We start from the raw sequence: 53,894 nt of genomic DNA, 5'->3' as shown, positions 1-53,894 counted from the left end.
CCCTCTGAGCGGCACCGGTCTGGAGGGCCACCCAAGGGCTTACCCCATCACGCGGGCCCGCATATTGCTTAAGACTGTCGCTGGTTGACTGTCGACAGCTCGCAGTCAATCCGACGAACCCACCAACAAGGCAGGGCCCGCCCGGCCGGGCCTGTGAAAAGGAACGCGATATGCAACTGCACGCAGTGGACCGAAAGGCCCCGCCCGTCTCAGACGCCGAGCGCCAGGTCCGACAAGACCTGGCCGCGGCCTACCGGCTGGTGGCGCACTACGGCATGGACGACAGCATCTACACGCACATCTCCGCGCGTGTGCCGGGAACCGAAGACCAGTTCCTGATCAACCCCTTCGGCATGCTGTTCCGCGACATCACGGCCTCGTCGCTGGTCAAGATCGACCTGGAAGGCCGCATCCTCGACGACTCGCCCTACGACGTGAACCCGGCCGGCTTCACCATCCACAGCGCGGTGCACGCGGCGCGCCACGACGCGGCCTGCGTGCTGCACACCCACACGGTGGCGGGCGTGGCGGTGTCGTCGCTGGCCGGCGGGCTGCAGCCCTGCAACCAGTGGGCGCTGCAGTTCTATCAGCGCGTGGTCTATCACGACTTCGAGGGCATCGCGCTCGACCCCGAGGAGCGCGAGCGCCTCGTGGCCGACCTGGGCCCGACGGCGCGTGCGCTCATCCTGCGCAACCACGGCCTGGTGACGCTGGGCCGCACGGTGTCGGAAGCCTTCATCCTGATGCTGAACCTGGAGCGTGCCTGCCGCGTGCAGGTGGCCATCCAGTCGAGCGGCCTGCCGGTGTACCCGGTGCCGGCCGAGGTCTGCGAAAAGACCGCGCAGCAGTACGAAGCCGGCGGCGGCAGCTACCTGCCCGGCCAATCCGACCCGAACGCGCGCGAATGGCGCGCGATGCTGCAGCGCATCGAGCCCGCACCGGCCACGTCGTTCCGCGACTGAGCCGCCCCGCTTTCCTTTCCCTTCCCGTCCCCCTGACCCTGTCCACCACCTCGAAAGAGCCAGAAGGAGTTCGCCCTCATGAAACGTCGCAACCTCATCCAGATGGGTGCCGCTGCCACCGCCGGCCTGACGCTGGCCGGCGTTCCCCTGCATCTTCTGGCCGCGGGCAGGAAGGGCGGCGTGATCAACGCCGTTGTCCAGCCGGAGCCGCCGGGGCTGATGCTGGGCATCACGCAGAACGGCCCCACGCAGATGATCTCCGGCAACATCTACGAAGGCCTGCTGCGCTACGACGAGAAGATCACGCCGCTGCCCTCGCTGGCCACCGCGTGGACCGTCAACAAGGAAGGCACGCTCTACACCTTCAAGCTCAAGCCCGGCGTCACCTGGCATGACGGCAAGCCCTTCACCTCGGCCGACGTGGTGTTCTCGGCCGACGTGTTTCTGCGCAAGACGCATGCGCGCCTGCGGGCCAACCTGGCTGCGGTGGAAAGCATCCGCGCGGTCGATCCGCTGACGGTCGAGTTCAAGCTCAAGTACCCCTTCGGCCCCTTCATCGGCATCTTCGAGGTCGGCAGCATGCCGATGATCCCGAAGCACATCTACGAAGGCACCGACTTCGCGACCAACCCCGCCAATGCCACGCCCATCGGCACCGGGCCGTTCAAGTTCAAGGAGTGGGTCAAGGGCTCGTACATCCAGCTCGTGGCCAACGACAAGTACCACGTCAAAGATGTGCCGCTGGTCGACAGCGTCTACTTCCACGTGATTCCCGACGCGGCCTCGCGCGCCGCGGCCTTCGAATCGGGCAAGGTCGACCTGGTGCCCGGCGGCGCGGTCGAGTACTTCGACGTGCAGCGCCTGTCCAAGCTGCCGGGCGTCGCGGTCACCACCAAAGGCTGGGAGTTCTTCGCGCCGCATTCGTGGCTGTGGCTGAACAACCGCAAGGCGCCGATGGACAACATCAAGTTCCGCCAGGCCGTGATGTTCGCCATCGACCGCGAGGCCATGGCCAAGATCGCATGGCAGGGCTTCGCCAAGCCCGCCACCGGCCCCTTCAACAGCAACATCAAGTTCTACAGCACCGACGTTGCCAAGTACCCGCGCAACGTGGAAACGGCCAAGAAGCTGCTCGCCGAATCGGGCTACAAGGGCGAGACGCTGCGGCTGCTGCCGCTGCCCTATGGCGAGACCTGGTCACGGCAGGCCGAGATCCTCAAGCAGAACCTGGCCCAGGCCGGCATCAAGGTCGAGATGACCGCCACCGACGTGGCCGGCTGGAACCAGCGCCTGAACGACTGGGACTACGACCTCGCCTTCACCTACGTCTACCAGTACGGAGACCCGGCGCTGGGCGTGGCGCGCAACTACACCACCGCCAACATCGCCAAGGGCTCGCCCTTCAACAACGTCGAAGGCTATTCCAACCCGAAGATCGACGAGCTGTTCGATTCCGGCGCGCGCGAGACCGACCCCGAGAAGCGCAAGGCCATCTACCTGCAGGCGCAGAAGATCCTGCTCGACGAGGTGCCCGTGGCCTGGCTGCTGGAGCTCAACTTCCCGACGCTCTACCGCACCAAGCTCAGCAACATCGTGAGCTCGGGCATCGGCCTCAACGACAGCCTCGGCAACGCAAGCGTCGGCTGACGCGCGGAGTGACCACCGAATGAAACGTACGCAGTTCATGTTGACCCGCGTGCTGCAGGGCCTGGTGGCGATCCTGCTGATTGCCACGGTCAACTTCATGCTGGTGCGCGCCGCGCCGGGCGATCCGGTGTCGGTGCTGGCCGGCGAGGCCGGCGCGTCCGACCCGCAGTTCGTGGCGCAGCTGCGCGCGCAGTTCGGGCTCGACCAGCCGCTGTCGACGCAGCTCGCCACCTACGTCGGCAAGGTGGTGCGGCTCGACCTTGGCTACTCGTACCGCCAGCAGCAGCCGGTGCTGAAGCTCATCATGGACCGGCTGCCCGCCACGCTGCTGCTCACCGGCACGGCCTTCGCGCTCTCGCTGCTCTTCGGCATCACGCTGGGGGCGCTGTCGGCGCGGCGCGCGGGCACGTGGGTCGACAGCGCCATCACCGTGGTGGCGCTGCTGTTCTATGCCACGCCGCTGTACTGGCTGGCGCTGATGGCCGTGCTGGTGTTCACGGTGCAGCTCGAATGGCTGCCGGGCTTCGGCCTCATGACCGTGGGCTCGGGCCACACCGGCTTCGCGCTGGCGCTCGACGTCGCGAAGCACCTGGTGCTGCCGGCGCTCACGCTCGCGCTGTTCTACATGGCCGTCTACGCACGCATGACGCGCGCCGCGATGCTCGAGGTGGCGCAGATGGACTTCGTGAAGACCGCGCGCGCCAAGGGTGTGAAGCCCGGCCGCATCCTGCGCGCGCACGTGCTGCGCAACGCGCTGCTGCCGGTGGTCACGCTGGCGGGCATCCAGGCCGGCGGGATGATCGGCGGCGCCGTGCTCACCGAGACCGTGTTCGCCTGGCCCGGCATCGGCCGCCTGATGTTCGACGCGCTGCTGCAACGCGACTACAGCCTGCTGCTCGGCGCCTTCCTGGTGACGGCGGCGATGGCAGTGCTCTTCAATCTCATCACCGACCTGGTCTACACCCTGGTCGATCCGCGGATCGAGCTGACATGACGACGACGATGCAAAGCGATTTCTGGCGGCGCTTTCGCCGCAACAAGGGCGCCGTGGCCGGCATGGTCGTGCTGCTGATCGTGGCAGCCGTTGCATTGCTCGGGCCGTGGCTCGCCACCAACGACCCGTGGGCCATGGTCGAGCAACCCTTCGTGCGCCCCTGGACCGAGCCCGGCTTCCTGCTGGGCACCGACACGCTCGGGCGCGACATCCTCGCGGGCCTGGTCTACGGTGCGCGCATCTCGCTGCTGATCGGCGTGGTGTCCACCATCGTGGCGCTGCTGATCGGCGTTACCTTCGGCGCAATCGCGGGCTACTTCGGCGGCTGGATCGATGCGGCGCTGATGCGCTTCACCGAGCTGTTCCAGGCGGTGCCCAGCTTCGCGCTGGCCATCGTGCTGGTGGCGATCTTCGAGCCTTCGATCAAGTCCATCGTCGTGGCCATTGCCATCGTTTCGTGGCCGCCGGTGGCGCGCCTGGTGCGCAGCGAGTTCCTCACACTGCGCCAGCGCGACTTCGTGCAGGCCGCGCTGCTCGCGGGGCAGTCGACGCCGCGCATCATCCTCACGCAGATATTGCCCAACGCCATGTCGCCCATCATCGTGATGGCCTCGCTGATGGTGGCCACGGCCATCCTGCTCGAAAGCAGCCTCAGCTTTCTGGGCCTGGGCGATCCAAACCAGATGAGCTGGGGCTACATGGTCGGCGCCGCGCGCACCGTGCTGCGCCAGGCCTGGTGGATGGCGCTGTTCCCGGGGCTGGCCATCGTGCTGACCGTGCTCGCGCTCAACCTCGTGGGCGAAGGCCTGAGCGACGGGCTCAACACGCGGCTGCACGGAAAGGGCAAGTAAAAAATGAACGCCACCGTGACGCCCATGAAACCCCTGCACCCCGTGCTCGACATCGTCGACCTGAGCATCTCGCTGCCCTCGGGCGCCGACCGCGCGCTGGCCGTCGAGGGCGCCACGCTCTCCGTGCTGCCGGGCCAGACGCTGTGCGTGGTCGGCGAGTCCGGCTCGGGCAAGTCGATGATCGCCAACGCCGTCATGGGCCTGTTGCCGCGCCCGCATGTGGCGCCTGTGGCCGGCCGCATCATGTTCGAGGGCCACGACCTGCTGCAGCTCACCGAGCCGCAGATGCGCGAGCTGCGCGGCCGCCGCATCGGCATGGTGTTCCAGGAGCCGATGACCGCGCTGAACCCGGTGATGCGCATCGGCGAGCAGATCGGTGAAGTGTTCGATGCGCACGGCAACGTGCCCGCGGCCGAGAAGCGCCGCCGCATCCTCGCGGCGCTGGCCGACGTGGGCCTGCCCGACCCGGAGCTGCTGATCGACGCCTACCCCTTCCGCCTCTCGGGCGGCCAGCGCCAGCGCGTGATGATCGCCTGCGCGCTGGTGCTGGAGCCCGTGCTGTTGATCGCCGACGAGCCGACCACCGCGCTCGACGTGACCACCCAGGCGCAGATCCTCGCGCTGATCCGCGAGCTGCAGCAACGCCGCGGCACGGCGGTGCTCTTCATCACGCACGATTTCGGCGTGGTCAGCGAAATCGCCGACCACGTGGTGGTCATGCAGACCGGCCACGTGGTCGAAAGCGGCCCGGCCGCGCAGGTGCTCGGCGCGCCGCAGCATCCCTACACGCGCAAGCTCATCGCAGCCATTCCCGACGGCCAGGCGCAGACCGTGCCGCATGACGATCTCACGCGCGTGCTGCAGGTGCAGGACCTGTGCAAGACCTACCGTTCGAGCGGCGGCCTGTTCAAGCGCGGCCGCGCGGTGCAGGCGGCAAAGGACATCAGCTTCGAGCTGCACCGCGGCGAAACGCTGGGCCTCGTGGGCGAATCGGGCTCGGGCAAGTCGAGCGTGGGGCGCTGCCTGGTGGGGCTCGCGCCTTTCGACAGCGGCCGCATCATCTTCAAGGGCCGCAACCTTGCGCAGGGCCGCAACTTTCGCAGCGCGGCGGCCGGCAAGATCCAGATGGTGTTCCAGGACCCGTACGCATCGCTCAACCCGCGCCACCGCGTGGGCGCGGCCATTGCGGGCGGTCCCATCGCACAGGGCGTGGGCAAGGCCGAGGCAATGGCGCGTGCCATGGAGCTGCTGCAACTCGTCGGCCTGGGCGCCGATGCGGCGCAGCGCTATCCGCACGAGTTCTCGGGCGGGCAGCGCCAGCGCATCGGCATTGCTCGCGCGCTCGCGATGCAGCCCGAGCTGCTTGTGGCCGACGAGCCCGTGTCGGCGCTCGACGTATCGGTGCAGGCGCAGGTGCTGGAGCTCTTCGCGCAGGTGCGCGCGCAGTTCCAGCTCGCAATGGTCTTCATCACGCACGACCTGCGCGTGGCCGGGCAGATGTGCGACCGCATCGCGGTGATGCAGCGCGGCGAGGTGGTGGAGTACGGCGAGACGCAGAAGGTGCTCAACGATCCGCAGCACGCCTACACGCGCAAGCTGATCGACGCGGTGCCGCGCCTCGCGCCGCAGGCCGACATGTCTGCGAAGGTGGCCTGATGCCTTGCGTTGCGCTCCTGAGCGATGTGCTCGACATGCACTACCTCGCGCCCGCTTTTCGCGAGCATTGCCCCGACATAGATTTGCGCCTTGGATCCGATCTTGGTCCGCTCGACCAGATCGATGCGGCCGTCTGCTGGTTTCCGCCGCATGGCCTGCTGGCGAGCCTGCCGCAGCTGCGGCTGGTGCAGTCGTTGGCAGCGGGCGTCGACCACATCACGGCCGACCCCCGGTTGCCGCGTGCGCTGCCGCTGTGCCGCATCGTCGATCCGGAGATGGCCACGGGCATGAAGGCATATGTGTGCTGGGCCGTGATCCAGCACCAGCGGCAGATGCCCGCCTACCTTGCGAGCGCGGCCCGGCGCATGTGGGAAGAGCAACCGATGAGCCCACCCGGGCGCCATCGTGTCGGCATCGCAGGGCTTGGCACCCTGGGGCTCGCTTGCGCAGAGGCATTGGCCGCCATCGGCTATGCGGTGCTCGGCTGGAGCCGCAGCGCCAAGGCCGAACTGCCAGCCGGTGTCACGGGCTTTCACGGCGATGCGCAGCTCGACGAATTCCTCTCGGGCTGCGACACGCTGGTGTGCCTGCTGCCGCTCACGCCGCAGACGCAGGGCTTTCTGGATGCGGACCTGTTCGCGCGGCTGCCACGCGGCGCACACCTCGTCAACGTAGGGCGAGGCGCGCATCTGGTCGAAGCCGACCTGCTGCGCGCGCTGGACCTCGGCCAGCTTTCGGCTGCCACGCTCGACGCCTTCACGCAGGAGCCGCTGCCGGCCGACCACGCCTTCTGGGCCGACCCGCGCATTCTGGTCACGCCGCACATCGCAACGCGCACCGACACGTCGGTGATCGCACGACAGACACTTCACAACCTCGCGCTCGTGCAGCGCGGCGAGCGGCCCCACACGGCCGTCGACCTCGACCGGGGCTACTGAGCCGCGAGGTTTCTTCTCTATCGCAATTCAAGCAAGAAAAACGGAGCAGGCCCCATGAACGCATCGATTCCCAACGCCGCCCTGCAATCGGCGCACGCCGAGCGCGCAGCGAACGACATCGCGGCCCATCTGCACCCCTTCACCAACCTCGCGGCGCATCCGCAGGTCGACCCGCTCGTGATCGAGCGCGGTGACGGCATCTACGTGCAGGACGACCAGGGCCGCCGCTACCTGGAGGCCATGTCGGGCCTGTGGTGCGTTTCGCTGGGCTTCAGCAACGCGCGCCTGGCCAAGGCCGGCAGCGAGGCGCTGCACACGCTGCCCTGCTATCACACCTTCAACCACCGCTCGAACGCAGCCGCCATCGCGCTGGCCGAGAAGCTGATTGCGATGGCACCGGTGCCCATGTCCAAGGTGTTCTTCGCCAACTCGGGTTCGGAGGCGAACGACACTGCCGTCAAGCTCGTTTGGTACTACCACAACGCCATCGGCAAGCCGGCCAAGAAGAAGATCATCGCGCGCCGCAATGCGTACCACGGCGTCACCGTGGCGGCGGCCAGCCTCAGTGGGCTGATGCCCAACCACCGCGATTTCGACCTGCCGATTGACCGCATCCTGCATGTCGATTGCCCGCACCACTACCGCTACGCCGAGCCCGGCGAAACCGAAGAGGCCTTCGCCACGCGGCTGGCCGATGCGCTGGAGCAGCGCATCCTGGCCGAAGGGCCCGACACCGTGGGCGCCTTCATCGCCGAGCCTGTGATGGGCGCGGGCGGCGTGCTGGTGCCGCCGGCCACCTACTTCGAGAAGGTGCAGGCCGTGCTGCGCAAGTACGAGGTGCTGCTGATCGCCGACGAAGTGATCTGCGGCTTCTGCCGCACCGGCGAGATGTTCGGCTCCACCACCTTCGGCCTGCGGCCCGACATCCTCACGGCCGCCAAGGCGCTGTCGTCGGGCTATGTGCCCATCTCGGCCGTCATGGTGTCCGAGCAGGTGCATGCGGCCGTGGCCGCCAACAGCGGAAAGATCGGCACCTTCGGCCACGGCTTTACCTACTCGGGCCATCCGGTGACCGCCGCCGTAGCGCTCGAAACACTGCGCATCTACGAAGACGAAAAGGTGCTCGCGCATGTGCAGTCGCTGGCGCCGAAATTCCAGGCCGGCCTGCGCCGCTACACCGGCCATCCGCATGTGGGCGAGGTGCGCGGCGTGGGGCTGATCGGCGCGATCGAACTCGCAGCCGACCCGGCAACCCGCACGCCATTCGATCTGGCGATGAAGGCCGGCGCGCGGCTGGCCGAGCTCGCGTTGCAAGAGGGCCTGATCGTGCGCGCCATGGGCGATGCCGTGGCTTTCTGCCCGCCGCTGATCATCACGCCCGCGCAGATCGACGAGATGTTCGAACGCTTCGACCGCGCGATGGTCCGCTTCGAGGCTTCGCTGGCGTGAACACCACGAGCGCCGCAGTGCTGCTGCGACCGCCGGGCTCCAGGAGCACCGGCGTTGCGCTGTTCTTCTGCGCGCTGATGGCCTTTGCGAGCTACGACGCCTTCTGCAAGCACATGCTGCAGTTCTACCCGGCGCCGTTCATCAACCTGATGCGCTACCTGTCGGTGATCTGCATCGCCTTTGCCATGCTGCTGCGCCACGGAGACCTGCGCATCTGGCGCGCGCCGCAGAAGAAGCTGCTGCTGTTGCGCGGCACGATGCTCGCGACTGTGGCCACCTGCTTCATGACGGCGCTGATCTGGATGCCGCTGGCAGAAGCCACCGCGATCTACTTCACCGCGCCGCTGCTCATGGTGGCGCTGTCGCCCTGGCTGGTCGGCGAACAGGTGCAGCGCAGCCGTTGGGTGGCGGTGAGCGTGGGCTTCGCGGGCATGCTGCTGATCGTGCGGCCCGGCGGCAATCTGCCCTGGGTGGGCACGGTGCTGATGGCGGTGTCGGCCGTCTGCTATGCGATTTTCCAGCTGCTCACGCGCCGCCTCGCGGGGCTCGTTGAAAGCCCGGTGCAGTACGCGTACACGGCGCTCGTGTGCCTTGTGGTCACGGCCGTGCCGGCACCCTTCTTCCTGCCGGCCGAGCGGCCTGCCGCCGGCGCCGTGTTGCTGTTGCTCGCGGGCGGCGCGTGCAGCGGGCTCGCGCAATGGCTGCTGCTGGCTGCCTTCGAGCGCGTCGAGGCCGCGACGCTGGCGCCGCTCAACTACTTTCAGCTGCTGCTGGCGGTGGCCTTCAGCACCTTCTGGTTCCACAGGCCGCCCGATGCGCTGGCGATGGCGGGCATTGCGCTGATCATGGCGGCGGGCGTGTACCTGGCACGGCGGCCGATCAAGAATAAGAACCCGATCCCTCTCACATGACGAGACAAACACCATGGCTTTTTCTTCTTCCACTGCCGACAGCGCCGGCTTCGAGTCCGTCGAGGCGCAAGACCTCGTCGGGCTGGTCGAAGCGCAGCTGACTCGCGCGATCGTCGAGGGGCGCCTTGCGCCCGGCAGCCGCATCGTCGAGGCCGAGATCGCGCGCCGCATGGGCGTGAGCCGCGCCCCGGTGCGCGAGGCCGCGCGCCGGCTCGAACGCCAGGGCGTGCTGGTCGCGCGGCCGCGCCACGGCTTCGCGGTGCGCACCATCAGCGTCCAGGAGATCGACGACCTGTTCGAAGTGCGCATCAGCCTGGAAATGACATCCGTCGAGCTGGCCTGCCGCAAGGCCGACGACGCGGGGCTGCAGCGCCTGCGCGCGCTGGTCGACGGCATGGTGCGCGAGGCGCCCACGCAGCCGCAGCACGTGCGCATCGCGACCGACCTGGCCTTTCACACGCTGATCTGCGAGCTCTCGGGCAACGCGCACCTGCACCGCATCTTCTCGAACACGCAGACCGAGATGCAGATGATCATCGCGCTGATCGACGCGGTCTACCACGACCCCGAGACCATGGCCAACACGCACTACCCGATCGTCGATGCGCTGATGAGCCGCGATGTCGATGCTTCGCGCCTGGCCATGCGTGAGCACCTCGACGACGCCTGGCAGCAGGTGCGCGCGCTGTTCGTGAAGCAGCACGGCACGGTTTCTCCATCTACCCCGACTCCAACGCAAGGACCCGCGCGATGAAGATCGTCTACAGCGACGCCCACAAGGACCACGACCCACAGCTCTTCATGGTGCGCGGTCGCCTGAAGCGCAGCAACGAACAGCCCGAGCGCGCCTTCCGCCTGCTGTCGGCGGTCGAACATGACGGCCACGAGGTCATCGGGGCTGAAGACTTCGGCGCAGGCCCGCGTGCCGCGATCCACACGCCCGAGTACCTGCGCTTCCTCGAGACGGCCTATGCGCGCTGGCGGCTGCTGGACGACCCCTCCGACGAGGTCATGCCCAACATCCACCCCTTTCCGGGAGAGCCCTGCACCTACCCGGAGAGCGTGGTCGGGCAGGCCGGCTACCACATGGGCGACAACGCCTGCTCCATCGGCCCGCACACCTGGGCCGCGGCCGTGGGCTCGGCCCACGTGGCCACGCATGCGGCGCAACTGGTGCTGCAGGGCGAGCGCGCGGCCTATGCGCTGTGCCGCCCGCCGGGCCACCACGCGTACGCAGACCGGGCCAACGGTTTCTGCTACCTGAACAACACGGCCATCGCCGCGCAGCAGCTGCGCGCGGCACACGACCGGGTGGCAGTCCTCGACATCGACGTGCACCACGGCAACGGCACGCAGGGCATCTTCTACCGCCGCGCCGACGTGCTGACGATTTCGCTGCACGGCGATCCGCGCAATTTCACGCCCTTCTTCACCGGCTACGCGCACGAGCGCGGCGAGGGCGCGGGCCTGGGCTACAACATCAACAAGCCGCTCGCGTTGGGCACCGACATCGACGGCTACCTGCCCGCGTTGCGCGATGCCTGCGAGAGCATTCGTGCCTTCGCGCCCGGCGCGCTGGTGGTGGCGCTGGGCCTGGACACGCACGAGCGCGATCCCTACAAGGGAATGAAGATCACCACGCCGGGCTTCGCGCAGCTGCTCGCCGAGATCGCGCGCCTGGGCTTGCCGACCGTGCTGGTGCAGGAGGGCGGCTACCTCTCCGACGACCTGGGCCCCAACCTCGCCAGCGCACTGCGCGGCTTCGCAGGCGCCGCATGACGGCAGCGGATGGGTTCGACGACGCGGAAGTCCTGAGCGAAGGCTCGCCCGAACTCGATGCCGAATGGGTGCGCGCGTTCGCGCTGCGTCACTACGGCATCGAGGGCGAAATGCGGCCGCTGACCGGCGAGCGCGATCGCAACTACCGCCTTGAATCGGCGCTGACCGGTGAGCGCTTCATGCTGAAGATCTCGCACCCGAGCGAAACACCGCTGGTGGCGGACTTCCAGACCCAGGCGCTGCTGCACATCGCGGCTGCCGACGCGGGGCTGCCGGTGCAGCGCATCGTGCCCACGATCGAGGGCCAGCCCTCGCTGCTGTGCGATCCGGGCGACGGCCTGCCGCGCGTGGCACGGCTCTTCAGCTACCTGCCGGGCCTGCCCTTGCCCGAAGCACCGCGCACCGCCGGGCAGCAATTGAACCTTGCGCGCACGCTGGCCCGGCTCGACCTCGCGCTGCGCGACTTCGACCATCCGGCCGGCGCGCTCGCGCTGCCCTGGGACATCCAGCGCGCCGACAGCGTGCGCGGCCTGCTCGCGCACATCGACGATCCGCAGCGGCGCGCGCTGGCCGGGCGCTCGCTCGACCGCTTCGAGCGCGATGCCAAGCCTGTGCTGGGGGGCCTGCGCACGCAGCCCATTCACAACGACTTCAACATCTACAACGTGCTGGTCGACCCCGCCGACACCGACCGCATTGCCGGCATCCTCGATTTCGGCGACATGGTGCGCGCGCCGCTGATCGACGACCTCGCGGTGGCCGCGGCCTACCAGCTCGATCCGGCGGGCGATGCGCTGGCCGGCATCGTGCCCTTCATCGCCGCGTACCACGCCGTGCTTCCGCTGACGCGCGAGGAGGTCGACGTGCTGTTCACGCTCATCACCGCGCGGCTCGTGATGGTGGTGGCCATCAGCGGCTGGCGCGCCGCGCGCCATCCCGACAACGCGGCTTACCTGCTGCGCAACAACGCACTTTCGTGGGCCCGCCTGCAGGCCTGCGAACACATCGGCAACGACGCCGCGAGCGCCGCCTTCCGGCGCGCCTGCGGCATGAACGAGAGTCACGCAAATGCCTGAAGAATCGCTCCTGGAGCGCCGCGCGCGGCTGCTCGGCCCGGCCTACCGCCTGTTCTACGAAGCGCCGCTGCACCCGGTGCGCGGCCAGGGCGTGTGGCTCGACGACGCCGACGGCAAGCGCTATCTCGATGCGTACAACAACGTCGCGTCGGTGGGGCATTGCCATCCGCATGTGGTAGAGGCCATCGCGCGGCAGGCCGGCGTGCTCAACACCCACACGCGCTACCTGCACGAGGGCGTGCTCGACTATGCCGAGCGGCTGCTCGCCACCATGCCGCGCGAGCTCGGCCATGCGATGTTCACCTGCACCGGCAGCGAGGCCAACGACCTCGCGATGCGCATCGCCAAGGCTCACACCAAGGCAGAAGGACTGATCGTCACGCGCTTCGCGTACCACGGCGTGACCGAGTCGATCGCGCAGGCTTCGCCCTCGCTCGGGCGCTTCGTGCAGCTTGGCCGTGCGGTGCGCACTGTGCCGGCGCCGGACAGCTATCGCGTGCCGGCCGGGGAGCAAGGCGCGGCGTTTGCGGCCGGTGTGCGTGCAGCGATTGCCGACCTGCAGGCTCATGGCATTCGGCCTGCCGCGTTGATGGTCGACACGGTGTTCTCGAGCGACGGCATCTTCACCGACCCGGCGGGCTTTCTCACTGAAGCAGTGGCCGCGATCCGCGAAGCCGGCGGCATCTTCATCGCCGACGAAGTGCAGCCGGGCCTGGGCCGCACCGGTGACGCCTTCTGGGGCTTCCTGCGCCACGAGGGCCTGGTGCCCGACATCGTGACCATGGGCAAGCCGCTGGGCAACGGCCACCCGCTGGCCGGGCTGGCCGTGCGCCCCGAGGTGCTGGCCGCGTTCGGGCGCGAGTGCCGCTACTTCAACACCTTCGGCGGCAACCCGGTGTCGATGGCTGCCGGCATGGCCGTGCTCGACGTGATCGAGCGCGAAGGCCTGATGGCCAATGCGCAGCGCGTCGGCCGTCATCTGCGCGCGGGGCTCTCGAAGCTTGCCGAACGCCACGCGCTGATCGGTGACGTGCGCGGCGCGGGCCTGTTCGTGGGGCTGGAGCTCGTGACGGACCGTCGCGCGCGCACGCCCGCCACGGCCGAGACCGTGCGCGTCGTCAACGGCCTGCGCGAGCGGCAGGTGCTGCTGAGCGCTACCGGTGAACATGCCAACACGCTGAAGATCCGCCCGCCGCTGGTTTTCTCCGAAGCCAATGCCGATTTGCTGATCGACACGCTGGACGAAGTGCTGGCCGGGCTTTGACCCATTGCCATGGCGGCAAACGCCGCCTTGCGCCAGAATCGTCCGCCTCCCACGACAGCGCCCTTGCCGCCATGAACATCGCCGATTCCTTCCTCGCCAACGCTGCCCGTTTCGTCGAGATCCGACGCGACATCCACGCCCACCCCGAACTCGGTTTCGAAGAGCACCGCACTTCAGAGAAGGTCGCGAATCTGCTGACCGGATGGGGCATCGAGGTGCACCGCGGCATCGCCGGCACCGGCCTCGTCGGCGTGCTGCGCAAGGGCACGAGCTTGGGCACCATCGGCCTGCGCGCCGACATGGACGCGCTGCCGCTGCACGAGGCCAACGAGTTCGCCCACAAGTCGACCAACCCCGGCCGCATGCACGCCTGCGGCCACGACGGCCACACCACGATGCTGCTTGCCGCCGCGTGGCACCTGTCGCAGCAGGGGCCGGACGACTTCGACGGCACGGTGCATTTCATCTTCCAGCCCGCCGAGGAGATGGGCAAGGCCGGCGCGAAGAAGATGATCGACGAGGGTTTGTTCGAGCGCTTTCCGTGCGACGCGGTCTTCGGGCTGCACAACTTTCCTGTGGGCGACGTGGGCCGCTTCGCGCTCAACGAAGGCGCGCTGATGGCGTCGAGCAACACGTACAAGATCACCTTACGTGGGCGCGGCACGCACGCGTCGATGCCGCACACGGGCATCGACCCGGTGGCGGCGGTGGTCACGCTCGCGCAGCAGCTGCAGACCATCGTGGCGCGCACCATTCCGAGCACCGAGCGTGCGCTGCTCGCGGTCACGCAGCTGCAGGGCTCCGATGCGCCCAACGTGATTCCCGATGTGGCGACGGTGGGCGGAACCATCCGCACCTTCTCCATCGAGGCCATCGACAAGATCGAGGCCCGCCTGCGCGAAGTGGCTGCGGGCGTGGCGGCGGCGCATGGCTGCACGGCCGAGGTGTATTTCAACCGCTCGTCGCCGCCGACAGTGAACCACCCGGCCGAAGCGCGCTTTGCCGCCGGCGTGATGCGCGAAGTGGTGGGCGACGACATGGTCACCGACAACTTCCCGGCCGTGATGGGCGCCGAAGACTTCGCGCACATGCTGCTCGCGCGGCCGGGCTGCTATGCCTTCCTGGGCAATGGCGACGGCGACCATCGGCTGGACGGCCATGGGCCCGGCCCTTGCATCATCCACAACACCTCGTTCGACTTCAACGACGAGATCATCCCGATCGGTGCCAGCTACTTCGTGAAGCTGGTGCAGCGCTGGCTGCCGTCGGGCGTTTGAATTTTTCACTGTCGACGATGACGAAGAAAGTGGCCACCCAGATGACCTCCACCCCGCTCACCCGACGTTCATTGACCGCGCTTGCAGCCGCGGCGGTGCTCTGTGCCGTTGCACCGGTGCATGCGCAGCAGCGCGTGATCCACATCGTCGTGCCCTTCGCCACCGGCGCGGTGCAGGACACGGTGGCGCGCGCCTTCAACAACGAACTGGGCGCGGCGCTGAATGCCAGTGCGATCGTCGAAAACCGCGCGGGCGCGGGCGGCACGGTGGGCGCGGCCCTGGTGGCACGCGCGCCGGCCGACGGCAACACGCTGATCCTGGCGGCCGCGAGCCACAACATCGCGGGCTTTCTCTACAACAAGCTGAGCTATGACCCGCTGAAGGATTTCGTCGGCGTGGCCAACGTCGGCAATGCGGGCTATGTGCTGGCGGTGGCGAGCGGCATGAATGTGTCGAGCACGGCCGACTTCATCAAGGAGGTCAAGGCCAACCCAGGCAAGTACAACTACGCCTCCGCTGGCAACGGCAGCGCCACGCATCTCGCGATGGCGTCGTTTCTCGCGAAGGCGGGGCTGCAGATGACGCACATCCCGACCAAGTCGACCGGCGAGGCCGTCAACGAGGTGCTCGCGGGCCGCGTGCAGGCGGTGATCTCGTCGAGCATCGGCGTGATCGGGTTCCAGGACGACGCGCGCATGAAGCTGCTGGCCTCCACCGGGCAGTCGCGCAGCCCCTTCCTGCCGAAGCTGCCGACGGTGGCCGAGAGCGGGCTGCCGGGCTACGCCTTCGATTCGTGGATCGGTCTGCTCGCGCCGGCCGCTACGCCCAAGGCAGAGGTCGAGCGCCTGAACGCCGCGGCCAACAAGGTGCTGGCCGACCCGGCGATCCAGGAACGCTTCAAGCGGCTGGGTGTGGAGCCGCGCAGCCAGAGCGCGGAGGAATTCCAGAAGCTGCTGCGTTCGGATTGGGATGCGATGGGGGTTGTGGTTAAGGCTTCGGGGGCGAAGATCGATTGAAGGTGTTCAGGGTGGGTGCACAGAGCGCCGGGTACTCCCCTCCGCGAATGTCCCCCGGCCTTCGGCCTCCTCCTTTATTTCGCTGCGGGGAGCACCCGGCGCTCTGTGCACGAGGGCACGCTGCTGGTGTGTGGCCGATCAACCAGCGCCCCGAACAAAACAAACCCGATCCATGTAGGACGCCGGTCAATTGACAACGCGCCGCCCGCGTTCATGCTTCCTGATGAGTTCCGGGGCATTCCGCTCCGGACCGTAAAAGGGGCTTTTCATGGATCCGACGTCGCCATTCAACCCGCCTCCGGGCCAGCCGACGGGCAAGTCGCCCAAGGCGCTGTGGGCCGTGATCGGCGCATTGAGCGTGGCCGTGGTGGCGCTTGGCGGGGTGTTGCTTCACCGGCAGGAGCCGGCCGCGAGTGCGAGTGCACCGCCGCCAGTCGTTGCCGCTGCGTCGCTCATTGCACCGGACGATTTCAAGCCTGAATCCATGCCGCCTGCACCTGCCGTGCCGCCTACCGCGACAGGCCCGGCGCCACAAGCGAGGGCGGCTGCACCGATGCCCGCCCCCATGCCAGCCCCGGCTATCGAGCCCGGACCGGCGCCAGGCGTGATGAACGCACCACAGGTCGCTGCCGCGCCTCCCGCCCCGCCACCTTGCGCGGTCTGCGGCCATGTCGAATCGGTTCGCCCGGTTCAGAAGCGCATCCAGAACACCTCGGGCGTGGGGGTCGTGGCTGGTGGCGTGGTGGGTGGCCTCGTGGGCAACCAGTTCGGCCATGGCAATGGGCGCGTCGCGACCACCGTGCTGGGTGCAGTGGGCGGCGGCTTCGCGGGGAACGAGATCGAGAAGCACGTGCGCACCGTCACGGTCTACGAGGTGGGCGTGCGCATGGACAACGGCACGCTGCGCACGGTCGAGACGAAGACCGCGCCACCCATCGGCAAGCCGGTGACGCTCAAGCGGGGCCTGCTGCGCCCCACGGACGGTCGCAAGTAGCGCGACCTACCCCGCCTTCGCTCCCGGATATCACAGAAAAACCGGGCGCGGAAGAGTGTACGCACCAGAGATATCTTGACCATATATCTTTAATATATTTAAAGTGCGACGCTTCCACACCGCACATCCACAAGGAGCGATCAAGTGAGCAATCCCCGCTGGCAAGGCATCTTCCCCGCCGTCACCACCAAGTTCCACGCCGACGAGAGCATCGATGCAGAGGGCACGGCCCGGCACATCGACTTCCAGATCCGCAACGGCATCCACGGCCTCGTCACCTGCGGCTCGCTCGGCGAAGCCAGCACGCTGACGCTGGAAGAAAAGCTGCAGGTCGCGAAGATCGCGCTCGAAGCTGCCGACGGCCGCATCCCGGTGCTGGCCAACGTGTCAGAAACCAGCACGCGCGAAGCGCTGCGCTACGTGGACGGCGCCAATAAGCTCGGCGTGGCCGGCTTCATGGTGATGCCCTCGGTGATCTACGTGGCCGATGCGCGCGAGGCGATGCTCAACGTGCGCACCATCGCCAACGCGGCGCAGAAGCCCATCATGGTCTACAACAACCCGGTGGCCTACCGCGTCGACCTGAAGCCGCAGCACATGGTCGAGCTGGCCGACTGCGAATGGATCGCGGCTATCAAGGAAAGCACCGACGACATCCGCCGCATCACCGACCTGCGCAACACCGTGGGCGACCGCTACCAGCTGTTCCTGGGCGTGGACGACCTCGCCTACGAAGGCCTGGCGTTGGGCTGCGACGGGCTGCTGGCCGGCGTGGGCTGCGCCTTCCCGCGCGAGACCGTGGCGCTGTACGACCTGATGAAAGCCGGCAAGTTTGCCGAAGCACTCAAGCTCTACCAGTGGATGACGCCCATGCTGCACCTCGACGTGTCGACCAAGCTGGTGCAGAACCTCAAGCTCATCGACGTGCTGGTGGGTGTGGGCAGCGAGCACATGCGCCGTCCGCGCCTGCCGCTGATCGGCGAGGAGCGCGCCTTCATCGAAGCGATCGTCAAGAAGGCGCTCGCGACGCGGCCCACTCAGTACCAGTCGGTCATGTAATCGCACACAACGAACGTCCTTTCTCATCGTCCCCAACCTAGGAAGAAGCATGAAGACAAAAGCAGGCATGGTTCCGTTTCTAAGCCTCGTGGCCCTCGCCCTTGCAGGCCAGGCGTATGCGCAGGAGCAGGTGGTCAAGATCGGCCACAGCGGTCCGCTGTCGGGCCCCAATGCCTTCGCGGGCAAGGACAATGAAAACGGCGTGCGCCTCGCCGTCGAGGAGCTCAACGCGAAGAAGCTCGTCGTCGGCGGCAAGACGCTGAAGTTCGAGATGGTGTCGGAAGACGACCAGTGCGACGCCAAGACCGGCGTGAGCGTCGCGCAGAAGTTCGTGGACGACGGCGTCAAGTACGTCATGGGCCCGTACTGCTCGGGCGTGGCCATCCCGGCTTCGCGCATCTACAGCGAAGGCGGCACCATGGTCTCCACCGTGGGCACCAACCCGAAGGTCACGCAGGGCGGCTACAAGAACCTCTACCGCATCATCGCGAGCGACAACCAGATCGGCTCCAGCATGGCCGTGTACGCGGCCAAGGAGCTGAAGGTGAAGAAGGTCGGCGTGATCGACGACCGCACCGCCTTTGGCCAGGGGCTCGCCGAAGAGTTCACCAAGGAAGCGAAGAAGCAGGGCCTGACCGTGGTCGGCCAGGAGTTCACCACCGACAAGGCCGTGGACTTCACCGCCATCCTGACCAACATGAAGGCCAAGGCGCCAGAGGCCATCTTCTTCGGCGGCTATGCACCGCAGGCCGCGCCCATGGCGCGCCAGATGAAGCAGCTGGCCGTGCCCGGCAAGCTGCTTGGCGGCGACACCGTGTGCAGTCCGGCCACCGGCAAGCTCGGCGGCGATGCGGTCAACGACCTGGTGTTCTGCGCGCAGGGCGGCTCCATCCTCGAGAAGGCGCAGAGCGGCCCGGCGTTCAAGGAAAAATTCAAGAAGCGCTTCAACGCCGACCCAGATGCCTACGCGGCTTCGTACTACGACCAGGTGCTGTTCATCGGCGAGTCGATGAAGAAGGCCAACTCCATCGACCCCGACAAGGTGGGCGCGGAGCTCTACAAGGCAACGTACAAGGGCGTCGCCGCAACCTATGCCTACGACGACAAGGGCAACATGAAGCAGGCACCCATCACTGTGTTCACCTTCAAGAACGCGGCCCCGGTGCCCATCGCCAGCTACTGAACGAACGGACGACGCCACATGCAACGCATCCAGGTCATCGACTCGCACACGGGCGGCGAGCCCACGCGCCTTGTGATCGGCGGCTTCCCCGATCTGGGCGGCGGCAGCATGGCCGAGCGCCGTACGCTGCTGGCTGACCAGCACGACAAATGGCGCGCGGCCGCCGTGCTGGAGCCGCGCGGCAGCGACGTGATCGTGGGCGCGCTGCTGTGCGAACCGGTGTCGCCGGATGCGGCTGCCGGCGTGGTCTTCTTCAACAACGCCGGCTACCTCGGCATGTGCGGCCACGGCACCATCGGGCTGGTTGCGAGCCTCGCGCACATGGGGCGCATCGGCGTGGGCGAGCACCGCATCGAAACGCCCGTGGGCACGGTCACGACCACGCTGCATGAAGACGGCTCGGTGAGCGTGCGCAACGTGCCCGCGTACCGGCATCTGCACCAGGTGGCAGTCGAGCTGCCGGGCCACGGCACCGTGCGCGGTGATGTGGCCTGGGGCGGCAACTGGTTCTTCCTGGTGAGCGAACACGGCCAGCGCGTGGCGAGCGACAACCTCGCGGCGCTGACCGACTACACCACTGCGTTGCGCAAGGCACTCTCGGCCCAGGGCATCACCGGCGCGGACGGCGCGGAGATCGACCACATCGAGCTCTTCGCTGCAGATGACGAAGGCGCCGACAGCCGCAACTTCGTGCTGTGCCCCGGCAACGCCTACGACCGCTCGCCATGCGGCACCGGCACCAGCGCCAAGATCGCCTGCCTCGCGGCCGACGGCAAGCTCGCACCGGGCCAGGTGTGGAAGCAGGCCAGTGTGATCGGCAGCGTCTTCGAGGCCAGCTATGCGATGGACGGCGACAAGGTCATTCCGACGCTGCGCGGTCGCGCGCACATCAGCGCCGAGGCCACGCTGCTGATAGACGACAACGACCCCTTCGGCTGGGGCATCAGGCTCTGACGCCGCGCGGCATGGACGCGGATGTCATCGTCATCGGCGCCGGCATCGTCGGTGCGGCCTGCGCGCACGCGCTTGCACAGGCGGGGCGTCGGGTGCTGGTGCTCGATGCGCGCATCGGCGGCGCCACCGGCGCGGGCATGGGCCACCTCGTGGTGATGGACGACAACGCAGCCGAACTCGAATTGAGCCGCCATTCGGTCGCGCAATGGCGCGAGCTTGCGCCGCGCATGAGCGAAGACTGCGCGTACAGCGCCTGCGGCACGCTGTGGATTGCCGCCAACGACGAAGAGATGGCCGAGGCCGAACGCAAGCAGCAGCGGCTGCGCGCGCACGGCATCGACAGCCGGCTGCTCGATGCGCGCGAACTGGCGAACGCCGAGCCCGCCTTGCGCAAGGGTTTGGCTGGCGCGCTCGAAGTACCGGGCGACGGCATCCTCTATGCGCCGAATGCGGCGCGCTGGCTGCTTGCGCAGGCCACTGACTCGGTGCGCGTGGAGCACGCGAAGGTCGAGGCCATCGAAGACGACGGCGCGCTGAGTCTCGCGGACGGCAGCCGCCGCACCGCGCCGCAGATCGTGCTCGCCAACGGCATCCAGGCGACGACGCTGTGTCCCGAACTTCCGATACGCCCGAAGAAGGGCCACCTGCTCATTACCGACCGCTATCCGGGCACGGTGCATCACCAGCTGGTCGAGCTCGGCTACGTGACGAGCGCGCACCACAGCGATGGCGACTCGGTCGCCTTCAACGTGCAGCCGCGCCCCACGGGGCAGTTGCTGGTTGGCTCGTCGCGCCAGTTCGACACCACCGACCCGGCGGTCGAAGCGCCGATGCTGGCGCGCATGCTCCAGCGCACGCTCGATTACCTGCCGGGGCTCGCGAATCTCAATGCTGTGCGTTCCTGGACCGGCATGCGTGCAGCGTCGCCCGATGGGTTGCCGCTGCTGGGCAAGCACCCTTGGCGCGAGAAGCTCTGGCTTGCCGTCGGGCATGAAGGCCTTGGCGTGACCACCGCGCCGGGCAGCGCGCACTTGCTCGCGGCATTGATGACCGACGCCACTCCCGACTTCGATGCGACGCCGTATGCACCGCGCGGATTGCGGGAGACAGCATGAGCGCCCACACCCTGTTGAACATCGACGGCCACCTGGTCCGCGTAAAGGCGGGCAGCTCAGTCGCCGCCGCGCTGCGTGTGGCTGGTGGCATGGGCGTGGCGCGTACGTCAGTCACCGGCCAGAAACGCGCGCCGTTCTGCGGCATGGGCGTGTGCCAGGAGTGCCGTGTGCTGATCGATGGTCGCCGCAGGCTCGCATGCCAGACGGTCTGCGCCGAAGGCATGCGCGTGGAGACGACGGGATGAGCATGGAACATTGCGATGTGCTGATCGTCGGCGCGGGCCCGGCCGGCATGGCCGCTGCGGTGGCTGCCGCGCCGAGCGGCGCATCGATCGTCGTCATCGACGACAACCCCGTGCCCGGCGGACAGATCTGGCGCGACGGCCTCGGCGCGACGCTGCCGCCAGCAGCACGCAAGTGGCGCGACGCACTCGAGCGCCACGCCAGCATCCGCGTGCGCAGCGGCACGCGAGTCGTCTCCGTGCCGTCGCTTAACGAACTGCTGCTCGAAGACGCCGAGCGCGCCACGCGCATGCAATGGCGCAAGCTCATCCTCTGCACCGGCGCGCGCGAGCTGCTGCTGCCCTTCCCCGGATGGACGTTGCCCGGCGTGACTGGTGCGGGCGGCCTGCAGGCGCTCATCAAGGCCGGCATGCCGGTCGAGGGCGAGCGCATCGTCATCGCGGGCAGCGGCCCCTTGCTGCTTGCCGCTGCCGCAACGGCACGTGCCGCGGGCGCGAAAGTGCTGCGCATCGCCGAACAGGCTTCGTTCGCCTCGGTCGCGCGCTTCGGCGCCAGCCTCGCGCGCTGGCCAGGCAAGGCCGCGCAGGCAGTGACGCTCGCCGATCCGCAGTACCGCACTTCGTCGCGCATCGTCTCGGCGCAGGGAGCGACGCAGGTCGAATCGGTTCGGCTTCGCGAAGGCCGCAACCGCGACGTCGAGATCGCCTGCGAGCGCATCGCCTGCGGCTTCGGCCTCACGCCCAACACGCAACTGGGGCAGATGCTCGGCTGTGCCCTCACGCCCACGGGCCCAGGTGCGCAGGCCCTGGCGGTCGATGCCTTGCAGGCCACCAGCGTCGCCGGCGTCTATGCAGCGGGCGAGTGCACCGGCTTCGGCGGAAGCGAACGCGCGCTGGCACAGGGCACCATCGCCGGCCACGCCGCCGTCGGCAACGAGCGCGCGGCAAAAGCGCACGAGGGCGAACGCGCCCGCTGGAACGCCTTCGCCGCCCAGCTGCATCGCAGCTTCGCGCTGGCCGCCGACATCAAGGCCATGCCGCAGCCCGACACGCTCGTGTGCCGCTGCGAAGACGTGCCCTTCTCCGCGCTGGCAGGCTGCAGCGGCTGGACCGACGCCAAGCTGCACCGCCGCTGCGGCATGGGCGCCTGCCAGGGCCGTGTCTGCGGCGATGCCGCGCAATTTCTCTTCGGATGGGAGCCGCCCGTGCCGCGTCCGCCGCTGTCGCCGGTCCGCATAGCGACACTGGCGGGGCTGGCGAACGACGGCGACGCCCGACAATGACGCCGCCGCATCCGCGGAAAAAGAAAACCATGGCTGCCCCGAAGAAGACTGCTCCAAAGAAGACAAGCTTGCGCGCACCGCCCAAGCGCCGCGCTGCCGACATGGCCTACGACGCCATCGAGACGCTGCTGTCGACCATGCTGCTGAAACCCGGCAGCCAGGTCGTCGAGGCCGAACTCGCCGAGCGCACGGGGCTGGGCCGCACGCCGGTGCGCGAAGCGCTGATGCGCATGGTGTCCATCGGCCTCATCGTGCAGCAGCCGCGCCGCGGGCTGCTGGTGTCGGCCATCGACCTGGCCGACCATCTCGACGTGATCCAGACCCGGCGCGTGCTCGAACTGCTGATTGCCGCCTGCTCCGCGCGCCGGGCCACCGCGCAGCAGCGCAAGGAAATCGTGCATTGCGCCGAGATGATGGTCGAGGCCGCAGGCCGCGGCGACCTCAACGACTACATGCAGGCCGACCGCGCGCTGGACCTCGTCAACCACCAGGCGAGCCACAACGATTCAGCGGTGAAGGCGGTGGTGCCGCTGATCGTGCAGTGCCGGCGCTTCTGGTACGCGTACCAGCATGAAGGCGAGATCGTCGAGGGCGCGAATGCGCACCTCGAGCTGGCGCAGGGCATCGCGACGGGCGATGAAGCCGCCGCCATCGCGGGTGCCAACCGGTTGATGGACTATCTCGAAGTCTTCGCCCGCAAGATCATCGACAAGTAGGCCGAAGGGCCTCGCCCACCCGGGGAATTCCGCGTGTTCCACAGCGGCTCGCAGCGCCATACTGGTCTCATGGCCGCCGCCCCCCGTGCCCAACCCGACGACTTCTTCACCACCGACGAGTGGCAATCGCTCACCGCGCGCTCGTCTTGGAAGGGCCTGTGGCTGGTGCTGCACTGCTGGGGCGTGATCGGTGCCGCCATGCTGGTGGGCATCGTGTGGCCGTGGACCATTCCGCTGGTGGTGCCCATCGTCGGCGCGCGGCAGCTGGGCCTGTTCATCCTCATGCACGACGCGGCGCATGCGGGACTGCATCGCAACCGCAAGGTCAACGACTGGGTGGGCTACTGGCTGTGCTCGTCGACGCTGCGCGACTACCGGCCGTATCACCTGCAGCACCATCGCTTCGTGCAGCAGACCGAGGACCCCGACCTCGTGCTGTCGGCGCCCTTCCCGATCACGCGGGCCTCGATGTGGCGCAAGGTTGTGCGCGACATGAGCGGGCAGACTTTCTACAAGCAGCGCTTCGGGCACATCGCCGAGGGCATTCGCAATCGCGCTGCGGGCGAATCGGTCTTGAAGGTGCTGGGCCGGGAGCTTGCGAAAGACCGCCGCTTTCTCATCGCCAACGGCCTCGGCTTCCTGGCCTTTGCCGTGGCCGGCTACTGGTGGGCATGGCTGCTGATGTGGCTGCTGCCGATGGCGACATGGCTGCCGCTCGTGAGCCGCGTGCGCAACATCGCCGAACACGCGCTCGTCGCGCAGAACGAGGCCGATCCGCTGCGGCAGGCCCGCACCACGCACGCCGGCTGGCTCGAACGCATCCTGGTGGCGCCCTACTGGGTCAACTACCACTGCGAGCACCACATGTTCACCAACCTGCCCTGCTGGGCCTTGCCAGAGGCGCATCGCCTGCTGCAGCGGCAGGGCGCGATCGTGCGAATGGAAGTGCAGCCCGGCTACCTGAGCCTGCTGAAGCGCGCCACGGCGCTTGCCGCCTAGCGGATCGCCGGCGCGGGCCGCACCAACGGCTGTGCGCCGCGCTGCGCATGCTGGCTGAGCCAGATGCTCGCGATCACGATGCCGATGCCCGCCACCTGCCACGCCGACAAGCTCTGCCCCAGCAGCGCCCAGCCAAGGATCACTGCCGTCACCGGGCTCAGGAAGGCCAGCGGCGCGATCGCTGATGGCTCAAGCTTGGCCACACCACGGAACCACACGATGTAGGTCAGCGCAGCGCCCACGAGGCCGAGCCAGCCGAAGCCGATCCAGTTCTGCACCGTGAGCGCGGGCAGCGGCGGTTCCAGCAGCAGCGCCACCGGCAACAGCAGCAGGCCGCCCGCGGTGAGCTGCCAGGCGGTGAACGTCAGCGCGGACACCGGCGGCTGCCAGCGGCGGCTCAGCACTGTGCCGAAGGCCATCGACACTGCCGCGGCGATGGCTGCGGCAATGCCGATGGCATCGAGCGCCGCATTCGGCGTGAGCACCAGCAGTGCGACCCCGCCGATGCCGACCACTGCCGCCGCCACCGACAGCGCGCGCACCGGCGAGCCCAGGAAGACGCTCGCGAGGAACACCACGAGCAGCGGCTGCACCGAAGTGATCGTCGCCGCCACGCCGCCCGGCAGTCGATACGCCGCGAGAAACAGCATGGCCCAGAGGATCGAGAAGTTCAGCGCCCCGAGCACGAAGATGCGGCCCCACCACGCGCGTTCGGGCAGCTTGCGCACGATCAGCAGCAACAGCAGGCCCGCGGGCAACGCGCGCAGCAGGGCAACTGTCAGCGGGTAGTTCGCCGGCAGCAGCTCGGTGGTCACGATGTAGGTGCTGCCCCAGATGGCGGGCGCGGCTGCGGTGAGGAGGATGTCGGTGGTGCGGCTGGTCATGCCTCGAATCTAGTGAGTTGACCCTTGGTTGTGAATGCTCGAATAATGAATTGATTCTTTACTGTAGGTCGTCAATCCAGCATGGACCATCTCACGGCTCTCAAGGTCTTCCGCACCACCGCCGCCGCGGGCAGCTTTGCCGGCGCCGCGCGGCAAATGGGGCTCTCGGCCGCGGCCATCAGCAAGAACATCGCGGAGCTGGAGGCGCATTTGAAGGTGCGGCTCATCAACCGCACCACTCGGCAGATGAGCCTGACCGAAGCGGGCGCTGCGTACTTCGAGCGCCTGTCGCGCATCCTCGACGAACTCACCGAGGCCGATGCCGCGCTCGCGCCCATGGGCAGCAGCCCCGGCGGCGTGCTGCGCGTGAGCGCGCCGCTGACCTTCGCGCTCACTTCGCTGTCGCCGGCCATTCCCGAATTCATGAAGCGCTACCCGAACCTGCGGCTCGAACTGAACCTGCAGGACAGCCGCTCGGACATCATCGGCGAGGGCTACGACCTCGCCATCCGCGGCAGCGACCGGCTGGAGGATTCGAGCCTCGTCGCGCGCAAGCTGATGACCATGACTCACGTGCTGTGCGGCGCGCCCGGCTATTTCGCCACCTTCGGCCGGCCCGCGCAGCCCGAAGACCTGAAGGCCCACGAGTGTGTGCAGTTCACGCTGTCGGGCCACGCGAACAAGTGGACCTTCAGCCGCGCCGGCCGCAGCGTGGCGGTGCCCATCGACGGGCGCTACAAGGTCAGCTCCAGCATCGCCGTGCGCGACGCGCTGCTTGCGGGCTTCGGCCTGAGCCTGATTCCGCGCATCTACGTCGAGAGCGAACTGGCTTCAGGCCGCCTGCAGGCCGTGCTCGAAGACTGGGAGGCCGACCGGACGCCGATCTACGCCGTCTATCCCTCGCGTCACTTGGCGGCCAAGACCCGCGCCTTCGTCGACTTCCTGGTCGAGCGCTTTTCCGCGCGCTGACCGTTCAGCAGCGAGCCGAGGCGGGTGTGGCGCACCAGCAGCTGGTAGCTGGCGAGCGCCACCAGCGACGTGGCCACTACGTTCAGGCCCATCTTCGCGACCGCGCCGAAGGGCGCGTTGAACAGCAGGATGCCGAAGCCGATGGTGCCGAGCATGTGCACCAGGTACACCCAGTACGAGCTTTGCGACAGGTAGGCCAGCACGGCGCTCTGGCGCGGCAGGTAGCGCACGAAGCCGCCGATCAGTGCCAGGCTCCAGAGCCATGCGGTTGCGTTGTAGACGAAGGCGATCCAGAACTCGGGGTGCGGCAGTGACTGGAGACGGTTGCCGCGCAATGCCCCCAGCAACATCACCGTCGCCACAAGGAATGCGAGGCCGGCCACCGCATGGCCCTTGCAGCGCGACGCGAACAGCGCCAGCAGCCGCTCCTGCTGGCCGTGCACGTACCAGCCGACCACGAAGAAGAGCCCGCTCTGCACCCATTCGGCCAGCGGCGGCAGGAACGAGCCGCTCTCCGTGACCATGCCGGACGGATAGAAAGAGCCGACGAGTGCCAGTGGCAGCGCCAGCACCGCGAAGCCCCAGCGCCGTTCGGCCAGCGTCACGAACCCGTGGGCCAGCGTCTCGCGCAGCCGCATCGGCACGAAGCGCTGCAGCCGCACGCCGGCCCAGGCCATCACGCTGAACCAGAACAGCTGGTACAGGAACCACAGGTGCATGGTGTTGAAAGGCGAGCCGCCGGGCTGCCGCGCGGGCGTCAGCGCAGGGTCGATACCAAGCACGCCGCGCGCCGTCAGGTGGATGTAGACCATCGCCAGCACGGTGGTCGCCACGAACAGCGGCGGCCAGAAAATCGCGAAGGGCAGCGCCAGCCGCAGCGCGCGGTTCTTCAGCATGCCGTTCGCGCCGCGCCGTGCGACCAGCAGCGCGACGAAGAAGCCGGCCAGCACGAAGAACACCGGCATGCGGAAGCTGTGGATGAAGAGCAAAAGCAGGTCGGCGACCGGCGACGTCTTCGGGTCGCGCCATGGCAGCGGCGAATTGATGGTGAGGTGGTTGATCGCCACGTGCAGCACGATGCCGAGCCACATCATCAGGGCGCGGAGGTTGTCGAGCGCGTGGAGCCGTTGGGGCGTGGTTGGGTTGTTCATGCGGCCACTGTCGGGCCTCACGCAACGTCAGGGTCAAGCGCTGCTGGTGGGCGGCAGCGAATTTTTCTGCTGCAGCACGGCCATGGCGCGCAGCAGGTAGTCGCGCACTTCGGGCGTGGTCACGGCGGCGGCCTGCAGCACCGGCTCTGCATTCATCGCCCGCATCAGGCGGGCTGCCAGGCCGGGGTCGTGGTTCGTGAAGGCGGCGAACAGGCGAGCCCATTCGCGCGCGATGGCCTGCACCGATTCGTCTTCAGGAGGGACTCCGCGCGCCCGCAGCACGGCGAGTTCGCCCGCCAGGCGCCGCCATTCGTCCTCGGGCGGGCGGCTTAGGTGCGCGAGATCGTCGGTGCTCAGGTGGCGCAGCAGCGCGGCCATGCGCATGCCGATGGCTTCGCCGATGTACTCCACCAGTTCGGCCGGCGGCCCGTCGTCGCTGCGCGCCACGGGCTCACGCCGGTACATCTCGCCCCAGCGTGTGATGAGGTCGAAGCTGCCGTCCATCCACTGGCCCATCAGCGTCATCCAGCGGGCGGCCAGCGGCTGCACCTCGGGGGCGCTGGCCGGCACGCCGCGCGACATCAGCGCGGCCACCTCGGCCACCAGCGGCGGCCACCGGTCGGCCACGTCCTTCCAGTTGGCCATGAACGACCTGATCTCGGCGGGGCTGAAGTAGCGCCCATAGGTGGTCATCTTCTCGAGCGTGTCCAGCCAGTCCTTCATGTCGGGCTGGGCGCCTTCGTCCAGGCGCTGCTGCAGCAGGCCGAGGCGTTCACGCAAGGCCGTGGCCTGTGCGATCTGCTGGTCGAGCGATTCGATCTGCCGCGCGATGATGGTGGGCAGCGAGCTGCTCTCCGCACCCAGCAAGGCGCCGATCTCCGCCAGCGGCAGGCCCAGCAGCCGCAGTGCCTGGATCGCGTGCAGGCGGGCGATGTCGGCCGCGTTGTAGAGCCGGTAGCCGGCCTCGGAGCGTGCCGAGGGCGCGAGCAGGCCGATGGCGTCGTAGTGGTGCAGCGTGCGCACCGTGAGGCCGGTGTGCCGGGCGAGTTCTCCGACCTTGAGCAGCATGAGGGCGCTCCGGCAGGGGCTCAGTCCGCTTCGGGCGCCGGCTCTGGGCCCTGCCAGCCCAGCAGCTCGGCCAGCCGCTGCACGATCCAGCCCGCCTCGGCCGCTGATACGCCGGATTCAGGCGTCGCCAGCCCGGCGTGGATGCGCCGCAGGATCTCGCTTTCGACCGGTACCTCGGTGTGGTGCTGGATCTGCGCGTGGCCCACGAGGTGGCTGGCGAGGTCTTCGCAGATCTCGTAGCGCTCGCGCACCACGCCGATCGGCTCGCTCAGGCGCTGGCGCGCATCGGTGTACACCGCGAAGAACGAGGGCGGGATGAGGATCTGGTTGTCGTCGGACATTGCGATTTATAGCTGCCCCAATGACAAAACGCGCCCTGGGGCGCGTCTGTCGTGGCTCAGGTGGGAGCCAGGCGGGGGCTGATGGATCAGCCGCCCTTCTTGGCGCGCTTGCCAGGGTTCTTCTTGCTGCGCGTTGCGGTGCCGCGTTCCAGGCTGACCTTCTGGCCGCCACCGGAGCGAGGCGCCGTGTAGCCGGGCAGGGGCGTCGGCTTCGGGGTGGCAACGCGGTCGGCTTCGGTACGAATTTTCTTGGGCATGAAAAGCTCGGGTAAAAGTAATGTTCGAGCTGCAATTAGGCCACATCGAGAATTTCACATGCCAATAGCCGAAACAACCGGCGGTGTCGAGCGTGCACGCTTCGTTTCGGGGTCGCTGCTGCGGCATGTCTGCGTGATGGCGGGCACGGGCGCCATCGGGCTGATCGCAGTGTTCGCGGTCGACCTGATCAACCTGTTCTACATCTCGCTGCTCGGGGAGAAGGCGACGGCCGCGGCGGTTGGCTTCGCGGGCGTGGTGGGCTTCTTTCATGCGTCGCTGTGCATCGGGTTGACCATCGGCATCGCGGCTGTGGTGTCGCGCACGGTGGGCGCCGGACGCATCGAGGACGCGCGCCGCATCGGCACATCGAGCCTCGTGCTGATGACGGCGGTGTCGGTGGTGGTGGGCACGGGCACGGCTTTCTTTTTGCACCCCGCGCTGCAGGCGCTCGGCGCCGAGGGCGAGACGGCGCGGCTCGCGCAGCGATACCTCTCGGTGACGGTGCACACGCTGCCTCTGCTGGGCATCGGCATGGCAACTTCGGCGCTGCTGCGTTCGATCGGCGACGCACGCCGCGCGATGACGGTGACGCTCGCGGCCGCCTTCGTGACGGCGGTGCTCGACCCGATATTGATCTTCGGCTTCGGGCTGGGGCTCGACGGCGCGGCCATCAGCGCGGTGGTCTCGCGCATGGTGCTGGCGGCCATCGGGCTGCATGGCGTGATGGTGAAGCACCGGATGCTCGGGCGCTTCGATGCGCAGCAGTTGGCCGGCGATGCGCGCGCGCTCGGCACGGTGGCTGGGCCGGCTGTGCTGACCAATCTTGCAACGCCGGTGGGCGCGGCCTTCGTCACGCATGCGGTCGCGCAGTTCGGGCCGTCGGCGGTGGCGGGCGCGGCCACCATCGACCGGCTGACGCCAGTGGCCTTCGGGCTGGTCTATGCGCTCAGCGGTGCGGTCGGGCCGATCCTTGCGCAGAACCTGGGCGCGGGGCAGTACCGCCGCGTGCAGGAAGGGCTGCGCGACAGCCTGCTGTTCATGGTGGCGTCGGTGGCCGTGGCGTGGCTGGTGCTGGCACTGGGACAGGGCGTGCTGATTCGCGCGTTCTCGGCCGACGGGCTGGCGGCGGAGCTGATCTCGCTGTTCTGCAGCTGGCTGGCCGCGAGCTTCTTCTTCGCGGGCGGGCTGTTCGTGGCGAATGCGTCGTTCAACAACCTAGGGCATCCGCTGCTGTCGACGACGTTCAACTGGGGGCGCGCCACGCTGGGCACGATTCCGTTCGCCTGGTGGGGCTCGCACTACGGCGCGGCCGGCGTGCTGATCGGGCAGGCCGTGGGCTCGTCGATCTTCGGCTTGCTGGCGGTGGTGGTGGCGTTCCGGCTGGCCGCGAAGCTGGCGCGGCAGGAGGCGCCCGATGCGGCGCCGGCTCCGGTGCTCGATGCACCGGTGGCGCCGACCTCGGCGCTCGTCACGCCGCAGCCAGCAGGGGCTGCTACAGGTCCTGCAGCGTCAGCAGCCGCACCTTGACCGACTTGCCCTTCACGCGGCCGCTGGACAGCTTGCGCGCCGCTTCTTCGGCGATGGCTCGGTCGACCGCCACGTAGGTCGAGAACTCGTTGACGTTGATCTTGCCGACCTGGTCCTTCGCGTAGCCGCAATCGCCCGTGAGCGCGCCCAGCACGTCGCCGGCCCGGATCTTTTCCTTGCGCCCGCCGACGATCTGCAGCGTGGCCATCGGCGGCTGCAGCGGCGCGCCCTTGCCCGGCGTGAGCTCGGCCAGTTCGTGCCATTCGGACTCGCGGCCCTGCAGCTGCTCGATCTTTCCGACGCTGCCCATCTCGTTCATGCTGGCCAGGTTCAGCGCCAGGCCCTCGGCGTCACCCGACTGGCCCACGCGGCCGGTGCGGCCGATGCGGTGGATGTGGATTTCCGAATCGGGCGTCACGTCGACGTTGATCACCGCCTCGAGCTGCGCAATGTCGAGCCCGCGCGCCGCCACGTCGGTTGCCACCAGCACCGAGCAGCTGCGGTTGGAAAACTGCACCAGCACCTGGTCGCGCTCGCGCTGCTCCAGTTCGCCGAACAGCGCCAGCGCGCTGAAGCCCTGGGCCTGCAGCACCTCGACGAGGTCGCGGCACTGCTGCTTGGTGTTGCAGAAGGCCAGCGTGCTGACGGGGCGGAAATGGTCGAGCAGCAGGCTCACGGTGTGCAGCCGCTCGCTGTCCTTCACCTGATACCAGCGCTGGCGGATCTTGCTGCCTTCATGCTGCGCCTGCACCGTGATCTGCTCGGGGTTCTTCATGAACTGTTGCGCGAGCTTGGCGATGCCTTCGGGGTACGTGGCCGAGAACAGCAGCGTCTGGCGTTCCTTGGGGCACTGGCGCGCCACCTTCACGATGTCGTCGAAGAAGCCCATGTCCAGCATGCGGTCGGCTTCGTCGAGCACCAGCGTGTTGAGCGCCGAGAGGTCGAGGTTGCCGCGCTCCAGGTGGTCCATCAGGCGGCCTGGAGTGCCGACCACGATGTGGGCGCCATGCTCCAGGCTGGCGATCTGCCCGCGCAACGCGACGCCGCCGCAGAGCGTGACGACCTTGATGTTTTCCTCGGCGCGCGCGAGGCGGCGGATTTCGGTCGTGACCTGGTCGGCCAGCTCGCGCGTCGGGCACAGCACCATCGACTGCACTGCGAAGCGGCGGGGGTTCAGGTTGGAGAGCAGCGCCAGGGCAAAGGCGGCTGTCTTGCCGCTGCCGGTCTTGGCCTGGGCGATCAGGTCCTTGCCGAGCAGCGCTGGCGGCAGGCTGGCCGCCTGGATCGGCGTCATCTGCGTGTAGCCGAGCTGCGTGAGGTTGGCCAGCATCTGGGGCGAGAGCGCCAGCGCGGCGAAGCCGTTGTCGGCAGGGGCCTGGGCTTGCGGGCCGCCGGCTGTGGGATTGGGTGTGGTCATCGTTCAGCAGCCGGACAGACGCACGAATGACAAAGGCCTTGCCGGCGCCCGTCGCGGGGCGCCGCAAGGCCTTTCGTCAGTCGCGGATCAGCGGCGGGGTGCGTTGTTGTTGCCGGAGTTGGTCGGCGGCGGGCCGCGACGTTCCAGGTGACGGAAGGTGATACGGCCCTTGGTCAGGTCGTAGGGCGAGAGTTCGAGCGACACCTTGTCACCCGCCAGGATGCGGATGTGGTGCTTGCGCATCTTGCCGCCGCTGTAGGCGATCAGCTGATGGCCGTTGTCCAGCGTGACGCGGTAGCGCGAGTCGGGCAGGACTTCGGTCACTGCGCCGTTCATTTCGATCAGTTCTTCCTTGGGCATGTGTGGTTACCTCTGAATCGTTCGATGTGTGTTGGAGATGGAATTGGGCGTAATTGTTTCAGCCCGCGCACGGAAGCGCGAGAGGGGCATTGCTGGGAGCGCGTTCGCGCACCCAGCCGAGGCCCTGGTCGATGGCGTAGCCGACGGCGGCTGCGTGGCTGGCAAAGCGCGGCGTGAAGCGCATCACGCGGTCGTGCATGCCGCTGCCGTGGCCGGAGCGGATCGAGACGGAAGCAGCGTAGTTGCCGTCGTCCTGGTGTCGAATGAGCGGGGAAACAAGGTACTTGCCCACCGCGATACTGTGTTGAATGATGTCCATGAAGCCTTGGCACGCCGCGCGGATACAGAGCGCGAAGTGCCTGAAAAATAATTGAAAACGGGCGTGGGCCGGCCGGAATGGCGCGGCGGACGCGCTATTCGCTTCAACAGGAACGAAGGCAGTGGTGGCAATCATGGGCGCCCGGTCTGGCGCTCCAACACACTGTGAAAGCCGGCTTGGGAGTGAGAGGCCTGAATAATCCAAGGACAGTGCAGGTCAGCCGGCGGTATTGACGAAATTCTTCGTCGTGGTATCGAAACGAACCCGACATTATAGCTTGCGGGGCATGACAATTGCCGGTCTTAAAAACAACGATCCCATGAAAAAGGCCCCGAAGGGCCGTGATTGGAGAGTTGTTTGCTATCAAAAGAATAGTAATTCGACAGGCGCTCAGGCCGCCGCAGCCGCCGCCAGCGTCGAACCGGCCGTCCGCGCCTTGTGCGCCGCGCGTAACAGCAGCATCAATCCCGCGAACTGGAAGGCCGCGCCCACCCAACCCACCGCGCTGACGCCGACCAGGTCGATCGCCGCGCCGCCGGACACCGAGCCCGCCGCAATGCCGAGGTAGATCGCCGAGGCGTTGAGCGACAGCGTCATCGGTGCGCGCTCCGGTGCCAGCCGGATCAGCCGCACCGCCTGCGCCGGCCCGAAGCCCCAGCCAGCGAAGGCCCACAGCGCCGACAGCCCCACGATCAGCGGCAGCGCCAGGCCGCGCGGCAGCATCTGCGCCGAGAACGACAGCCCGCCCAGGATCACCACCAGCATCAGAGCGAAGCCCTGCGCCGTGCGGTCGGCGCCGAGGCGGTCGGTGGCCCAGCCGCCGGCCGCGGTGCCGATGGCCGCCGCCACGCCGATGGCGAAGAACATCGCGCCCACGGCCTCGGTGCCGAAGCCCAGCGTGCCCGAAAGGAACGTGGCGATGTAGGTGTAGAAGCTGAAGCCGCCCGTGGTCCACAGCATGGTGGTCAGCAGCGCAGGCAGCACGCCCGGTTCGCGGGCCACGGCGAACGCCGGTGTGCCCTTCGTGGCGGCGGCTGCGACGACCGGCGCCTGCGCCAGTTGGCGCGGCAGTCCAAGCGCGAGCCCCCATGTGGCGAGCGCCGCCACCGCCGCGATCAGCAGGTAGGCCGTGCGCCAGCCGCCCCAGCTCGCGATCCACGCACCCAGCGGCACGCCAAGCGCGACCGCCACCGTACCCCCGCCGGTCACGATGGCCAGCGCCCGGCCGCGCAGCGCGGGCGACACCATCGCGGCCGCCACGGCGCTCGCGGTCGGCAGGAACACGCCGGCTACCAGCCCCAGCGCGACCCGCGCCAGCGCCAGCTGCGCAAAGCCGTGCGCCATCGACGCCGCCAGCGTCAGCGCCGAGAAGGCCGCGAGGCTGGCAATCAGCAGCGGCCGGCGCCCGAAGCGCGCCAGTAGCGCCGCCATTACCGGCGAGCCGATGGCGTAGCTCAGCGCGAACAGCAGCACCAGTTGCCCGGCCCGCGCGGCGCTGATCTGCAGATCGGCCGCCAGCAGCGGCAGCAGGCCCACGACCATGAAGCTTTCGGTGCCGAGGGCGAAGGCGCCCAGCGCAAGCCAGCCCAGGCTCAGCGGCAGGCGTTCGGTTGCCGGTTGCTGCTGCGATGTCGAGAGATCCGTGTTCATGAGGGACTCCGTGGCAAGTGTGTTCAAGGCCTCCAGAATAGGTTTGCAATTGGTTCTTCAAAAGAACCACAATTGGCAAAGTTCATGGAGCCACTTTTCGAACTCGCCATCCGCCTGCCGGGCGCCGGCTCGCGCGACCTGCTGCGCGAGGTGCACCGCCAGCTGCGCAGCGCCATCCTCGACGGCCGGCTGCAGCCCGGCGCGCGCCTGCCTGCCACGCGCGCTCTGGCGCTGCGGCTGGGCGTGTCGCGCAACACCATGCTCGCGGCCTACGACCTGCTGTTGAGCGAGGGCTACCTGCTGGCGCGCCCCGGCGCCGGCACCTACGTGGCGGACACACTGCCGGCGTCCCGGCGCGGCCGCAGCACGAAGGCCTCGACGGCCAAGCGCGACCCCCGGCTGGCGCCGCTGAACGTCCCGGGCGCCGACCTCGCGCCCACCCTGCAGCCGCAGTCCGCGCGCGACGACTTCCGCGTCGGCCTGCCCGACGTGAGCGTCTTTCCCTTCGACATCTGGCGCCGCCTGAGCGACCGCGCGCTGCGTCGCGTCGCGCGGCAGACGGCCGACTACGCCGACCCGCAAGGCCAGGGCGCGTTGCGCGAGGCCATCGCGAAGCACGTGTCCTTCACCCGCGCGGTCGGCTGCACCGCCGACGACATCGTCGTCACCGCCGGCGCGCAGCAGGCCTTCGGGCTGCTCGCACGCATCCTCGTCGTGCCGGGGCGCACGGTGGTTGCGGTCGAGCAGCTGTTCTATCCCTCGCTGCGCGAGGCCATGCTGGCCGCGGGTGCGAGAGTGATGACGGTGCCGACCGATGGCGAGGGCCTGTGCGTGGACCGCATTCCGCCCGAGGCGCGCGTGGTCTGCGTGACGCCCTCGCATCAATTCCCCACCGGCGTCGCGATGTCGCCGCAGCGGCGCGCGGCCCTGTTGGCCTTCGCGCGGGCGCGCAACGCCGTCGTCATTGAGGACGACTACGACAGCGAATTCCGCTTCGCCGGCCGCCCTCTCGATGCGCTGCAGACGCTCGACCGTGCCGAGTCGGTCTTCTACGTCGGCACCTTTTCCAAGAGCCTGTTCCCCGCCTTGCGCCTGGGCTTCGTGGTGACGCCGCCGTGGGCGCGCGCGGCGCTGGTGCGGGCGCGCGAGCTGGCCGACTGGCACGGCCCGGTGCTCGGGCAGGAGGCGCTCGCCGCCTTCATCGCCGAAGGGCACCTGGCGCGGCACATCCGCAAGATGCGCAAGATCTACGGCGCGCGGCGAACCGTGTTGCTCGATGCGCTGGCACGCCACTGCGCGGGCAGGCTCGAAGCGATTCCATCCGACGCGGGCTTGCACCTGTCGGCCTGGCTGCACGGCGGCACGCGCGACCACACGGTGGTCGAACGCGCGGCCGCAGCTGGCATCACGCTGCCGCCGCTGTCGCGCTACGCGCTCGATCCGAACGCGCCTGGCACGCCCAACGGCCTTGCCTTCGGCTACGGCCTCATAGCCGCGCCGCAGATCGACGGCGCCATCCGGCGGCTGGTGGCGTTGCTCTGAGGATCGGTCAGCCGATCCCGAGCATCCGCTTGTTGGCCGCCACGTCGACGCCGCCCGCCGCGAAGTCGTCGAAGGCCCGGTCGGCCACGCGGATGATGTGGTCGGCGATGAACTTCGCGCCCTCGCGCGCGCCGTCTTCGGGGTGCTTGATGCAGCACTCCCACTCCAGCACCGCCCAGCCCGGGAAGTCGTACTGCGCCATCTTCGAGAAGATGGCCTTGAAGTTCACCTGCCCGTCGCCCAGCGAACGGAAGCGCCCTGCCCGGTTGATCCAGCTCTGGAAGCCGCCATACACGCCCTGCTTGCCGGTCGGGTTGAACTCGGCGTCCTTCACGTGGAAGATCTTGATGCGCTCGTGGTAGTGGTCGATGTAGGCCAGGTAGTCGAGCTGCTGCAGCATGAAGTGGCTCGGGTCGTACAGCAGGCAGGCGCGCGGGTGGTTGTTCACGCGCTCCAGGAACATCTCGTAGCTCACGCCGTCGTGCAGGTCTTCGCCGGGGTGGATCTCGTAGCCCACGTCCACGCCCACGGCGTCGAAGGCGTCGAGGATCGGCCGCCAGCGGCGCGCGAGTTCGTCGAAGGCTTCCTCGATCAGGCCCGGCGGGCGCGGGGGCCACGAGTAGAGGTACGGCCAGGCCAGTGCGCCCGAGAAGGTCGCGTGCGCCGTGAGCCCCAGGTTGGCCGAGGCCTTTGCCGCAAAGTGCAATTGCTCGACGGCCCACTGCTGGCGCCGCACCGGGTCGCCGCGCACCTCGGGCGCCGCGAAGCCGTCGAAGCCCGCGTCGTAGGCCGGGTGCACCGCCACAAGCTGGCCCTGCAGGTGCGTCGAAAGCTCGGTGATCTCAAGGCCGTGCTTTGCCAGCGTGCCCTTCACCTCGTCGCAGTAGGTCTTGCTTTCGGCGGCGCGTTGAAGGTCGAACAGGCGGGCGTCCCAGCTCGGGATCTGCACGCCCTTGTAGCCCAGCCCGGCAGCCCAGCCGGCGATGCCGTCGAGCGTGTTGAACGGGGCGGTGTCTCCCGCGAACTGGGCCAGAAAGATGGCGGGGCCCTTGATCGTTTTCATCGGCTTGTCTTCCTTATTCGTTGGGGCAGCGTTGAAAGCATACTTGGCGTGTCGTCCGACCCCGTGCGAGAGGCCAACGAGCCAAAATGGACTTTCCTTTTCGCATCAATCGCCCGGTTCCTACCGACGACAGTCCCGCGATGACACAACCTGTTTCCGCTCGGCTCAAGATCGGCCTGTCCGCCTGCTTCTCGCACGCCGACCCGGCCCGCTCGCTCTTCACCAACAAGACGCTGCAGTACGTCGAGCAATCGATCGCGCACTGGCTCATGTCCGCCGGCGCCATGGTCGTGATGGTGCCCTGCCCCACCGGCGAAACCGCGCGCGGCGACACCAAGCTGTCGCACTACGCCGAATGGCTCGATGGCGTGGTGATGCACGGCGGTGCCGACGTCTGGCCCGGCAGCTACGGCGAGGTGCCATTGAAGGACGCGTGGATCGGCGACCAGATCCGCGACCTCTACGACCTTGCGCTGGTCGAAGCCTTCGAGCAGGCCGGCAAACCCATCTTCGGCGTGTGCCGCGGGCTGCAGCTCATCAACGTGGCCTTTGGCGGCACGCTCTACCAGGACATCGAGGCCCAGCACGAGGGTGGCCTGCGCCACCGCGACCCGGTGACCTACGACCAGAACTTCCACGAGATCGAACTGGTGCAGGGCACGCGGCTGTCGAAGCTCTATCCGCAGGTGGAGAAGGCGCGCGTCAACAGCATCCACCACCAGGGCATCAAGGGCCTCGCGCCGGGTTTCGAGATCGAGGCCTGGAGCCTGCCCGACCGTGTGCCCGAGGCCATCCGCCGCCGCCCCGACAAGGGCCGCAGCTACATCGCCGCGACCCAGTGGCACCCCGAATTCCACAAGTACGGCAGCACCGAGACGGTCGACGACACGCCGATCCTGCATGACTTCCTGTGGGCCTGCGCCACCGCGAAGGTCGCGCCCAAGACGCCGCCGCGTTCCAGCTCCGGCAAGATCCGCGACCGCGCTGCGCGCGTGCTGCGCCAGGCGCTGCTGCGACGCTAGGTGGCGCGCACGGCCTGATCAGCGCGACGACTTGTTTGTCGTGCCGCTGACGCCGGCGTCGATCGTGCCGAACACCGTGACGCCGCTGCCGCCGGTCGCGCCCGATGTATTGGCGCCGCTGCTGGCCGGGGCCGGACCGGTGCCCGCGCAGCCTGACACCAGCGCGCCCATTGCGATCACGAACACGGCTGCAATGAATGGCTTCACTGGAAACTCCAAAGATGGTTGACGGTTGTTGCCGGCCCACTATAGGCGGCCGGCCCGCCCGCCCTGTAACAACACGCCCGATACCGGCAGGGTTGTTTCACGCAGCCAGTCGATCAGCGCACGCAGCTTGGGCGGCACGCGCCTGCGGTCGGGGTAGTACAGCGTCAGGTCGGGCAGCGGCGTGGTCCAGTCGGCCAGCAGCTGCACCAGCCGGCCGTCGGCGACGTGGCGCTCGGTGTAGCTGCTGATCAGGTTGGCGATGCCGATGCCGTCGACCGCCGCGTCGAGCATCACGGCCACGTCGTTCATCACGAGGCGGCCGCTCACCGCGAGCGTCATGGCCTCGCCGTCTTTCTCGAATTCCCACCGCTCCAGCTGGCCCGAGCTCTCGAAGCGAAAGCCGATGCAGTCGTGCGTCAGCAGCTCGCGCGGGTGCACCGGCGTGCCGTGTTCGGCCAGGTAGCGCGGCGCGGCGACGATGCTGTTGGCCAGCGGCCCGCCGACCTTCACCGCCACCATGTCGCGCTCCACCATGCCGCCGAAGCGGATGCCGGCGTCGAAGCCCCGGCTCACGATGTCGACCAGCGCGCTGTCGATCGACACCTCCACGTCGATCTGCGGATAGGCGCGCAGGAAGCCGGCCAGCGCCGGCTGCAGCACGAACAGGTAGGCCGCACGCGGCAGCGTGAGCCGCAGCAGGCCCGCGGGCCGCTCGGCGCTGTCGCTCAGTTCGTCGGAGGCCGAGGCCAGCTCCTGCACTGCCGGGCGGATGCGTTCCAGAAAACGGGCACCGGCTTCGGAGAGGTTCACGCTGCGCGTGGTGCGGTTGAACAGCGGCACGCCCACGCGCTTCTCGAGCAGCCGCACCGCCTGGCTCACGGCCGAGGGCGAGACGCCCAGCCGTACCGCTGCGGCCGAAAAGCCGCGAGTTTCGGCCACGGCCACGAAGGTGACGAGTCCGTCTAGCTGGTCCTGGCGCATGGGTGCGTTCCGTTTGATCTTGAAGAAAACCTTCAAAGTGCTTCATCGATTGGGCGGATTATCAAAGCGATGCCGCCCGCGCACAGTCAGGCCATCGGTTCTTCCATCCACCCTTCAAGGACATCGCCATGACGGTTTCTTCTTCTCCCAGGACCTGGTTCATCACCGGCGTCAGCAGCGGCTTCGGCCGAGCGCTGGCGCAGGAGGCGCTGGCCGCCGGCCACCGCGTGGTCGGCACGCTGCGCAACGAGGCCGCGCGCGCCGAATTCGATGCCCTGCAGCCCGGCCGCTCCTTCGGCCGCTTGCTCGACGTGACGCAGGGCGCCGAGGTCGCCCGCGTGGTGGCCGAGGTCGAAGCCTCTGTCGGCCCGATCGACGTGCTGGTCAACAACGCCGGCTATGGCCACGAAGGCACGGTCGAAGAATCGTCGCTCGACGAGCTGCGCCAGCAGTTCGAGGTGAACGTGTTCGGCGCAGTGGCCGTCGCCAAGGCGGTGCTGCCCTTCATGCGGGCGCGACGGCGCGGCCACATCCTCAACATCACGTCGATGGGCGGCATCGTGACCTTCCCGGGGCTGGGCTACTACCACGGCAGCAAGTTCGCGCTCGAGGGCATCTCGGAGACGCTGGGCAAGGAAGTGGCGAGCTTCGGCATCCACGTGACTGCCGTGGAGCCCGGCGGCTTCCGCACCGACTGGGCGGGCCGATCGATGGTGCGCGCGCCGCAGACCATTGCCGACTACGCGCCGGTGATGGGCCCGGTGCGTGAGCGGCGGCTTGCGCGCAGCGGCAAGCAGGACGGCGATCCGGTGAAGGCGGCGCGCGCCATGATCCAGATCACCGAAGCCGCGAACCCGCCGGCCCACCTGCTGCTCGGCCCCGACGCCGTGAAGGTGGTGCGCGAGAAGCTCGGCGCGCTGCAGGAGGAGATCAAGGCGTGGGAGGCGCTGTCGGTGTCGACCGACTTCACGCCCGCCACGGCCTGATCGGCACGGGTTAGCGCGGGTCCGTGGCCAGCAGTATTTCGACCATCGAACGCAGATGCGCCTGCAGCCGGGCCGCACCGGCTTCGTCGAGCGCCAGCGTGGCCTCGTCCATGTACAGCTTGCGGTTGATCTCGACCTGGATGCTGTGCCGGTGTTCGGCAGGCCTGCCGTGCCGGCGCACCAGTTCCACGCCCTTGTAGGGGTGGTTGTAGTCCACGCTGTAGCCGAAGGCGCGCAGGTGTTCGCAGATCTTTTGCGACAGCGCCGGGTCGGCCGTGCTGCCGTCGCGGTCGCCGATCACGAAGTCGGCATGCGCCAGGCCCGGGAAGTCCGTCGCGTGGCTGGCCGCGATGGCCGGCATCGAGTGGCAGTTGATGTGGATGCTGTAGCCGTGGCGCGCATGCGCCTCGTCCACTGCCTGCGCCACCGCCGCGTGGTACGGGCGCCAGCAGGTGTCGATGCGCTGGCGCACCTCGTCCACCGGAAGCTGGCGGTCGTAGATCGGCAGGCCTTCGTCGGTGAGCTTCCAGATCAGGCCCTTGCCCAGGCGCACCTTCGACAGCACGCGCGGGTCGGTCGACAGCGGCCCGGTCCAAGCACCGTCGAGCATGGAGGGATCGACTTCGGTGAGGTCGCGATTGGCGTCGAGATAGCTGCGCGGAAAGTGCGCCTCGATCCACGCCGCGCCCATGGCGGGCGCGAAGGCGTAGAGCTTCTCGACGTGCGTGTCCTCGGCGCGGCGCAGCGTGGCCAGGTCGCGCACTGTGCGGAAGTCTTCTGGGTAGACGGTGCCGCTGTGCGGGGAGTCGAGCACCAGCGGGGTATGCCCGGCGACGCTTGTCACCTGGGCGCGGGTTTGGATCAGTTTCAGAACAGGATGCATAGGCAGGGTTCGGTCAGTCCAATCGGATGCGGGCGAATTCGGCCACCTTCTTCATCTTCTCGATCTCGCCCGCGATCTGCTTGGCGAACTCGGCCGGCGTGGTGCCCGAGGCATATAACCCCTGCAGCGCCAGGCGCTCGCGCACCGCGTGATCTTTCAGCGCGGTGGCCACGGCCTGCTGCATGCGCAGCGCGATCTCGGGCGGCGTACCGGCGGGCGCGACCAGGCCGAACCACGAAGGGTCGTTGTTGACCGGGTAGCCCAGCTCGCCATACGTCGGCACCTCGGGCAGCACGTCGAGCCGGCCGCTCCAGGACACGGCCAGCGCCTTCAGCTTGCCCGACTTCACGTGCGGCAGCGACGAAGCCACCTGGTCGAAGTACACCGGCACCTGGCCCGCGAGCACGTCGTTGATGGCCGGGCCCGCACCGCGGTAGGGGATGTGCACCATCGAGGTTCCGGTGCTGCTCTTGAACAGCTCGCCCCACATGTGGCCGATGGTGCCGTTGCCCGGCGAGGCGTACGACACCTTGCCGGGGTTGGCCTTCAGGTACTTCACCAGCTCCGCGAAGCTGCCGACCGGCAGCACTGAGGGGTTGATGACGATCACGCCCGGCGCCTTCACCAGCTCGGTCACGGCGACGAAGCCCTTGATCGGGTCGTAGGGCAGCTTCTGGTACACGGCCGGGTTCACGCCGTGGGTGGACAGCGTGGCCACGCCGAAGGTCAGGCCGTCGGGCGTGGCGCGTGCCAGCTCGGCCATGCCGATGGAGCCGCCCGCGCCGGCGCGGTTGTCGATCACCACGGGCTGCTGGAGGATCTTGCCGAGGGGCTCGCCGAGCACGCGAGCCGTGATGTCGGTGGCGCCGCCGGGCGGGAAAGGCACGACAAGGCGGATCGGCTTGCCCTGGGCGAAGGATATTCCTGGCACGACGGAAGCAGCAGCCAGGGTGGAAATGAAGTGACGACGTAGCATGGGTTTCTTCCAATGAAACAGAGAGTGATGGAGCGATTCGCTGCATTACCTGAAGCAAAGGATAGACCAGCTAACATTCCAGTCTGGAATGTTTTAATGGGCATCCCGCCATGTCACTGCGCCGTCTCAACCCGCCCCTGAACCTGCTGCGCGCCTTCTCGACCGTGGTGCGCTTCGGCGGCGTCTCGCGCGCGGCCGAGGCGCTGCACCTCACGCAGGGCGCGGTCAGCAAGCAGGTGCAGGAGCTCGAACGCTGGATCGGCGCGCCGCTGTTCGAGCGCAGCCGCAAGCGCCTGGCGCTCACGCCGGCCGGCGAGCGCTACGAGAAGGCGGTGCGCGCCACGCTCGCGCAGCTGGAGGCGGCCACGCTGGAGCTCATTACCAGCGGCGACGGCGGCGGCGCGCTGCACCTGTCCGCCCTGCCCACCTTCGGCGCCAAGTGGCTCATTCCGCGGCTGCCCGACTTTCAGCGCGCGCATCCGCAGATCACGCTGCATTTCGTGCCCTTCGTGCATGGCTACGACTTTGAGCGGCCCGAGCTCGACTGCGCCATTCTTTTCGGCGACGGCCACTGGCCCGGCGCCCGCTCGCACTACCTTGCGGGGCAGGATGTGGCGCTGATCGCCCCGCGCGCCGCGCAGGCCGAGGTGGCCATCCGCACGCCGCAGGACGTGGCGCGCTGCACGCTGCTGCGCCACGTGAGCGTGCCGCAGTCGTGGCTGCAGTGGAGCGAAACGCACGGCGTGCGCGGGCTCGATCCGCTGGCGGGTCCGCAGTTCGACCAGTTCCAGACCATGATCCGCGCGGTCATGGTCGGCATGGGCGTCGCGCTGGTGCCGCGCTGCCTGGTGCAGGACGAGATTGCCTCGGGGCTGGTGGACGAGCCCTTGCCCGGCGGCGGCTACCGCGGCAACGAGGGCTACTGGTTCTGCTATCCCGAAGGGCGCGGCCAGCTGGCCACGCTCGATCATTTCCGCAGCTGGCTGCTCGCGGAGGTGGACCGGGGCAAAGAGGCGCAGGCGCCTGCTTGATGCCTGCTGAATGCCTGCTTATTCGGGCTTCGCGCCCGAGGCCTTCACCGCCGCGCCCCACACCCCGATCTCGCTCGCCACAAAGCGGTCGAACTCGGCCGGTGTCGTGGGCGCGGGCTCGGAGCCGCGCTCGCGGATGAAGCGCGCCATCTGCTCGCTCTTCAGGATGTCCGTCACTTCGTGGTTGAGCCGCTCGACGATGTCGGCCGGCGTGCCGCGCGGCGCCATCAGGCCGAGCCAGCCCACGGCCTCGAAATTCTTCGTGCCGGCCACGCCGCTTTCGCGCACGGTGGGCACATCGGGCAGTTGCGATGAGCGCGTGGCCGAGGTGACGGCCAGCGCCACCGCCCTGCCCGACTTGATGTGCGGCAGCGCGGCCGTCACCGAATCGATCATCAGCGGCACCTGGTTGCCCAGGAAGTCCGACTGCGCCGGGCCGCTGCCCCGGTACGGAATGTGCGTGATGAACACATGCGCCGCAGACTTGTACATCTCGCCCGACAGATGCTGCGTGCCGCCGATGCCGGCGCTCGCGTAGCTCAGCCGGCCGGGCTCGGCCTTGGCGCGCGCCGTGAGTTCGGCCAGCGTGCGGATGCCGCTCTCGGGCGTTGCAAGAAACACCAGCGGCACCTTCGCGATCAGCGAGATGCCCGTCAGGTCCTTGCGCGGGTCGAAACCCGGCTTGGCATAGAGCGTCTGGTTCACCGCCATCGCGCTGCCGGCTACCACCAGCGTGTAGCCGTCGGGCTGCGAGCGCACCACGAACTCGGTGCCGATGTTGCTGCCGGCGCCGGCCTTGTTGTCGATGATCACCGGCTGGCCCAGCCGCTTGCCGAGCTGCTCGGCAAGCGCGCGGGCGAAGATGTCGGTGGCCTGCCCCGGCGGGAAGGGCACGACCAGCTTGACCGGCTTGTCAGGCCACCCGGCGGCGTGGGCCAGGCCCGCGCCGCCCAGCAGCGCGACGGCCATCGCAGCAACGCTTGCGCCGAAGTGTCTGCGCTGCATGGCTCAGGGCGCCGAGAGGTGCTTGCCCACGATGCCCGCGAGTTCGAACATCGTCACCTGGTCCTTGCCGAACACCGGCTTGAGCTTGGCATCGGCATTGATCGCGCGTTTGTTCGCCGCGTCCTGCAGGCCGTTGGCCTTGATGTAGTCCCACAGCTTCTTGATGACCTCGGTGCGCGCCACCGGTTCGGCGCCAATCACCGCGGCCAGCGAATCGCTGGGCTTCAGGCCCGCGCCGGGCTTGCGCGGTGCCGCGGCCTTCTTCGCTGCCGGTGTCTTCTTGGCGGCGGGCGTCTTCTTCGCAGCGACCTTCTTGGCCGCAGCCGTCTTGCCCGCGGGCGCGGCCTTGCCGAAGGTCTTGCGCGGCGGGAACTTGCTGCCGCCTTCGCGCGGCGCGAACTCGAAGGTCACCTTGCCCTCTTCGGCGTTCCACGTCAGGAAGGCCTTGAAGGCGCGGCGCGTGCGCATGCTCACGAACTTGTCGAGCAGGTCGGTCTTGCCGGTGGCGAGCAGCTTTTCCATCTGCGCGCGCTCCACCGGCTGCTGCAGGATGATCTTGCCGGTCTTGAAGGTGCAGCTCGGCGTGGGCTGCGCATTGGTCGGCACCGACTTCTCGCAGACGTAGTTGCTGCCATGCTCGAACACCGGCGCGCCGCACACAGGGCATGGGCCCACGGTGTCCTGCTCGCTGAAGTCGATGATCTCGCCGCTGTCTTCGTTCTTGTCGTCGCCGAAGTCGAACTCCAGCTTCCAGTTCTTCGCTTCCTCGTCGTACTTGATGACGATCTCGGAGGTGAAGGGCCAGCCGGCCTTGGAGCGGAAGCCTTCCAGCGGGCCGATGTGCTTGTCGCGCAGCAGCGCCTCGGCCTCGGCGACCTCGAAGGTGCGCCCGGCCGGCGACTTGCCGAACGAGAAGCCGCAGGCGTCTTCGCCGGTGCCGCTCTTGCCGGTGCAGGCGTAGCGGCGGTAGTTTTCGCGCACGATGCCGCTGCAGTTGGGGCACGGCGTCTGCAGGGTCGCGTAGTCGCCCGGCACGGTGTCGCGGTCGTATTCCTTGGCCTTCTTGACGATGTGCTCGGTCATCGCCGCGATCTCGCGCATGAAGGCGTCGCGGCTGAGCGCGCCCTTCTCCATCTGAGCGAGCTTGTATTCCCACTCGCCGGTCAGCTCGGCCTTGGAGAGTTCTTCCACGCCCAGGCCGCGCAGCAGCGTCATGAGCTGGAAGGCCTTGGCCGTAGGAATCAGCTCGCGGCCTTCGCGCAGCATGTACTTCTCGGTGATCAGGCCTTCGATGGTGGCCGCGCGCGTGGCTGGCGTGCCCAGGCCCTTCTCCTGCATGGCCTCGCGCAGCTCGTCGTCGTCGATGGTCTTGCCCGCGCCTTCCATGGCGCCGAGCAGCGTCGCTTCGGAGTAGCGTGCGGGCGGGCGCGTCTTCAGGCCCTTGGTGTCGACCGACTCGGCCTTCACGATCTCGCCCGGCTTCACCGGCACGAGGCGCTTGCCGTCCTTGTCGTCTTCCTTCTCGTCGTCTTGCGCTTCCTTGCCGTAGATGGCGAGCCAGCCGGGCTTGACCAGTACCTTGCCGTCGGTGCGGAAGGGATACTTCTTGCCGCCCTGCTCCACCGTGCTGATGCGCGTGGTCACCTGGTGTTCGGCGCTCGGGAAGAACACCGACATGAAGCGCCGCACCACGAAGTCATAGAGCTTCTGCTCGGCATCGCTCAGGCCGCTTGGCGCCTGCAGCGTCGGGATGATGGCGAAGTGATCCGACACCTTGGCGTTGTCGAAGATGCGCTTGTTGGGCTTGACGTAGTTGCCGTCGACCGCCTGCTGGGCGAACGGCGCCAGGTGCTTCATGCCGCTCGTGGCGAGCATGCCCATGGTCTGCTTGACCACCGGCAGATAGTCTTCCGGCAGCGCGCGCGAATCGGTACGCGGGTAGGTCAGCGCCTTGTGGCGTTCGTACAGGCTCTGCGCCAGCGCCAGCGTGGTCTTGGCGCTGAAGCCGAAGCGGCCGTTGGCCTCGCGCTGCAGCGAGGTCAGGTCGAACAGCGCGGGCGAGGCCTGCGTGGTGGGCTTGCTCTCTTCCGTCACCGTGGCGGGCTTGCCGCGCGAGGCGTCGGCGATGGCGCGGGCTTCCTGCTCGTTCCACACGCGGTCGGCGCGCTGTTCGGAGTCGGGCTCGCCGTTAGCCAGGAGCGGCGCGTTGGCCTTCTTCCAGTCGGGGTTGAACCACTTGCCCGGGTACTCGCCGGCCTCGGCCGCGAAGCTGCCGTGGATTTCCCAGTAGTCGCGCGAGACGAACTTGCGGATCTGCTCCTCGCGCTCCACAACGACGGAGAGGGTCGGCGTCTGCACGCGGCCCACGGTCGTGAGGAAGAAGCCGCCGTCGCGCGAATTGAACGCGGTCATGGCGCGCGTGCCGTTGATGCCCACCAGCCAGTCGGCCTCGGAGCGCGAGCGCGCAGCGTCGGCCAGGCCCTGCATCTGCTTTTCGGTGCGCAGCGCGTCGAAGCCGTCGCGAATGGCCTGCGGCGTCATCGACTGCAGCCACAGGCGCTTGACCGGCTTGTGAAGGCCGGCTTTGCCGCCGGCGTATTGCTCGATCAGGCGGAAGATCAGTTCGCCCTCGCGCCCCGCGTCGCAGGCGTTGATGAGCTGCGTCACGTCCTTGCGCTTGGCCTGCTTGACCACGGCGTTCAGGCGCGTCTTCGTCTTGTCGACCGGCTTGAGGTCGAAATGAGGCGGGATCACCGGCAGGTTGGCAAAGCTCCATTTGCCTCGCTTGACGTCGAACTCCTCGGGCGCCTGGATTTCGACCAGGTGACCGACAGCGCTGGTCACGACATAGGTGTCGTTCTCGAAATGCTCGTCATGTTTGTCGAATTTCCCTGCAACCGGCGTGAGGGCACGGACGATGTCCTGTGCCACCGACGGCTTTTCTGCGATTACCAAAGTCTTTGTCATCTAAGGGCTCTCTATACTCTGCGGCTTCCCGCGTGCGCACGCGCACACGCGCATGTGTGCATATTCAAACTAACAGACTTCGGCGATGCCTTCCAAATCCCCACTTTCCGCCGGTCGCCGCATCCAGACGCGGCGCTCGAATGTCCATGGCAACGGCGTGTTCGCCGTGCAGGATCTGGCCGAGGGCGAAACGCTGATCGAATACAAGGGCGAAGTCATCAACTGGAAGGAGGCGCTGCGCCGCCATCCGCATGACCCGGCCCAGCCGAATCACACCTTTTACTTTCACATCGACGACGGGCGTGTGATCGACGGCAACGTCAAGGGCAACGCCGCCCGCTGGATCAACCACTCGTGCGAGCCGAACTGCGAAGCCGACGAGGTCGATGGGCGCGTTTATATCAAGGCGCTGCGCAACATCTCCGCCGGCGAAGAGCTCAACTACGACTACGGCCTGATCATCGACGAGCCGTATACGCCAAAGCTTCTGTCCGAATTTCCTTGCTGGTGCGGCTCGGAGCAGTGCCGCGGCACGCTGCTGACGCCCAAGGACGATGAGGACGAAAAGAAGAAAAAGAAGAAGGCCAAGAAGAAGGCTGAAAAGAAAAAGGCCGAGAAGAAAGAAGCCAAGAAGGCTGAAAAGAAGGCCGACAAAAAAGCCGAGAAGAAATCCGAAAAGAAGGCGGAGAAAAAATCCGCCAAGAAGGAAAAGTCCGCCGAGGACTGACCATGAGCAGCAGCACCTCGGCCGCCTGGTTCGAAGACCGGATCGCCGCGTCGGTCGCTCCGCTGCTGCCCGGCTTCGTGGTCGAGGCCGTGGCCGAAATCGACTCCACCAATACTGAGCTGATGCGCCGTGCGCGTGCCGGCCGCGTCGAGCCCGTGCTGCTCGTGGCCGAGCGCCAGACCGCGGGGCGCGGCCGTCTCGGGCGGCCCTGGCAGAGCGCGCCGCAGCAGGAAGAATCGGCCTCGCTGACCTTCTCGCTCGGCCTGCCTCTGGCGCCGGCCGACTGGTCTGGCCTGTCGCTCGCAGTCGGTGTCAGCGTGGCCGAAAGCCTCGATCCCTCGGGCGCGCACAAGGTCGGCCTCAAGTGGCCCAACGACGTGTGGGTGAACGACTGCAAGCTGGTCGGCATCCTCATCGAAACCGCGCTGCCGTCCACCGGCAAGCCGGATGCGCCGCGCTATCTCGTGATCGGCATCGGTATCAACATCGGCGCGCGCGAAGGCGATGGCATGCGCACACCGCCGGCCTGGCTGCGCCAGTGGCACCCCGGGGCCACCGCGCCGGAAGTGCTGTGCGAACTGGCCGAGCCGCTGGTGCGCAGCGTGCTCGAATTCGAGGCCAGGGGCTTCGCGTCTTTTGCCGAGCGCTTTGCCGCGCGCGACGTGCTGCGCGGCCGCGAAGTGGTGCTCAGCGACGGCACCGCCGGCCTGTGCGAAGGCGTGGCCTGGGGCGGCGAGCTGCAGGTGCGTACCGACGCCGGCCTGCAGCTGATCTCGAGTGATGAAGTGAGCGTGCGCCCTCGCGGCATGACCCTCTGACACGTATGAAGCTGCGCCTGCTCCTCATCGTTCTGCTGCTGGCCAATGCCGGCTATTTCTTGTGGGCGCGCGGCGATCTTGCCGGCTTCGGCCTGGCTCCGGCCGCGCTCAACGAGCGGGAGCCACAGCGCATGTCGCGCCAGATCCACCCCGAGTGGCTGCAGATCCGCAAGGAAGCGAAACCGGGCGCGCCCGCTCCCTGATTCCCCTGATCAATCAAGGTGCCGCTTCACCCTCGAAGCGCACCGTGAACAGCGCTCCCGGCGGCTGCTTGCCAGGATGCGCATCCTCCAGCTTCACCCGCGCGCGGTGCTGGTTCGCAATCTCCAGCACGATAGGCAAGCCCAGGCCCGAGCCGTCGGCCTCGTTGCCGAGCACACGGTAGAAAGGCTCGAACACCAGTTCGCGGTCGGCCTCGGCGATGCCGGGGCCGTTGTCCTCCACCTGCAGCAGCAGCACGTGGCCGAAGGGGTCGGCCAGCACGCGCACGGTGATCAGGCCGGGGCGCTCGGGCGTCGACGGCGTGTAGTTGATCGCGTTGTCGACCAGGTTGCGCACCAGCTCCTTCAGCAGCGTTGCGTTGCCGTCGAACATCACGCCCGGTGCGCCCGCTTCCGCGCCGTCGTAGCCCAGGTCGATGCGCTTCTCGATCGCGCGCGGCACCGCCTCGCGCACCACCTCGATGGTGAGCCGCGCCAGGTCGCAGGGCTGGTGGTGCGCGTTGGCGCTGTTGCCTTCGGCGCGCGCCAGTGACAGCAGCTGGTTCACCGTGTGCGTGGCGCGCTTGCTCGCGCGGCCGATCTGCTTGAGCGATTGCTTGAGCTCGTCGGCGTTGGCGCCTTCGCGCTGCGCCAGGTCGGCCTGCATGCGCAGGCCCGCGAGCGGCGTCTTCAGCTGGTGCGCCGCGTCGGCCAGGAAGCGCTTCTGCGTGCCGATCGAATCGTTGAGCTTGTCGAGCAGTTCATTCACCGACGACACCAGCGGCACCACTTCCAGTGGCACCGACGATTCGTCGAGCGGGCTCAGGTCGCCCGGGCGCCGCTCGCGGATGCGCGCCTCCACCACCGACAGGGGCTTGATACCGCGCACCAGCGCCAGCCAGATCAGCAGCACCGCCAGCGGCAGGATGGCGAACTGCGGCAGCAGCACGCCCTTGATGATCTCGGCCGCCAGCACCGACTGCTTCTCGCGCGTCTCGGCCAGCTGCAGCAGCGTGGGCGGAACGTCGTCGGTGCCGCTGGCGATCCACATCGAGGCCACGCGTACCTCCTTGCCATGCAGGGCGCTGTTGTGCAGGAACACCTGGCCGGCCGGCAGCGGTTCGTCGAGGCCGGGCATCGGAATGTCGCGCTCGCCGCTCAGCAGCGTGTCGTGGCCGTCGAGCAGCTGGTAGTACACGTGGCCGGCATCGTCGGCCCGCAGGATCTCGCGCGCCGATTGCGACAGCACGAACTGCGTATGCCCTTCCTTCACCGTCACCAGCTCGGCAAGGGCCTTCACGTTGTGTTCGAGCGCGCGGTCGAAGGGCGCGTTGGCAATGCCCTGCGCCACCAGCCAGGTGACGCCGATGCTCACCGGCACCAGCAGCAGCAGCGGCGTGAGCATCCAGTCGAGGATCTCGCCGAAAAGCGAGCGCTGCGCGCGCTGGAAGAGCTTCATCGCGCCAAGTCCTCCGGCATGCCGCCGCCCGCGCGTGGCGGCTGCCGCGTCGTCGTCACTGGATTTTTTCGAGGCAGTAGCCCAGCCCGCGCACCGTCGCGATGCGCACAGGCCCCTTCTCGATCTTCTTGCGCAGGCGGTGGATGTAGACCTCGATGGCGTTGAGGCTCACCTCCTCGCCCCATTCGCAAAGGCGGTCGACCAGCTGGTCCTTGCTCACCAGCCGGCCGGCGCGCTGCAGCAGCACTTCGAGCAGGCCGAGTTCGCGCGCCGACAGCTCGATCATCTTGCCGTCGATGGTGGCCACGCGGCCAGCCTGGTCGTACACCAGCGGGCCGTGGCGGATGGCGTTGCTGGTGGTGCCCATGCCGCGCCGCGTGAGGGCGCGCACGCGCGCTTCGAGCTCCTGCAGGCTGAAGGGCTTGGCCATGTAGTCGTCGGCGCCGTGGTCCAGGCCCTTGACGCGTTCCTCGACGCTGTCGGCCGCGGTGAGCACCAGCACCGGCAACTGCGAGCCGCGCGCGCGCAGGCGCTTGAGGATCTCGATGCCGTGCAGGCTGGGCAGCCCGAGGTCGAGGATCAGCAGGTCGAACTCGTCATGGGTCATGAGCGCGGTGTCGGCCTGCGAGCCGTTCGCCACGTGGTCGACCGCCGCGCCCGAGGTGCGCAGGCTGCGCAGCAGGGCATCGGCCAGCACCTGGTCGTCTTCGGCAATCAGAATCCGCATGCGTCACCTCCGGCCCGTTCGGGCGCCAAACCGGCGCCGTTCACATTTGTCTCTGGGGCGAGTCTAGCCCGCTGTGTAGGCTTCCAGTCCAATCGTTACCACGGTGGCGATCTCGTCGCCGACGCTGTTTCGGAACTCGCTCTCGGCCTGCGTCACCGCGCTGCGGAAGGCGTCGAGCCAGGCCAGTCCGTCGGCGGTGAAGAGCACGCGCCGCGCCCGCGCATCGAGCGGATCGGGCCCGCGCGTGACCAGCCCCCAGGCCTCGCACTGGTCGACCAGCGCACCCATCGCCTGCTTGGTCATGCCGGCGCGCTCGGCCAGCTCCGTGAGGCGCGAGCCCTCGCGCGCCAGGTGCCGCGTGATGTGGATGTGCGCCGCGCTCACCTGCGCGCGCGCCGCGAGGTTCGACAGCGCCAGCGGCACGTCGACGTCGTGCGCCATCAGCTCCAGCACGCGCTCGTCGAAGCGGCGCATGGCGTGGCCGAGCAGGCGGCCCAGGTGGGTCTGGCGCCAGGCATCGGGGTCGGTCGGGAAAGCGGCTTCGGCCATGGCGGTAAATGGTAAAGCAAACTGACCAAAAAATGGGTTTACGCCAACCCATGAGCCCCTACACTACTGTTCAAGCATCCAGCCTGTAGTTAAAAGCAGATCGGATGAAACCCAACACAAACCGTTGATTTTCAAGGAGTTTCCACATGGACGCAGTCGTCAAGGGCGCAAGCATCTCGGTCGCCAACAGTGAAAAAGCCAAGGCGCTGCAAGCCGCGCTGGCCCAGATCGAAAAGCAGTTCGGCAAGGGCACGATCATGCGGCTCGGCGAAGGCGAGGCGCTCGAAGACATCCAGGTGGTTTCCACCGGCTCGCTGGGCCTGGACATCGCGCTGGGCGTCGGCGGCCTGCCGCGCGGCCGCGTGATCGAAATCTACGGCCCGGAATCGTCGGGCAAGACCACGCTCACGCTGCAAGTCATTGCCGCCATGCAGAAGCAGGCCGGCACCTGCGCCTTCGTCGACGCCGAACACGCGCTCGACGTGCAGTACGCCCAGAAGCTCGGCGTGAACCTGTCCGACCTGCTGATCAGCCAGCCCGACACCGGCGAGCAGGCCCTTGAAATCGTCGATTCGCTGGTGCGTTCTGGTGCCGTCGACCTGATCGTCATCGACTCGGTCGCCGCCCTCACGCCCAAGGCCGAAATCGAAGGCGAAATGGGCGACTCGCTGCCCGGCCTGCAGGCCCGCCTGATGAGCCAGGCGCTGCGCAAGCTCACGGCCACGATCAAGAAGACCAACTGCATGGTCATCTTCATCAACCAGATCCGCATGAAGATCGGCGTGATGTTCGGCTCGCCCGAAACCACCACCGGCGGCAACGCGCTGAAGTTCTACGCCTCGGTGCGCCTGGACATCCGCCGCATCGGCACCATCAAGAAGGGCGACGAGGCCATCGGCAACGAAACCAAGGTGAAGGTGGTGAAGAACAAGGTCTCGCCCCCGTTCAAGACGGCGGAGTTCGACATCCTGTTCGGCGAAGGCATCAGCCGCGAAGGCGAGATCATCGACATGGGCGTGACCGCCAAGATCGTCGACAAGTCGGGCGCCTGGTATGCCTACAACGGCGAGAAGATCGGCCAGGGCCGCGACAACGCCCGCGAGTTCCTGCGCGAGAACCCCGAGCTGTCGCGCGAGATCGAGAACAAGGTGCGCGAATCGCTGGGCATCCCGTTGCTGGCCGCCGATGCCGGCGCCACGCCCGAGAAGCCGCAGAAGGCTGCCAAGGCCGAGAAGGCCGACAAGGGCGAATAAGCCAGAGCGCGGCTCCCCGGGGGCCGCGCGAGCGACCCCCGCATGGCATTCAACGCCCCGTCCCTCAAAGGCCGCGCACTGCGCCTGCTGAGTCAGCGCGAGCATTCACGCGCGGAGCTGGAGCGCAAGCTGGCAAAGCATGAAGAAGAGCCCGGCACGCTGGCCAAGGCGCTCGACGAGCTGGCAGCGAAAGACTTCATCAGCGAGCCGCGCGTGGTGGCCTCGGTGCTCAACCAGCGTGCCGCCCGCTCGGGCGCGCTGCGGGTGAAGCAGGAGCTGCAGGCCAAGGGCATCGCCCCAGAGGCCATCGCTGAAGCGGTGGCCAGCCTGCAGGAGACAGAAGTCGAACGCGCCACGGCCCTGTGGCGCCACCGCTTCGACGCGCCGCCCGCCGATGCGAAGGAGCGGGCCAAGCAGATGCGATTCCTGATGGCGCGCGGGTTCTCCGGCGCCGTCGTGTCCAAGGTACTCAGGAGCGATTTCGATGAAACCGACGAATGAAGACCACGCCGCGCAGTCCCGCGTCATCACGCAGCGCGTGCAGTGCGAATGGCGCCGCGCCTATGTGCTGGCGGCCGATCCGAAGCGGCTGCCCGACTGGGCCAGCGGCCTCGCCAAGAGCGCGCTGGTGCCGCACGGCGACCACTGGATCGTGCGCACGCCCGAGAGCGGCGAGGCCCGCATGCGCTTCGCGCCGCGCAACGACCTCGGTGTGCTCGACCACTGGGTCGCGCCCGAAGGCGTGCCCGAGGTCTACCTGCCGTTCCGCGTGATCGGCGTTGCGCCCGACGCCTGCGAGCTGCAGTTCACGCTGCTGCGCCAACCGCACATGGACGATGCGGCCTTCGAGCGCGATGCACAGTGGATCGCCCGCGACCTGCAGGCGTTGCGCAACCTGCTCGAAGCCGGCTGACCGACTCAGCCGCGCACCACGATCGGCGCGAACTTGCGCCGTGCCTTCAACTGGTCGGCATCCCACTCGATGCCCAGCCCCGGCGTCTCCGGCGCCACCGCATGGCCGCCTTCGATGCGCAGCCGACTCGTCGTGAGGTCGTCGAGCTGCGGGATGTATTCCACCCAGCGCGCATTCGGCACCGCTGCGCACAGGCTCACGTGCAGCTCCATCAGGAAGTGCGGGCACATCGCGATGTTGTGCGCTTCCGCGAGATGCGCGATCTTCAGCCACGGC

General features: G+C 68.0%; 55 protein-coding genes (1 of these 55 running past the window's edge). 35 read left to right on the top strand and 20 right to left on the bottom strand.

Translation table 11 applies throughout. The features are described 5' to 3' along the window. Positions 1 to 170 precede the first annotated feature (170 nt). The 23 genes from ACSFCA_RS18310 (at position 171) to ACSFCA_RS18200 (ending at position 24,365) form a co-directional block, all read left to right on the top strand. On the top strand, positions 171 to 962 hold the full coding sequence (locus ACSFCA_RS18310; RefSeq protein ID WP_093055102.1) for a class II aldolase/adducin family protein: 792 nt from the start codon (positions 171 to 173) through the stop codon (positions 960 to 962). Between the two features lie 78 nt (positions 963 to 1,040). Beyond that, the gene (locus ACSFCA_RS18305; protein ID WP_258352154.1) at positions 1,041 to 2,609 is read left to right on the top strand and encodes an ABC transporter substrate-binding protein; all 1,569 of its coding nucleotides are present in this window, start codon (positions 1,041 to 1,043) and stop codon (positions 2,607 to 2,609) included. A 19-nt stretch (positions 2,610 to 2,628) separates the two neighbouring features. Further along, on the top strand, positions 2,629 to 3,603 hold the full coding sequence (locus tag ACSFCA_RS18300) for an ABC transporter permease (RefSeq protein WP_093076361.1): 975 nt from the start codon (positions 2,629 to 2,631) through the stop codon (positions 3,601 to 3,603). Next, positions 3,600 to 4,454 (top strand): ABC transporter permease, encoded by an 855-nt coding sequence (locus tag ACSFCA_RS18295; protein ID WP_258352155.1) that lies wholly within the window; start codon positions 3,600 to 3,602, stop codon positions 4,452 to 4,454. Before ACSFCA_RS18300 ends, ACSFCA_RS18295 begins: the two co-directional genes overlap by 4 nt. Before the next feature lie 3 nt (positions 4,455 to 4,457). Next, the gene (locus tag ACSFCA_RS18290) at positions 4,458 to 6,110 is read left to right on the top strand and encodes an ABC transporter ATP-binding protein (protein WP_435460288.1); all 1,653 of its coding nucleotides are present in this window, start codon (positions 4,458 to 4,460) and stop codon (positions 6,108 to 6,110) included. Continuing rightward, a complete protein-coding gene (locus tag ACSFCA_RS18285; RefSeq protein ID WP_435460289.1) occupies positions 6,110 to 7,048 on the top strand; it encodes a 2-hydroxyacid dehydrogenase in 939 nt (312 codons plus the stop codon). Before ACSFCA_RS18290 ends, ACSFCA_RS18285 begins: the two co-directional genes overlap by 1 nt. A gap of 54 nt (positions 7,049 to 7,102) precedes the next feature. Continuing rightward, entirely contained in the window at positions 7,103 to 8,497 is a 1,395-nt protein-coding gene (locus ACSFCA_RS18280) for an aspartate aminotransferase family protein (protein WP_435460290.1), read from the top strand. Beyond that, positions 8,494 to 9,408, top strand: a complete 915-nt coding sequence (locus ACSFCA_RS18275; protein ID WP_435460291.1) for a DMT family transporter — start codon at positions 8,494 to 8,496, stop codon at positions 9,406 to 9,408. Before ACSFCA_RS18280 ends, ACSFCA_RS18275 begins: the two co-directional genes overlap by 4 nt. Positions 9,409 to 9,421: 13 nt before the next feature. Next, the gene (locus ACSFCA_RS18270) at positions 9,422 to 10,162 is read left to right on the top strand and encodes a GntR family transcriptional regulator (RefSeq protein WP_258352159.1); all 741 of its coding nucleotides are present in this window, start codon (positions 9,422 to 9,424) and stop codon (positions 10,160 to 10,162) included. Continuing rightward, positions 10,159 to 11,187, top strand: coding sequence for a histone deacetylase family protein (locus ACSFCA_RS18265; RefSeq protein WP_258352160.1), 1,029 nt, complete (start codon positions 10,159 to 10,161; stop codon positions 11,185 to 11,187). The genes ACSFCA_RS18270 and ACSFCA_RS18265 overlap by 4 nt, the downstream gene beginning before the upstream one ends. Continuing rightward, positions 11,184 to 12,263 (top strand): phosphotransferase, encoded by a 1,080-nt coding sequence (locus ACSFCA_RS18260; RefSeq protein ID WP_435460292.1) that lies wholly within the window; start codon positions 11,184 to 11,186, stop codon positions 12,261 to 12,263. Before ACSFCA_RS18265 ends, ACSFCA_RS18260 begins: the two co-directional genes overlap by 4 nt. After that, positions 12,256 to 13,527 (top strand): aspartate aminotransferase family protein, encoded by a 1,272-nt coding sequence (locus ACSFCA_RS18255; RefSeq protein WP_435460293.1) that lies wholly within the window; start codon positions 12,256 to 12,258, stop codon positions 13,525 to 13,527. The genes ACSFCA_RS18260 and ACSFCA_RS18255 overlap by 8 nt, the downstream gene beginning before the upstream one ends. Before the next feature lie 71 nt (positions 13,528 to 13,598). Then, entirely contained in the window at positions 13,599 to 14,804 is a 1,206-nt protein-coding gene (locus ACSFCA_RS18250; protein WP_435460294.1) for a M20 aminoacylase family protein, read from the top strand. A gap of 17 nt (positions 14,805 to 14,821) precedes the next feature. Further along, on the top strand, positions 14,822 to 15,820 hold the full coding sequence (locus ACSFCA_RS18245) for a tripartite tricarboxylate transporter substrate-binding protein (RefSeq protein WP_435460295.1): 999 nt from the start codon (positions 14,822 to 14,824) through the stop codon (positions 15,818 to 15,820). A 268-nt stretch (positions 15,821 to 16,088) separates the two neighbouring features. Continuing rightward, positions 16,089 to 16,814 carry an outer membrane lipoprotein gene (locus tag ACSFCA_RS18240; RefSeq protein ID WP_435460296.1) on the top strand — a complete coding sequence of 242 codons (726 nt, stop codon included), beginning with the start codon at positions 16,089 to 16,091 and terminating at the stop codon, positions 16,812 to 16,814. Positions 16,815 to 16,958: 144 nt separating this feature from the next. After that, positions 16,959 to 17,873: a dihydrodipicolinate synthase family protein gene (locus ACSFCA_RS18235; protein ID WP_435460297.1), complete on the top strand. Its 915-nt coding sequence runs from the start codon at positions 16,959 to 16,961 to the stop codon at positions 17,871 to 17,873. 49 nt (positions 17,874 to 17,922) lie between these two features. Beyond that, positions 17,923 to 19,056, top strand: coding sequence for a branched-chain amino acid ABC transporter substrate-binding protein (locus ACSFCA_RS18230; RefSeq protein WP_435460298.1), 1,134 nt, complete (start codon positions 17,923 to 17,925; stop codon positions 19,054 to 19,056). Between the two features lie 18 nt (positions 19,057 to 19,074). Then, the gene (locus tag ACSFCA_RS18225) at positions 19,075 to 20,010 is read left to right on the top strand and encodes a 4-hydroxyproline epimerase (RefSeq protein WP_435460299.1); all 936 of its coding nucleotides are present in this window, start codon (positions 19,075 to 19,077) and stop codon (positions 20,008 to 20,010) included. A gap of 11 nt (positions 20,011 to 20,021) precedes the next feature. Next, complete coding sequence (locus ACSFCA_RS18220) at positions 20,022 to 21,125, top strand: NAD(P)/FAD-dependent oxidoreductase (RefSeq protein ID WP_435460300.1); 1,104 nt, start codon at positions 20,022 to 20,024, stop codon at positions 21,123 to 21,125. Then, complete coding sequence (locus tag ACSFCA_RS18215) at positions 21,122 to 21,370, top strand: (2Fe-2S)-binding protein (protein WP_258352169.1); 249 nt, start codon at positions 21,122 to 21,124, stop codon at positions 21,368 to 21,370. The genes ACSFCA_RS18220 and ACSFCA_RS18215 overlap by 4 nt, the downstream gene beginning before the upstream one ends. Further along, the gene (locus ACSFCA_RS18210; RefSeq protein ID WP_435460301.1) at positions 21,367 to 22,650 is read left to right on the top strand and encodes an FAD-dependent oxidoreductase; all 1,284 of its coding nucleotides are present in this window, start codon (positions 21,367 to 21,369) and stop codon (positions 22,648 to 22,650) included. Before ACSFCA_RS18215 ends, ACSFCA_RS18210 begins: the two co-directional genes overlap by 4 nt. Positions 22,651 to 22,679: 29 nt before the next feature. Continuing rightward, a complete protein-coding gene (locus ACSFCA_RS18205) occupies positions 22,680 to 23,366 on the top strand; it encodes a GntR family transcriptional regulator (protein ID WP_435460302.1) in 687 nt (228 codons plus the stop codon). A 69-nt stretch (positions 23,367 to 23,435) separates the two neighbouring features. After that, complete coding sequence (locus ACSFCA_RS18200; RefSeq protein WP_435460303.1) at positions 23,436 to 24,365, top strand: fatty acid desaturase family protein; 930 nt, start codon at positions 23,436 to 23,438, stop codon at positions 24,363 to 24,365. Here ACSFCA_RS18200 and ACSFCA_RS18195 read toward each other — a convergent pair. Then, a complete protein-coding gene (locus ACSFCA_RS18195) occupies positions 24,362 to 25,249 on the bottom strand; it encodes an EamA family transporter (protein WP_435460304.1) in 888 nt (295 codons plus the stop codon). The genes ACSFCA_RS18200 and ACSFCA_RS18195 overlap by 4 nt on opposite strands. An 81-nt stretch (positions 25,250 to 25,330) precedes the next feature. Between ACSFCA_RS18195 and ACSFCA_RS18190 the strand changes: the two genes are divergently transcribed. Then, positions 25,331 to 26,218, top strand: a complete 888-nt coding sequence (locus ACSFCA_RS18190; protein ID WP_435460305.1) for a LysR family transcriptional regulator — start codon at positions 25,331 to 25,333, stop codon at positions 26,216 to 26,218. Here the strand turns inward: ACSFCA_RS18190 and ACSFCA_RS18185 are convergent. The 4 genes from ACSFCA_RS18185 to ACSFCA_RS18170 form a co-directional block, all read right to left on the bottom strand. Further along, on the bottom strand, positions 26,155 to 27,369 hold the full coding sequence (locus ACSFCA_RS18185; RefSeq protein ID WP_435460306.1) for an acyltransferase family protein: 1,215 nt from the start codon (positions 27,367 to 27,369) through the stop codon (positions 26,155 to 26,157). The genes ACSFCA_RS18190 and ACSFCA_RS18185 overlap by 64 nt on opposite strands. Positions 27,370 to 27,402: 33 nt before the next feature. Beyond that, positions 27,403 to 28,437 (bottom strand): MerR family transcriptional regulator, encoded by a 1,035-nt coding sequence (locus ACSFCA_RS18180; RefSeq protein WP_435460307.1) that lies wholly within the window; start codon positions 28,435 to 28,437, stop codon positions 27,403 to 27,405. 20 nt (positions 28,438 to 28,457) lie between these two features. Beyond that, a complete protein-coding gene (locus tag ACSFCA_RS18175; RefSeq protein ID WP_093055160.1) occupies positions 28,458 to 28,778 on the bottom strand; it encodes a hypothetical protein in 321 nt (106 codons plus the stop codon). 86 nt (positions 28,779 to 28,864) lie between these two features. Continuing rightward, positions 28,865 to 29,035, bottom strand: a complete 171-nt coding sequence (locus tag ACSFCA_RS18170; protein WP_176928792.1) for a hypothetical protein — start codon at positions 29,033 to 29,035, stop codon at positions 28,865 to 28,867. A gap of 58 nt (positions 29,036 to 29,093) precedes the next feature. Here ACSFCA_RS18170 and ACSFCA_RS18165 point away from each other — a divergent pair, with 58 nt between their 5' ends. Next, the gene (locus tag ACSFCA_RS18165; protein ID WP_435460308.1) at positions 29,094 to 30,563 is read left to right on the top strand and encodes an MATE family efflux transporter; all 1,470 of its coding nucleotides are present in this window, start codon (positions 29,094 to 29,096) and stop codon (positions 30,561 to 30,563) included. On the opposite strand, the gene dbpA is transcribed toward ACSFCA_RS18165, so the two are convergent. The 4 genes from dbpA to ACSFCA_RS18145 all read right to left on the bottom strand — a co-directional run bounded on the left by dbpA (position 30,529) and on the right by ACSFCA_RS18145 (position 34,309). Beyond that, positions 30,529 to 31,980 (bottom strand): ATP-dependent RNA helicase DbpA, encoded by a 1,452-nt coding sequence (gene dbpA, locus ACSFCA_RS18160; RefSeq protein ID WP_093076324.1) that lies wholly within the window; start codon positions 31,978 to 31,980, stop codon positions 30,529 to 30,531. The two genes, ACSFCA_RS18165 and dbpA, sit on opposite strands and share 35 nt — an antisense overlap. Positions 31,981 to 32,067: 87 nt before the next feature. Beyond that, positions 32,068 to 32,340 carry a translation initiation factor IF-1 gene (gene infA / locus ACSFCA_RS18155; RefSeq protein WP_015867950.1) on the bottom strand — a complete coding sequence of 91 codons (273 nt, stop codon included), beginning with the start codon at positions 32,338 to 32,340 and terminating at the stop codon, positions 32,068 to 32,070. Between the two features lie 58 nt (positions 32,341 to 32,398). Then, complete coding sequence (locus ACSFCA_RS18150; protein ID WP_258352177.1) at positions 32,399 to 32,659, bottom strand: hypothetical protein; 261 nt, start codon at positions 32,657 to 32,659, stop codon at positions 32,399 to 32,401. A 390-nt stretch (positions 32,660 to 33,049) separates the two neighbouring features. Next, positions 33,050 to 34,309, bottom strand: coding sequence for an MFS transporter (locus tag ACSFCA_RS18145; protein WP_435460309.1), 1,260 nt, complete (start codon positions 34,307 to 34,309; stop codon positions 33,050 to 33,052). 84 nt (positions 34,310 to 34,393) lie between these two features. Here ACSFCA_RS18145 and pdxR point away from each other — a divergent pair, with 84 nt between their 5' ends. Beyond that, positions 34,394 to 35,851, top strand: a complete 1,458-nt coding sequence (pdxR, locus tag ACSFCA_RS18140; RefSeq protein ID WP_258352179.1) for a MocR-like pyridoxine biosynthesis transcription factor PdxR — start codon at positions 34,394 to 34,396, stop codon at positions 35,849 to 35,851. Positions 35,852 to 35,858: 7 nt separating this feature from the next. Here the strand turns inward: pdxR and ACSFCA_RS18135 are convergent, their stop codons facing one another. Continuing rightward, positions 35,859 to 36,914 carry a sugar phosphate isomerase/epimerase family protein gene (locus tag ACSFCA_RS18135; RefSeq protein WP_093055176.1) on the bottom strand — a complete coding sequence of 352 codons (1,056 nt, stop codon included), beginning with the start codon at positions 36,912 to 36,914 and terminating at the stop codon, positions 35,859 to 35,861. A 140-nt stretch (positions 36,915 to 37,054) separates the two neighbouring features. On the opposite strand from ACSFCA_RS18135, the gene ACSFCA_RS18130 reads away from it, so the two are divergent. Continuing rightward, entirely contained in the window at positions 37,055 to 37,936 is an 882-nt protein-coding gene (locus ACSFCA_RS18130; protein ID WP_258352180.1) for a gamma-glutamyl-gamma-aminobutyrate hydrolase family protein, read from the top strand. 18 nt (positions 37,937 to 37,954) lie between these two features. On the opposite strand, the gene ACSFCA_RS18125 is transcribed toward ACSFCA_RS18130, so the two are convergent. Continuing rightward, positions 37,955 to 38,143: a hypothetical protein gene (locus ACSFCA_RS18125; RefSeq protein ID WP_435460310.1), complete on the bottom strand. Its 189-nt coding sequence runs from the start codon at positions 38,141 to 38,143 to the stop codon at positions 37,955 to 37,957. Positions 38,144 to 38,182: 39 nt separating this feature from the next. Beyond that, positions 38,183 to 39,124, bottom strand: a complete 942-nt coding sequence (locus ACSFCA_RS18120) for a LysR family transcriptional regulator (protein WP_435460311.1) — start codon at positions 39,122 to 39,124, stop codon at positions 38,183 to 38,185. A gap of 128 nt (positions 39,125 to 39,252) precedes the next feature. Here ACSFCA_RS18120 and ACSFCA_RS18115 point away from each other — a divergent pair, with 128 nt between their 5' ends. Further along, complete coding sequence (locus tag ACSFCA_RS18115; protein ID WP_435460312.1) at positions 39,253 to 40,110, top strand: oxidoreductase; 858 nt, start codon at positions 39,253 to 39,255, stop codon at positions 40,108 to 40,110. A gap of 10 nt (positions 40,111 to 40,120) precedes the next feature. Here the strand turns inward: ACSFCA_RS18115 and ACSFCA_RS18110 are convergent, their stop codons facing one another. Together ACSFCA_RS18110 and ACSFCA_RS18105 are read right to left on the bottom strand one after the other, a co-directional pair. Beyond that, positions 40,121 to 40,993, bottom strand: a complete 873-nt coding sequence (locus tag ACSFCA_RS18110; RefSeq protein WP_435460313.1) for an N-formylglutamate amidohydrolase — start codon at positions 40,991 to 40,993, stop codon at positions 40,121 to 40,123. A gap of 13 nt (positions 40,994 to 41,006) precedes the next feature. After that, entirely contained in the window at positions 41,007 to 41,969 is a 963-nt protein-coding gene (locus ACSFCA_RS18105) for a tripartite tricarboxylate transporter substrate binding protein BugE (RefSeq protein ID WP_258352185.1), read from the bottom strand. 110 nt (positions 41,970 to 42,079) lie between these two features. On the opposite strand from ACSFCA_RS18105, the gene ACSFCA_RS18100 reads away from it, so the two are divergent. Continuing rightward, positions 42,080 to 43,000, top strand: coding sequence for a LysR substrate-binding domain-containing protein (locus ACSFCA_RS18100; protein ID WP_258352186.1), 921 nt, complete (start codon positions 42,080 to 42,082; stop codon positions 42,998 to 43,000). Positions 43,001 to 43,018: 18 nt separating this feature from the next. On the opposite strand, the gene ACSFCA_RS18095 is transcribed toward ACSFCA_RS18100, so the two are convergent. After that, positions 43,019 to 44,005: a tripartite tricarboxylate transporter substrate binding protein gene (locus ACSFCA_RS18095; RefSeq protein ID WP_435460314.1), complete on the bottom strand. Its 987-nt coding sequence runs from the start codon at positions 44,003 to 44,005 to the stop codon at positions 43,019 to 43,021. 3 nt (positions 44,006 to 44,008) lie between these two features. Beyond that, complete coding sequence (locus tag ACSFCA_RS18090; protein WP_435460315.1) at positions 44,009 to 46,972, bottom strand: DNA topoisomerase III; 2,964 nt, start codon at positions 46,970 to 46,972, stop codon at positions 44,009 to 44,011. A gap of 85 nt (positions 46,973 to 47,057) precedes the next feature. Between ACSFCA_RS18090 and ACSFCA_RS18085 the strand changes: the two genes are divergently transcribed. From ACSFCA_RS18085 to ACSFCA_RS18075, 3 genes are read left to right on the top strand one after another with little or no spacing between them, the layout of a single operon-like run. Beyond that, the gene (locus ACSFCA_RS18085; protein ID WP_435460316.1) at positions 47,058 to 47,699 is read left to right on the top strand and encodes an SET domain-containing protein; all 642 of its coding nucleotides are present in this window, start codon (positions 47,058 to 47,060) and stop codon (positions 47,697 to 47,699) included. Between the two features lie 2 nt (positions 47,700 to 47,701). After that, positions 47,702 to 48,517, top strand: coding sequence for a biotin--[acetyl-CoA-carboxylase] ligase (locus ACSFCA_RS18080; RefSeq protein ID WP_435460317.1), 816 nt, complete (start codon positions 47,702 to 47,704; stop codon positions 48,515 to 48,517). A 5-nt stretch (positions 48,518 to 48,522) separates the two neighbouring features. After that, positions 48,523 to 48,720 carry a sporulation protein gene (locus ACSFCA_RS18075; RefSeq protein ID WP_093055196.1) on the top strand — a complete coding sequence of 66 codons (198 nt, stop codon included), beginning with the start codon at positions 48,523 to 48,525 and terminating at the stop codon, positions 48,718 to 48,720. A gap of 13 nt (positions 48,721 to 48,733) precedes the next feature. On the opposite strand, the gene ACSFCA_RS18070 is transcribed toward ACSFCA_RS18075, so the two are convergent. The 3 genes from ACSFCA_RS18070 to ACSFCA_RS18060 all read right to left on the bottom strand — a co-directional run bounded on the left by ACSFCA_RS18070 (position 48,734) and on the right by ACSFCA_RS18060 (position 51,452). After that, positions 48,734 to 50,176, bottom strand: coding sequence for a sensor histidine kinase (locus ACSFCA_RS18070; protein ID WP_435460318.1), 1,443 nt, complete (start codon positions 50,174 to 50,176; stop codon positions 48,734 to 48,736). Between the two features lie 55 nt (positions 50,177 to 50,231). Next, a complete protein-coding gene (locus ACSFCA_RS18065; protein WP_093055200.1) occupies positions 50,232 to 50,903 on the bottom strand; it encodes a response regulator transcription factor in 672 nt (223 codons plus the stop codon). A 63-nt stretch (positions 50,904 to 50,966) separates the two neighbouring features. After that, positions 50,967 to 51,452: a MarR family winged helix-turn-helix transcriptional regulator gene (locus ACSFCA_RS18060; RefSeq protein ID WP_435460319.1), complete on the bottom strand. Its 486-nt coding sequence runs from the start codon at positions 51,450 to 51,452 to the stop codon at positions 50,967 to 50,969. A 146-nt stretch (positions 51,453 to 51,598) separates the two neighbouring features. Here ACSFCA_RS18060 and recA point away from each other — a divergent pair, with 146 nt between their 5' ends. From recA to ACSFCA_RS18045, 3 genes are read left to right on the top strand one after another with little or no spacing between them, the layout of a single operon-like run. After that, on the top strand, positions 51,599 to 52,705 hold the full coding sequence (gene recA / locus ACSFCA_RS18055; RefSeq protein ID WP_093055204.1) for a recombinase RecA: 1,107 nt from the start codon (positions 51,599 to 51,601) through the stop codon (positions 52,703 to 52,705). Between the two features lie 42 nt (positions 52,706 to 52,747). Continuing rightward, positions 52,748 to 53,206: a recombination regulator RecX gene (gene recX / locus ACSFCA_RS18050; protein WP_097197619.1), complete on the top strand. Its 459-nt coding sequence runs from the start codon at positions 52,748 to 52,750 to the stop codon at positions 53,204 to 53,206. Next, on the top strand, positions 53,190 to 53,618 hold the full coding sequence (locus ACSFCA_RS18045; protein WP_307614714.1) for an SRPBCC family protein: 429 nt from the start codon (positions 53,190 to 53,192) through the stop codon (positions 53,616 to 53,618). The genes recX and ACSFCA_RS18045 overlap by 17 nt, the downstream gene beginning before the upstream one ends. 5 nt (positions 53,619 to 53,623) lie before the next feature. Here the strand turns inward: ACSFCA_RS18045 and ACSFCA_RS18040 are convergent, their stop codons facing one another. Beyond that, positions 53,624 to 53,894 carry the end of a mandelate racemase/muconate lactonizing enzyme family protein gene (locus ACSFCA_RS18040; RefSeq protein ID WP_435460320.1) on the bottom strand. It continues 839 nt past the right edge of the window, so the window shows 271 of its 1,110 coding nt (coding positions 840-1,110); its start codon lies beyond the right edge, outside the window; the stop codon is at positions 53,624 to 53,626.

The organism is Variovorax multivorans (genome assembly GCF_051216835.1).
In the GTDB taxonomy this organism is placed as follows: domain Bacteria; phylum Pseudomonadota; class Gammaproteobacteria; order Burkholderiales; family Burkholderiaceae_C; genus Variovorax.
This window is presented reverse-complemented; position numbering and strand designations above follow the sequence as displayed.

Excerpts from the sequence above, each read along its gene's own strand:
- ACSFCA_RS18310 (WP_093055102.1), top strand. The coding sequence starts at position 171 with ATGCAACTGCACGCAGTGGACCGAAAGGCCCCGCCCGTCTCAGACGCC.
- ACSFCA_RS18305 (WP_258352154.1), top strand. The coding sequence starts at position 1,041 with ATGAAACGTCGCAACCTCATCCAGATGGGTGCCGCTGCCACCGCCGGC.
- ACSFCA_RS18300 (WP_093076361.1), top strand. The coding sequence starts at position 2,629 with ATGAAACGTACGCAGTTCATGTTGACCCGCGTGCTGCAGGGCCTGGTG.
- ACSFCA_RS18295 (WP_258352155.1), top strand. The coding sequence starts at position 3,600 with ATGACGACGACGATGCAAAGCGATTTCTGGCGGCGCTTTCGCCGCAAC.
- ACSFCA_RS18290 (WP_435460288.1), top strand. The coding sequence starts at position 4,458 with ATGAACGCCACCGTGACGCCCATGAAACCCCTGCACCCCGTGCTCGAC.
- ACSFCA_RS18285 (WP_435460289.1), top strand. The coding sequence starts at position 6,110 with ATGCCTTGCGTTGCGCTCCTGAGCGATGTGCTCGACATGCACTACCTC.
- ACSFCA_RS18280 (WP_435460290.1), top strand. The coding sequence starts at position 7,103 with ATGAACGCATCGATTCCCAACGCCGCCCTGCAATCGGCGCACGCCGAG.
- ACSFCA_RS18270 (WP_258352159.1), top strand. The coding sequence starts at position 9,422 with ATGGCTTTTTCTTCTTCCACTGCCGACAGCGCCGGCTTCGAGTCCGTC.
- ACSFCA_RS18265 (WP_258352160.1), top strand. The coding sequence starts at position 10,159 with ATGAAGATCGTCTACAGCGACGCCCACAAGGACCACGACCCACAGCTC.
- ACSFCA_RS18260 (WP_435460292.1), top strand. The coding sequence starts at position 11,184 with ATGACGGCAGCGGATGGGTTCGACGACGCGGAAGTCCTGAGCGAAGGC.
- ACSFCA_RS18255 (WP_435460293.1), top strand. The coding sequence starts at position 12,256 with ATGCCTGAAGAATCGCTCCTGGAGCGCCGCGCGCGGCTGCTCGGCCCG.
- ACSFCA_RS18250 (WP_435460294.1), top strand. The coding sequence starts at position 13,599 with ATGAACATCGCCGATTCCTTCCTCGCCAACGCTGCCCGTTTCGTCGAG.
- ACSFCA_RS18245 (WP_435460295.1), top strand. The coding sequence starts at position 14,822 with ATGACGAAGAAAGTGGCCACCCAGATGACCTCCACCCCGCTCACCCGA.
- ACSFCA_RS18240 (WP_435460296.1), top strand. The coding sequence starts at position 16,089 with ATGGATCCGACGTCGCCATTCAACCCGCCTCCGGGCCAGCCGACGGGC.
- ACSFCA_RS18230 (WP_435460298.1), top strand. The coding sequence starts at position 17,923 with ATGAAGACAAAAGCAGGCATGGTTCCGTTTCTAAGCCTCGTGGCCCTC.
- ACSFCA_RS18225 (WP_435460299.1), top strand. The coding sequence starts at position 19,075 with ATGCAACGCATCCAGGTCATCGACTCGCACACGGGCGGCGAGCCCACG.
- ACSFCA_RS18220 (WP_435460300.1), top strand. The coding sequence starts at position 20,022 with ATGGACGCGGATGTCATCGTCATCGGCGCCGGCATCGTCGGTGCGGCC.
- ACSFCA_RS18215 (WP_258352169.1), top strand. The coding sequence starts at position 21,122 with ATGAGCGCCCACACCCTGTTGAACATCGACGGCCACCTGGTCCGCGTA.
- ACSFCA_RS18210 (WP_435460301.1), top strand. The coding sequence starts at position 21,367 with ATGAGCATGGAACATTGCGATGTGCTGATCGTCGGCGCGGGCCCGGCC.
- ACSFCA_RS18205 (WP_435460302.1), top strand. The coding sequence starts at position 22,680 with ATGGCTGCCCCGAAGAAGACTGCTCCAAAGAAGACAAGCTTGCGCGCA.
- ACSFCA_RS18200 (WP_435460303.1), top strand. The coding sequence starts at position 23,436 with ATGGCCGCCGCCCCCCGTGCCCAACCCGACGACTTCTTCACCACCGAC.
- ACSFCA_RS18195 (WP_435460304.1), bottom strand. The coding sequence starts at position 25,249 with ATGACCAGCCGCACCACCGACATCCTCCTCACCGCAGCCGCGCCCGCC.
- ACSFCA_RS18190 (WP_435460305.1), top strand. The coding sequence starts at position 25,331 with ATGGACCATCTCACGGCTCTCAAGGTCTTCCGCACCACCGCCGCCGCG.
- ACSFCA_RS18185 (WP_435460306.1), bottom strand. The coding sequence starts at position 27,369 with ATGAACAACCCAACCACGCCCCAACGGCTCCACGCGCTCGACAACCTC.
- ACSFCA_RS18180 (WP_435460307.1), bottom strand. The coding sequence starts at position 28,437 with ATGCTGCTCAAGGTCGGAGAACTCGCCCGGCACACCGGCCTCACGGTG.
- ACSFCA_RS18175 (WP_093055160.1), bottom strand. The coding sequence starts at position 28,778 with ATGTCCGACGACAACCAGATCCTCATCCCGCCCTCGTTCTTCGCGGTG.
- ACSFCA_RS18170 (WP_176928792.1), bottom strand. The coding sequence starts at position 29,035 with ATGCCCAAGAAAATTCGTACCGAAGCCGACCGCGTTGCCACCCCGAAG.
- ACSFCA_RS18165 (WP_435460308.1), top strand. The coding sequence starts at position 29,094 with ATGCCAATAGCCGAAACAACCGGCGGTGTCGAGCGTGCACGCTTCGTT.
- dbpA (WP_093076324.1), bottom strand. The coding sequence starts at position 31,980 with ATGACCACACCCAATCCCACAGCCGGCGGCCCGCAAGCCCAGGCCCCT.
- infA (WP_015867950.1), bottom strand. The coding sequence starts at position 32,340 with ATGCCCAAGGAAGAACTGATCGAAATGAACGGCGCAGTGACCGAAGTC.
- ACSFCA_RS18150 (WP_258352177.1), bottom strand. The coding sequence starts at position 32,659 with ATGGACATCATTCAACACAGTATCGCGGTGGGCAAGTACCTTGTTTCC.
- ACSFCA_RS18145 (WP_435460309.1), bottom strand. The coding sequence starts at position 34,309 with ATGAACACGGATCTCTCGACATCGCAGCAGCAACCGGCAACCGAACGC.
- pdxR (WP_258352179.1), top strand. The coding sequence starts at position 34,394 with ATGGAGCCACTTTTCGAACTCGCCATCCGCCTGCCGGGCGCCGGCTCG.
- ACSFCA_RS18135 (WP_093055176.1), bottom strand. The coding sequence starts at position 36,914 with ATGAAAACGATCAAGGGCCCCGCCATCTTTCTGGCCCAGTTCGCGGGA.
- ACSFCA_RS18130 (WP_258352180.1), top strand. The coding sequence starts at position 37,055 with ATGACACAACCTGTTTCCGCTCGGCTCAAGATCGGCCTGTCCGCCTGC.
- ACSFCA_RS18120 (WP_435460311.1), bottom strand. The coding sequence starts at position 39,124 with ATGCGCCAGGACCAGCTAGACGGACTCGTCACCTTCGTGGCCGTGGCC.
- ACSFCA_RS18115 (WP_435460312.1), top strand. The coding sequence starts at position 39,253 with ATGACGGTTTCTTCTTCTCCCAGGACCTGGTTCATCACCGGCGTCAGC.
- ACSFCA_RS18110 (WP_435460313.1), bottom strand. The coding sequence starts at position 40,993 with ATGCATCCTGTTCTGAAACTGATCCAAACCCGCGCCCAGGTGACAAGC.
- ACSFCA_RS18105 (WP_258352185.1), bottom strand. The coding sequence starts at position 41,969 with ATGCTACGTCGTCACTTCATTTCCACCCTGGCTGCTGCTTCCGTCGTG.
- ACSFCA_RS18100 (WP_258352186.1), top strand. The coding sequence starts at position 42,080 with ATGTCACTGCGCCGTCTCAACCCGCCCCTGAACCTGCTGCGCGCCTTC.
- ACSFCA_RS18095 (WP_435460314.1), bottom strand. The coding sequence starts at position 44,005 with ATGCAGCGCAGACACTTCGGCGCAAGCGTTGCTGCGATGGCCGTCGCG.
- ACSFCA_RS18090 (WP_435460315.1), bottom strand. The coding sequence starts at position 46,972 with ATGACAAAGACTTTGGTAATCGCAGAAAAGCCGTCGGTGGCACAGGAC.
- ACSFCA_RS18085 (WP_435460316.1), top strand. The coding sequence starts at position 47,058 with ATGCCTTCCAAATCCCCACTTTCCGCCGGTCGCCGCATCCAGACGCGG.
- ACSFCA_RS18080 (WP_435460317.1), top strand. The coding sequence starts at position 47,702 with ATGAGCAGCAGCACCTCGGCCGCCTGGTTCGAAGACCGGATCGCCGCG.
- ACSFCA_RS18075 (WP_093055196.1), top strand. The coding sequence starts at position 48,523 with ATGAAGCTGCGCCTGCTCCTCATCGTTCTGCTGCTGGCCAATGCCGGC.
- ACSFCA_RS18070 (WP_435460318.1), bottom strand. The coding sequence starts at position 50,176 with ATGAAGCTCTTCCAGCGCGCGCAGCGCTCGCTTTTCGGCGAGATCCTC.
- ACSFCA_RS18065 (WP_093055200.1), bottom strand. The coding sequence starts at position 50,903 with ATGCGGATTCTGATTGCCGAAGACGACCAGGTGCTGGCCGATGCCCTG.
- ACSFCA_RS18060 (WP_435460319.1), bottom strand. The coding sequence starts at position 51,452 with ATGGCCGAAGCCGCTTTCCCGACCGACCCCGATGCCTGGCGCCAGACC.
- recA (WP_093055204.1), top strand. The coding sequence starts at position 51,599 with ATGGACGCAGTCGTCAAGGGCGCAAGCATCTCGGTCGCCAACAGTGAA.
- recX (WP_097197619.1), top strand. The coding sequence starts at position 52,748 with ATGGCATTCAACGCCCCGTCCCTCAAAGGCCGCGCACTGCGCCTGCTG.
- ACSFCA_RS18045 (WP_307614714.1), top strand. The coding sequence starts at position 53,190 with ATGAAACCGACGAATGAAGACCACGCCGCGCAGTCCCGCGTCATCACG.